Raw genomic sequence first — 54,340 nt, 5'->3', positions numbered from 1 at the left:
TCGCGTGGCGAGCTCATTGCCCGCCCGGGCGCTCTCGCGTGCATCGGCGCCGGCGAGAGCGGCGGCGATGTATCCGGCGGCGAACGCATCACCGGCACCGGTGGAGTCCAGCACGTCCTCCACCGGCTCCACCGGAACCTCGACCACCCCGCCCTCCGCCGCCACCAGGACGGGCATCGCGCCGCGCTTGACCACATACACCCCGCCTGGCACGACTCCGAGCTCCGCTGCGGTACGCGACTCATCCTCGTTCGCGAAGACGACGTCGGGTCTCAGATCCGCGAGGAGCGACCGCAGGCTGTCGGCTCCGAGTTCGCGAAGCGCCGCCACGCTCGACAGATCGACGCTCAGCCGGGCGCCGCGCGCCGCAGCACGGGTCGCGGCATCCGTCACCGCTGTCCGCGAGAGCGGCGTCGTGAAGCCGTACAGCGGCAGGTGCACCCAGTCGGCGCCGTGCAGCCAGTCCGGCTCGATCGCATCGAGCTCGGCGGCGGCACCACGGTCGGTGATCATGGTGCGCTCGCCGACGGCGTCGACGAGCACCACGATCGAGCCCGTCCGGCCCTCTCGCTGCACCCGCACGTCGACGCCCGCAGCCTCGAGCTCGCCGACGAGCGCCCGCGCCAGCGTGTCGTCGCCGACCCTGCCGATGAAGCGGACCGGATGCCGCGCCGCAGCCGCCACCGCCACGTTCGCGGCGCTGCCGCCCCGTGTCAGACGAACCTCTGCCGGGTTGTCGGTGCCGCGCTCGAGTCTCGCGCCACCCAGGACGATCAGGTCGGCGACGAGATCGCCGATCACGACGAGCATCAGCCGTCCGCGAGAGCGCGCGCGATGCGGGCGCCGAGGTCGACGTTGCCGCGGTAGACCTCGACGTTGACATCGAGGCTGCGACCGCCGGTCTCCCGCTGCAGGAAGTCGAGAAGGAACGGTGTCGTGTCGTTCCCCGACACGCCCTGCATGTCGGCCGCGGCGAGCGCACGAGCGAGGACGTCGTCGTGCAGCACCGGGTCGAGCTGTCGCGCCGCCGCCACGGGATTCGCGACCAGCAGGGTGGACGAGATGCCGAGGGCGTCTCGCGTCCGCGCGATCGCGGCGATCTCGGCCGGAGAGTCGACGGAGTACTGCAGGTCGTGACCCGAATCCGCCACGTAGAAGGCGGGGTAGTCGGTGGTGCGATAGCCGACGACAGCGAGATTCAGCGTCTCGAGCCGTTCGAGCGTGAGCGGGATGTCGAGGATCGACTTGACCCCGGCGCTCACGATCACCAGCGGCAGGCTCGCGAGGGTGGGGAGGTCGGCGGACTCGTCGAACGTCTGCGGCGCGCCGCGATGGACGCCGCCGAGCCCTCCGGTCGAGAACACGCTCACGCCTGCGCGTGCCGCCAGGTGTGCGGTCGCCGCCACCGTCGTGCCTGCGCTCAGCCGCTTCACCACCGCGACCGGCACGTCGCGCACGCTCGCCTTCACCACCCCCTCCGCCGTCGAGAGCGTCTCGATCTGGTCGGGGGTGAGGCCCACAGTGGGGCGACCCTCGATGACGCCGATCGTCGCGGGCACCACTCCGAGCGCGCGCACCCGCGCCTCGGCTTCGAGCGCGACGTCGAGGTTCCGGGGACGGGGGAGCCCGTGGGTGAAGATCGTGGACTCGAGCGCGAGCACGGGGTCGCCGGCGGCGACGGCCTCACGCACCTCCTGCGCGACGACGAGGGGATCGCTCATGGAGGTCCTTCCGACGCGTCGGGCGTGCTCGGTAGCGCCACAGTACCCACTCGTCGACCCTGCCGGACCCATGCAGGCGCGGCGAGTCCGTCGCGAGCCCGGCGGCGCGCCGGCGCGCCGGCGCGCGGCGTCCGGGTCGGTGCCGATCAGCGACGCCGGCGCGGCGGTCGCGGCGCGTCCATCCCGAGGCGGATGCGGGTGCGCTTGCGCTCGATCACGATGAAGGCGCTTCCGAGCGCCCACAGCGGCACCTGCATCAGGAACGCCACGCGGAAGGCATCGAGGCTGTACGTGGCAGGAGTGCCGGCGCCCTGCAGATCGAGGGCCAGGCCGATCAGCAGGATCGCCAGGAGGGCGGCGAGGAAGCCGCCGGCGTTGGTCACTCCGGTGGCGGTGCTGAGGCGATGAGTCGGATTGTGGGTGCGCGCGTGATCGAACGCGATCATCGACGCCGGGCCGCCCGTGGCCAGGGCCACGGCCAGCACGAGCAGCAGCCACAGCGGCGCCGGCGCGGGATAGGCGATGACGACGAGCCACGCCAGTGCCTGCACGGCGACGGTCGGCAGCACGAGCGCCCGCGACCGCAGGTGCGGGATGCGCCGCGACAGCTCACCCATGATGGGTCCGAGTGCCATGCCCACCACGACGTACAGCGACATGATCGAGGCCGCCTGCGCCGTCGTACGGCCTTCGCCCGCCGTGAGGAACGGCATGCCCCACAGCAGCACGAACGCCGTGCCGGCGAACGGCGTCGTGAAGTGCGACCAGAACGCCAACCGGGTTCCCGGGTGCGCCCACGCCGCGCGGATGCCCACGCCCGTGTCGACGGCGGACGTCACGACGCGGATCGCCCCGGTGTCGGTGTCGACCGAGACGTCCTCGTCACGGTCGGGCGGGTGGTTGCGGATCAGGAGGAAGACGAGGACGGCGAAGAGCACCCCGAGCCCGGCGATGCTGCCGAAGGTGATCGTCCACGACGTCGCGTGCAGCAGCGCCGCCAGCGGGATGAGCGCGACGAGCTGGCCGGCCTGGCCGACGATCCCGGTGAACTGCACCATGAGTGGCCCGCGCTGCGCAGGGAACCAGGTGGCGATGAGCCGCAGAACGCCGGGGAAGATCGCGGCGTCGCCCGCGCCGAGCAGCATGCGGGCGAGGATCGCGACGCCGACACTGGGGGAGAGGGCCATGGTGAGCTGGCCGACTGCCATCAGCAGCATGCCGACCGTCATGATGGGTCGCGCGCCGTACCTGTCCAGCAGCACGCCGATCGGGATCTGCATGCCCCCGTAGACGGCCAGCTGCACGACCGCGAACATCGACAGCGTCGCGGCGTCGGCATCGAACCGCGCCGCCGCGTCGACCCCGACCGCGCTCAGCGACGAGCGGTTCGTGATCGCGAGGACGTAGGCGGCGACGCCGACCGTCCAGATCACCCAGGCACGCAGTCCCGGCCCCGCCGCGCGAGGACGGGACAGGCTGTGCACCATTCCACAGTAGTCATCGGGACGGATGCCGCCCGCGCGGGTCTCTCGTGCCGTCGGCGAGCGCCGGCGCCGCCGCGGACGCCGGGAGACGGCATCCGTCCGCTGTCAAGCCCCTCCCGAAAGCCGGGCTGGATGCGAGAGCGTAAGCGCGGGACCACTCGTCCCGAAACAGGGGAGGGCTGGTCGCCGCGCCCCGGAAAGGACACCTCGCATGAGTATCGGAGCTGGCATCGCCCTCTTCGCCATCGGAGCGATCCTCGCGTTCGCGGTGAACGTGGAGGTCGAATGGGTCAACCTCGACATGATCGGCTACATCCTGATGGGTGCTGGAGCCGTCATCTTCATTCTCGGGCTCGTTCTGCTGGCGCGCCGCCGCCGGTCGGAATCCGTCACGCGCACGGCCGTGGACCCCACCGTCAACGAGCAGGTCACGCGCCGGAGCACGACCTCGACGGACGACGCCGCCGGACTCTGACCGATCATCCCTCGACCGCGGGCGCGATGGCGCCCGCGGTCGAGGTCGTCGGGGCCGAGGTCGTCTGGGCCGAGATCGTCTGGGTCGGTGTCGCAGGCGCCTCGAGCTGCGAGCGCAGTGCGTCCACGCCGTGAAGCTCCGCCTCGGCGCCGAGGCGCTCGCGGTGGCCGGCGCGCACGGTGTCCCAGACGTCGCGCGACATCGTCCATCGGTTGTGCAGTACCGGGTGGCCTTCCCGTGCGACGTGGAAGGCACCGTCCGGCTCGTAGCCGACGCGGCGCGAGACGGCATTCGAAGGAGCATTGTCGATGAAGGCGCCCGACGTCGCCTCTCGCGCGCCCAGGCCCTCGAACGCGAGGTGCAGCGCGAGCATCCGCATCCGGGTGCCGATTCCGCGTCCCTGGTGATCGCGTCCCAGCCACGAGCCGGTCGTGACCCGGCGCAGCACCGACCAGTCCTCGGCCGTGAGCCCCTGTACGCCGACCGGCACCCCGTGATCGATCACAGCGAGCTCGAGAGCGAACGCCGAGGGTGAGATCCGACCGCGCAGGCCCCACTGGTACGTCAGGACGCTCCGTGCCACGTCCGACGCGCTGCCGCGCGACCACGGATGCTCGAAGGGCATCGCATCGGCATCATGGATGCCGCGGCCGGCGAGCGCTGCCAGTTCGACGAGGAGGTCGTCGTCGATCCAGCGCAGCTCGAGATCGCCCGCACGCACGCGCACGGCGGAGGCGGGCCACAGGCGGGCGAGGGCGTCGGTGTGCGGCATCCCGGAAGTCTGCCAGACGAGCCGGATGATCAGCGGCGCGGCCGCGTTGCGAGGGCGGCAGGTCTCACCTGGCCGAGCGGTCCTCGGCGCCGACTGTGCCGCACGCGGTCACGGGTGGTCGGTGCCGTCCACCGCCGGGATGAGTTCGGCGAGGAGCCGGAACACCGCTGCGAGGTCATCCTGACTGGTGGCCGGATGCGCCACCGTCGCGCCGATCACCACGAGGTGAGGGAGCAGTGCCGCCGCACGCGCGCGTTTCGGGTCGGACAGGCGCGACTCCCATGCTCGGCGCAGGGCGGCGAGCCTCTCGCCGTCGACCTCTTCCAGTGCCGCTGCCGCGGTGCGATCATGCTGCGCCCAGGCCCGGATCGCACGCTCGAGCCAGACGTCGACCACGTCGCCCGCCGTCACCAGATCGGCCAGCTCCGACACCTCGGGGGCGTTCGTGAGCTGCTCGGACGCGTCTGCTCGCCAACGGTCGAGCAGGGCGGACCGATACGACGCCACGTTTGCGAAGTGGTGGAAGAACGATCCCTTGCTCAAGCCCACGCGGACGGCGATGCGGTCTATGCGCACCCCTGCGATGCCCTCGTCGGCGAGGACGCGGAGCCCCTCGTCGATCCATCGTTGCCGTGACATATGGTCACCATACCAAACCGTATGGTACGGTGCCCGCATGACACTCCTGCCGGATCCCGTCTGGCCCGTCATCGCCCTGGCGGTGATCTCGTTCGTGGACGGACTGCTGTGCCTCCGGCCCGCGGGCTTCATCGCCCGCTGCTTCGAGGACGTCGGCTGGCCGCGCCGGCTGTGGTGGATCATGCCGCCGATCAAGTTCGCCGCCGCCGGGGGACTGGTGGCGGGCATCTGGATCCCCGGTCTCGCCGCGCTGACCACCGCGTGCCTGATCCTCTACTTCGTGATTGCGATCGCCTCACACATCCGAGCGCGCGACTTCGGCCGCAACCTGTTCCTGAACGCGACCGGGATGCTGGTGCTCTGCGTGGCTACGGGCGTGTTCTGTTTCCTCGCATAGCGGCTATCGACGCTCGGCCGGCGGCGCCGTCCCCGTTTCAGACAACGGCGGGCTGCGGTGCGGCGGGCTGCGGTGCGGCGGCGGCTTCGGGCTGGGCTGTGGCGTCGGCGACCTTCTTGGAAGTGTTCGCGACAGCGAGTCCGGCGACGGGGACACCGAGGTAGCCGAGCACGGCGAGGGTGGCGACCAGCCAGTCCGGGTTCGTCATGCCGAGCGACGTCAGCGCCACCTGGGCGGCGCCCACGACCAGGAGCGCGAGCACGTAGGTGCTGTAGATGAAGCGGCGAACGGCGAGGTTCGAGATGATCGCCCCGAGACCTGGCGATGAAGGGTTTTCATTCATGATCCGATCCTTTGCCGAGCAGGAATGGCGCCGATCGCTCCCAGCCACGCGGTACGCGACAGGCTGATCTGGAAGAGGCGGTCGCAACGCCGTCAGATACACGTCCGGACCCAGCGAGATCATGGAAGCCGTGTACGGAAGGGGCGCCAGCGGACTCGATCGCCTGCCTCGGCGTTCGCCGGGTCGTCTCGCGTCCGGTGCCTGGTGTGCCGATGGTCTCTCAGGCAGGCACAGGCGCAGCGGAGGTCGCGAGTAGTCTTCGACGGTGCACCCACCACTTGAGCCGTTCGCCTCGGGCACCCTTCGTCGTCCGCACGGAGTCGAGCTCTACTGGGAGACCTCCGGGAACCCCGAGGGGCGACCAGCTCTGTACTTGCATGGCGGCCCCGGCAGCGGTCTGGGGCGCGGGGGCTACCGCCGGCGGTTCGACCCGTCCGAGTACTTGATCGTCGGTCTCGACCAGCGCGGTTGCGGCAAGAGCACGCCCTGGGCGATCGACGACCTCGAGCACCTCGACGCCAACAACACTCACACCCTCGTCGACGACATCGAGGCACTGCGCACTCACCTGGGCATCGAGGCCTGGTTGCTGCACGGCGTCTCTTGGGGGTCGACACTCGCCCTGGCCTATGCGCTTGCTCACCGCAACCGGGTGACCGAGATCGTCCTCACTGCGGTCACGACGGGCGGCAGGGCCGAGATCGACTGGATCACCGAGGGCGTGGGTGCGATCTTCCCCGAGGCGTGGACGGACCTGGCTGCCGACGTGCCCCGCGGGGAACGCGTCATCGACCACTACGCGGCGATGATGCGCGCCGCGGATGCCGCAGTCCGGGCCTCGGCCGCCGATCGCTGGGACACGTGGGAGTCCACCCACGTCTCGCTGGATCCGGCATGGCAGCCCGGTCCGACACACGAAGACCCTCGAACCCGGCAGAACTTCGCGACACTTGTCACCCATTACTGGGCGAACGACTGCTTCCTCCGCGGTGAGGACGCAGTGCTCGAGCGGGCCGCGGAACTCGCCGGCATACCGGGCGTGCTCATCCACGGCCGCTACGACGTGAGTGGACCCGCGATCACCCCATGGCGCCTGCACCAGATCTGGCCGGGAAGCCGGCTCGAGATCGTCGAGACCGAGGGCCACGGGGGAGAGGTCGAGATGGAGCTGACGGCGCAAGCGATCGACGGATTCGCGAGGCCGCGATAGGACGACGTCCCTCCGGGCTTGGAGACCACATCCGGTGCGTCGTAGAGCTGGCCGGGCAGGAAGGCCACCGCATACATACCGCATAGCCGCCGCCGGGGAGCGATCGCCGAGCGGGCACCGTCGGCGATCGGTACCGTGAGCAGCATGATGCGCGTGTGGCTGACGGAATGGGAGTGGGCGTGCTGCGGCGACGCATTCGCGGTGGGCGATGACGTCGATCTCAGCGTCGCGACGCGCGTTCCCGGTCCGCCTCTCGCCGCGCTGCTCGGTCCGACGCTGGTCGCGACAGTCGACGCGGTCGAGTCGCACCACGAAGACGAGTTCACCGATCGTGTGCGAGGCCGCGTCGTGGCCGTGCACGCAGTCATGCACGAGCTCACGGAACGTCGCATCTTGCGCCGACCCGGCCACGGCGCTCCGCTGGACGCCGAGATGCCCGCTGATGGCGAGGAATGGCCGATGATCCGGCGTGACTTGGGCGGTGGCGTTTTCGCAGGCACGCGCCCTTCGCGATATGTGATCGAGGTCGTGCCGATCACCGACACTGCCTCGTTGGAGGCCGTCGACGGCGTACGGCTTGCCTCGGGGGAGGCGAGGGCGGCTGGTCCCTCGGGCGATGCAGGCCACGCCGATCCGCCTGGCGAGAGGACGGTGCGCTCGCCCGCCGGCTGGCTCGTCGACATCGAGGTCGGCTGACGTCCCGCGCAGGCCGACGCACTGTCGTCGACCGGCACCCTGGCGACGAGGAGCCCGCGCCCGAGCAGCCAAAGCCAGGCTGCGAACGCGGGCATGACTGTGGACAACAGGATGCTGGCGCCTCGCGAGCTCTCGGACCGCGGGGCCATTGCGGAGCGGGGTGCCGCCTGTCACCCTGGTTTCACCTGTGAGCCGGGTGCGGTCTGGGCATGGGGGTTCAGGTGGTCGCGCGGTCGATGGGGAGGCCGACCATGGCAGAGATGCATCAGTCGAAATCGGGTGCGGCGCCCGCGGCCTGGTTCACCGCTGCCGTGCTGGTCGCCCTGCTGACCGGCTGTACCGCCACGACCGAGGCTGACGTCAGCGCCGAACCCGTATCACCCGCCGACCCCTCCCGGGATGTGTCGGCCGAGCCGCCCATGTCGCCGAGTCCCACTCCGACGATGCCGCCCCATTGGTGCAAGCCCGCTGAGCTCCCGAGAGCGTCGCTCCCCGAGGCGGTTCTTCCCGCGCCCGAAGATCGCGTGATCCTGGAGCCTGACCCGTGCCTGACGGCGAGGAGTCTCCTGGGCTGGGGTCTGTGGCTCGAGGACCAGGGAATCGACTCGTCTCTCATCCAGGGCTTCCAGAGTGTCGCCGGCCTCCGTCCATGGATTGCGCCTCTCGCTGACGGCAGCGGCAGATGCATCATCGTGGGCTGGGCCGACGGCGGCGGCTCGGGCACGGTCGCCTGCGACTCGGCAGGTGTGCCCGCCACGGTAGAGCGCACCGCGGACGAATCAGTCTTGCGGTTTCTGATCGAAGACGGCGGGATCGCCGTATACGCGGTGTCACCGTGACGGCTTCTCCGAGAGGATGCGGTCGATCGCCGCTCGTCTTCCACAGCGCCCAGGCCCGGCCCCGGATCCACGTCGCCTCATCCCGAGCCACTGCGTTGCGGAAGACCTCGCGCGCCGTCCCGCAGGGGAGTCGGCTGCGAACGCCGTAAACTGGGCAACTAAACGCCATACTGACATAATGTGCATTATCGGCGTTGCCTGATCGGACCTAATCCGTCCGGACCCCTTCTCGCGAAACCCCTTCTGAGCGGCCGAGAGGGGCTCAGAGCCCGCAGCCGTCGAGAATCCTTCGTGCGGACATGTTCCGCGCCGTGATCCGTCTCACGGAGTCAACCGGATGACTCACGTGTCTTACACGGCTGTCATTCCGTGCGCGTGAGCCTGCGGCATCCGTCAGCCGGCGAACTCGCGGATGAACAGTGTCTGCGCGACGATCATGCGCTCGATCTCCTTCGGATCGACCGATTCGTCGGACGCGTGGATGCGGGCCTGCGCCGTGTCTTCCGCGCCCCAGAGGATCACGGCCGCGTCGGGAGCGATCTTCTTGAACGACGCCACGAGCGGGATCGAGGCGCCGCTGCCGATCGACTCGACGTCGGCGACGTATGCCTCGCGCAGCGCGTCCTCGGCGGCGACGATCGCCGGGTGGGATTCGTCGACGGCGAACGGATGCCCCACCTTGACCTTCTCGACGACCACCTCGCAGTTCCACGGACGCTGGGCACGCAGGTGCGCCATGAGCGCCTCGAGCTGCGCGTCTCCGTCCGACCCCGGGATGATGCGCATCGACAGCTTCGCCTTCACCTCGTTCAGGAGGACGTTCGATGCCTCGGTCGTGTTGGGCAGGTCCATGCCCAGCACCGTGACGGACGGCTTCGCCCAGATTCGGTCCGACAGCGATCCCGTGCCGAGGAACTCCACGCCCGGAAGGATGGCCGATCCCGCCCGGTACACCTCCTCGTCCATCTCGGCGCCCTCCCAGCGGCCGCTGTCGACACCGGGGATCACGGTGTCGCCGTTCTCGTCGTGCAGGGTGTCGAGGATGCGGATCATGGCCGTGAGGGCATCGGGTGCCGCTCCCCCGAACTCGCCCGAGTGGACGGGGTTCGCGAGCGTGCGCACCGTGACGGTGCAGGCGACATCGCCGCGCAGCGCGGTGGTGATCCCGGGGCGACCGGGCGCCTGCGGGCCGATGTCGGCGATCACGTAGGCGTCGGCGGCGAACTTCTCGGGATTCGCCTCGACGAACGCCTCCAGGTGCGAGATCGTCTCCTCCTCCCCCTCGATGAGGATCTTCACGCGGCACGGCCGATCGGGGCCGAGCAGCTTGAGCGTCGCGTAGTGGATGACCAGCCCCGACTTGTCGTCGGCGGCCCCGCGTCCGTAGATGCGCCCGTCGTCCTTGGTCACCGGCTCGAACGGCGGCGTCGACCACCCCTGGCTCTCGGGCGCGGGCTGCACGTCGTAGTGCGCGTAGAGCAGCACCGTCGGCGAACCCTCCGGTCCCGGAAGGTCGGCGGACACGCACGGGTAACCGTCCGGCACATCGACGAGCGATACGCCGTCGGCGCCGGCCGCCTCGAACAGTTCGACCACTGCCCGGCCCATCTCGTGGACAGGCCTGGGATCGAAGCCCGGGAAGGCCACGGACGGGATCCGCACGAGGGCCTCGAGGCGCTCGATCACGTCGGGCATGAGCGCCGCTGCGCCCTCCGCGGTCGTCGACGTGTCGGACATGGTCGCTCCTTTCTGCGCGCGGATGCGCGGGACGGATGCCGCGGCCGCGGCTCAGGCGGGAATCACGAGCTGCATGAGAAGACCGGCCGCGACCACGGCGACCCACGACACCAGCATCGGGATCGTGAACGAATGCCAGATCGGCACCTGCGTGAGCTTGGTCGACCCGGTCTGGTCGGTTTCGACGGAGGCGATCTGCGATCCGTTCGCGGGGAACAGCCACACACCGATGAGCGAGGGCCACATCGCCGTGATGACGCCGGGCGCGAGGCCGGCGGCCAGCGCGATCGGGATGAGGGTGTTGGTGGTCGCCGACTGGCTGGTGGTGAGGCCGCAGACGAGGAACAGCGCGACAGCGAGGAGCAGTGGGTTCGCCTCGATCATCGCGCCGAGCGGCTCGATGATGGTCTCCTCGTTCGCCGAGATGAACGTGTCGGCCATCCACGCGATGCCGAACAGCGCCACCGCGGCGACGTAGCCCGCGCGCAGCAGAGGCTGCTCCACGACGGCGGACGGCTTCACCTTCCGGACCAGGATGATGACGAGCGCGACGGTGAACATCACCATCTCGATGACCGGCGACATCCCGATCGGCACCAGCTCGCCCTCGTCGTTCGGGAACGCCGGCCGCAGTGACGGGAAGAGCCCGAGCACGACGACGAAGAGCGTTCCCGCGATGAAGATCCACGCCGCCGTCGCGCCGCCGGGCGGCACCGGGTGCGCGACGGGCTGCACGGCGCCGGCCGCTCCCCCGGCCGGCCCGCCCAGGCTCGTGGCGCCGGCGGCCCTACCGCCGACCTTGGCGGCGTACGCGGCCTCCAGCGATGCCGGCACCCTCACGACGCCCTGCTCGACGCGCCGCAGGAACACCGGGTCATCGAGCAGGTCCTTGCCGATCCGCTGCTGCACGAAGGAGGTCGCGATGCAGGCGACGATCGCGGCCGGGACCGTCACCGCGAGGATCTGCGGGAGCCCGTAGCCCGTCCCGTCCATCAGGACGAGATACGCCGCCATCGCGGCCGACACCGGGCTGGCGGTGATGCCGAGTCCCGATGTCACCGTCGAGGCTGCCAGCGCGCGTTCAGGCCGCTGCCCGTTGCGGTACGCGGTCTCGTAGATCACCGGGATCAGGGCGAAGAAGATGTTGGACGTGCCCGAGAGCACCGTGAACACGAAGGCGACGAGCGGCGCGACGAAGGTGAGCCGGCTCGGGCGCCGCTGGATGATCTTCGAGGCGATCGAGACCAGGTAGTCGATGCCGCCCGCCGCCTGCATGGCCGACGACGCCGTGATGACGGCGATGATGATGAAGAAGGCGTCCACGGGCGGCGAGCCCGGCTCGAGGCGGAAGACGAACACCAGGATGGCGGTGCCGACCACGCCCCACAGGCCCAGGCCGATGCCGCCGGTGCGCACGCCCATGACGATCGCGCCGATCACGACGCATGCCTGCAGGATGACCAGCACTGTCTCCATCGCAGCCCCCCGGACTCAGCCACCTAGCGCTGACGATAGCGATGCCGGTCGTCCGCGTCGAGAGGCATTCCGCCTGCGGCATTCATGCCGCGGCCGCCCGTGGACAGCGGTGTCGCGGGGTGGAGCGCTCCGGGGTCAGGCGAGCCAGTCGCCGTCGCGCATGAGCACGCGGCCCGCCAGTTCGTTCGATTCGCGCCAGGCTTGGATGCGCATCGGCCGCAGCACGAGGAAGACGTAGCCCGGGACGCCGCGCGGATCCCAATCCGCCTGCGCCGCATACGCCGCGCCGAGCGCCGCGTCGTCGTCCACGCCCACGGACCGCTCCCGCACGACGTCGAGGATCGCCACGTCGCGTGTCGGGCCGACGGCGAGACGCGCGACGCCGGCGCTGGTGAGATTGCGCGCGGTGACCGAGCCCGCCTCGAGGGCGATCACGGCCCGCTCGTCGATCCACGCCAGCGACAGCGGCACCAGGTACGGTGCACCCTCGGCAGATGCGGTCGCCACCCAGACATCGGCAGCCGGAGCGGTCAGGGCCGCGAGCAGATCAGCCCTGCGCGTCGCGCGGTCGCGGGGTTCCGGCATCCGTTCTCCCTCTCTTCGGCGGGTGCCAGTCTGTCAGACGACGACGCGCGATTGGCCCGCGAGACAACGATTTCCTAGGCTCGAAGCATGCTGCAGTCGCTCACCGGGTTCGTCGTGGTGGGCGTCGCGATCCTCGTGGGATGGATCCTGGGGCGGATCGACCTGCTCGGCGAGCACGCCAAGCCCGTGCTGGCGCGCCTGACGTTCTTCGTGCTGTCGCCGTTCCTGCTGTTCGTGGTGCTCGCGCAGGCGGACGTGCGCACGCTCTTCTCGGCCCTCCTGCCGGTGTCGGCGATCGCCGCGGTCGTCGTGATCGCCGCATACGCGCTCGTGGCGCGGCTGGTGTGGCGCCGCTCCGCCGGCGAGACGGTCATCGGCGCCCTGAGTGCGGGCCAGGTCAACTCCAACAACATCGGCATCCCGCTGTCGCTCTACCTGCTCGGCAGCGCGGCCTATCCGGCGCCCGTGATCCTGATGCAGCTGCTGGTGTTCACCCCGATCACGATGGCGATCCTGGATGCCGTGACCACCGCGCGCGCGTCGCTCTGGCGCGCCGTGGCCCGTGTCGCGACCAACCCGATCGTCCTCGGCTCGGTGCTCGGCACGCTCGTCTCGGTGTCGGGGATCGAGCTGCCGCCGATCGTCATGGAGCCGGCGATGCTCATCGCCAACGCGTGCGTGCCGATCCTGCTCATCGCCTACGGGATCTCGCTGCACGGACAGCGCGTGCTGGGCGCGTCAGGCCGGCGGCGAGACATCGTGCTCGCGACGCTGCTGAAACTCCTGGCGATGCCGGTGATCGCGTGGGCGGTCGCCGAGTTCGTGTTCGGCCTGTCCGCGCACGACGTGCTCGTCGTGACGGTGCTCGCGGCCCTGCCGACGGCGCAGAACGTCTTCAACTACTCGCAGCGGTACGACGTCGGCGAGACGATCTCGCGCGACACGGTCTTCCTCACCACGATCGGCTGCGTGCCGGTGCTGATCCTCGTGACGCTCCTGCTCGGCTGACCGCGACCCGAGCGTCAGCGCCGCACGAGTTCTCGGAGCGTGCCCACGACCAGTCGCGCGCCCTCCGGCCCGCGCAGCACCGTGAACAGCGTGTGCGTACACGACCGGCAGCGCACGATCGCGGCCGTGTCATCCAGCTCGACGACCGTCTCGGCGACGGGTGCCGCTGCACCGCAGCCGCCGCACACCCCGGTCAGCGCGGTCACGTCGGCGCCGAACACGTCCCACAGCATTCCCGCCGCCGCGTTGCCGTCGACGACGCTCGTCGCGTTCTCTGCCCGCATCACGCACCTCCGAAGCGTTCGGTCCTGATTCGCGCGGGCGGATGCCCGAGCCGCACGAGCGCATCGGCGACGTGCTCGACGAACCCCGTCGGTCCGCACACGTAGACGGTCGGCGCGCGGTCCGGCGCCCAGATCGCCTCGCGCAGCGCACCTTCGTCGATGCGCCCCACGGCCCCCTGCCACCCCTCGGGGGCGGCGCGGGTGTAGCGCCACGCCACACCCACTCCCCCGTTCGCGGTGGCTTTCGTCAGCTCGTCACGATATATCGCGTCTGCGGGCGTGCGGACCGAGTACAGGAGCCGAACGGATGCCGCAGCCCCGGCATCCGTCGCCGCACGCACCATCGCCATCAGCGGCACGATGCCCGAGCCGCCCGCGATGAGCTGCACCGGCCCCTCTCCCCCGGCACGCCACACGAAGTAGGCGCCCAGCGGGCCTTTGACCTCGAGTTCGTCGCCGGCGACGACGTCGCGCACCAGGTACGGCGAGACCTCGCCGTCGGGGATCTCGTCGACGGCGAGCTCGATCGTGTCTCCGGCACCGTACGATCCGAGCGAGTACGAGCGCACGGCCTGATAGCCGTCCTCGGCCGTGAGCCGCAGGTCGACGTGCTGACCGGCGTCGTTGCCGGGCCACCCCGGCACCTGAAGCCGGAGGATGCGCGCCGACGGCGTGGCGTCGACCGCTTCCACGACGCGGCCGGGGCGCCAGTCCCCCACCGTCACCAATATCGCTCCTCGGTCCACGGGTCGCCGTGCATGTTGTAGCCGTTCTGCTCCCAGAAGCCCGGCTCGTCGTCGTCCATGAGCGTGAGGCCGCGCACCCACTTCGCGCTCTTCCAGAAGTACAGGTGCGGCACGAGCAGCCGCGCCGGCCCGCCGTGCTCGGGATCGAGGGGCTCCCCCTCGAACTCGAACGCGACCCAGGCCTTGCCACCGAGCAGGTCCTCGAGCGCCACGTTGGTCGTGTAGCCGCCGTACGAGTGCGCCATCGCATATGACGCATCGGTGTCGACCGCGTCCAGCAGCGTGTCGAGCGAGACTCCTCGCCACGACGTGCCGAGCTTCGACCATCGCGTCACGCAGTGGATGTCGGTGTGGACGTCTTCGATCGGGAGAGCCATGAACTCGTCCCACGTCCACGACGCGCCGGCACCTCCCTCGGTCCGGATGCCGAAGCGCCATTCCGCGAGGTCGATGCGGGGCGTGGGCCCGGCCGACAGCACGGGGAAGTCGTCGGTCAGGTACTGCCCCGGAGGCAGCCGGGGATCGCTCTCGCGACGCCGCGCGCCGAAACCTCTCGAGATGACGGCCATCGCTACCCTCTTCCCGCGCGTCGCGACCGACGCGCACTCACACGGACTGGCACGCTCACGCTAGCGCGCCCCGGTCAGCGCGTGCGACGGTCATCCGGCAACACACGTTCACGATCGCCGCGAAGTTCGACAACGGGTCTAAGCTTTAGCCGCACTACGTACAGGGAACTCTCAGAAAGGCCCCTCATGTCCACTGCATCCGAAGCCGAGAAGTCGGCCGTCAACGGGATCCGCACGGCGCTCGGCGTCGGCGGCGTCCTCGCCGTCATCGTCGGCATCCTGATCCTCGTCTGGCCGGCGAAGTCCGCCGCGGTCGTCACCGCGATCATCGCGATCTACGCGATCGCCGCCGGACTCGTCTACGCCGGCCTCGGCATCTTCTCCAAGACCAAGGGCGGCTGGGCTCGCGTCGGCCACATCGCCCTCGGAATCCTGTTCATCATCGCCGGCGTCGTGGCGCTGTTCAACCTCGGTCAGACGACGGCCTGGCTGGCGCTGTTCCTCGGCATCCTCGTGGGCATCATGTGGATCGTCGAGGGCATCGTGGCGCTCTCGACGCTCGGCGACGCGTCGTCGAAGGGATGGTCGATCTTCTTCGCCATCCTGAGCATCATCGCGGGCATCATCCTGCTGTTCTCGCCGGTCTGGGGCGCAGCGGTGCTCTGGTGGCTGCTGGGCATCTCGCTCATCGTCCTCGGCATCATCAACATCGTTCGCGCCTTCACCTTCAAGGGCGACATCTGATCCGAGCCGGACAACGGCGACGGCCCCGGGAGCATCGCTCCCGGGGCCGTCGCTTTCGTCTGCTGGCGCAACCGGCGGGCGGGCTGAGCCGACAGGATCAGCCGACGGGCTGGCTCAGTCGACGGGCAGGTGGCGGGCCCACCAGTCGAGCACGGCGTCGAACCGCTGCACCCGGTGGCGCGGCTGACCCGAGCGGGTGAGCTCGTGGTTCTCCCCCGGGAACACCAGCAGCTCGGCCTCGGTGCCCTGGCGCTTGAGCGCCGAGTAGTACCGGGTCGCCTGCTCGAGCGGGCAGCGGAAGTCGAGCTCGGAGTGCATCACGAGCGTCGGAGTCGTGACCTGGCCGACCACGGCCATCGGGCTCTGACGCGCGATGTCCTCGGCCGAGACGCCCACGTACTCGTCGCCGAAGAACGAGCCGATGTCGCTCGTGCCCTGGAACGAGAGCGGCTCGAGGAAGCCGCGCTCGACGATCGCGCCGGCGAACCGGTGGTCGTGCGCGATCACCCACGCGGTGAGGTAGCCGCCGTACGAGCCGCCCTGCACGCCGACACGGTCGCCGTCGAGCCTGGCGTCATCGGCGATCGCCCCCTCGAAGAAGTCGATCACGTCGGCGAAGTCGAGCGTGCCCATCTGCTGGCGGATGCTGCGCCCGTGCGACCGTCCGTAACCTGCAGACCCGCGGGGGTTGCAGTAGACGACGGCGTAGCCGGCATCCACCAGCACCTGCGTCTCGTCGAAGAGGTGCACGCCGTATGAGGCGTGCGGTCCGCCGTGGATCTGCAGGATGACCGGGAACGGCCCCTCGCCCGCCGGCGTCGCGACCCAGCCGTGCACCGGATAGCCGTCGCGGCCGGTGACGGTCAGCTCCTTCGGAAGGACGATGCCGGATGCCGCGGCCCGCGCGCCGAACGACGTCAGCGTGTGCGCGTCGCCGTCATCGATCAGCACGAGCTCGCCGAACGAATCCGGTCGCGAGATGGACGCCACCACCCGACCGCCGCCGACCGCGTGGCCGGCGACCTCGACGTCTCCGCCGAGCAGTTCGGCGATGCCCCCCTCGCGGGTGACGCGGAGCAGCCGCACGCGGCCGCGCGTCGTGTCCTGCACGAGGAACCCGTCGCCGTCGGCTGTCACGTAGCCGTCGCCGAGGTAGATCGTCTCGGCGTCCGTGAGACGCCGCGGGCCCCCGGCCTCCAGAAGCCAGAGGCCGACGGCCGGTGCGATGAAGTCGACGCCGTCGCCGACTTCGTGAGCGAGGACGGCGACCGTGTCGTCGGACGCGACCTCCACGTCGAAGACGGACAGTCCCGCGTCGGTGCCGAGCACCTCCCGCGTGCCCGAGCCGTCGACCGCGACGGCGATGACGCGGCTGCGCAGATCGCGGCGATCCGCCTCGAGCTCGTCGAGCTGCGTCAGCAGCTCGCGGCCGTCGGCGGTGAAGACCAGGCCGCCGTGCGACGTCGTCCCTTCCGTGAGCTGGCGCGCCTCCGCGGCGACGAGGGTCTTCTTGGGCGGTTCGACGTCATCGGCGCGCACGGCGGCGGCCGGCTCGTAGAAGGGCTCGGCGTCGGGCTGAGGGGCCGCGACGACGAAGAGATGGGCCGGGCGATCGCCGAGGTAGCCGAGACCGTTCGCGTGCCACCGGACGCCCGTGATGTGCCGCGGCGCCTCGGCTGCGGCATCCAACCCCTCCACGCTGCCGTAGCGGCCCTTCTCCGGCACCCGCGCGAGGAACGCCAGGGTCGCGCCGTCCGGCGACCAGGCGAAGTCCTCGACGCCGAGCACGGCGTCGGTGGCCTGCACCGGCTCGCCGCCGCCCGCGGCGACGACGTGCACCTGCGGCTTTCCCTTGGCGTCGCCGCGCAGGAACGCGATGCGCGATCCGTCGGGCGAGAGCTTCGGCGACGAGTCGGCGGTGCCGCGGGTCAGGCGCCGCGGAGTGCCGTCGGGGAGGTCCACACGCCACACCTGGCCCACACCGCGGTTCGCGGCGAGGTCAGGACGGGAGGTGGCGAAGACCGCGAACGAGCCGTCCGGCGCGACCGCCGGCCGCCCGACCGAGACCAACGTCTCGATGTCGTGGGCGCGCATGGGTCACTCCGCCCCGAACGACGACACGTCGCCGATCAGCCGGGTGTTGTCGGCGGGCACGGGCTCCACGGCGGCACGCGCGACCTCGGCGGCGAACTCCGCCACGTTGTAGAGCTTGCCGGCGTCCTCGCGGCGCGCCGAGATCGCCCCCGGGTTCGCCCGCTCGAGCAGGGTCGCGGTGATGGTGCCCTCGATCATGTCGCCCGACACGACCACGAACTCGACGCCGCGCTCGGTCAGCGCCGGGATGCGCTCGCGGAGCGCATCCTCGCCGGCGCGCTTCGACAGGGCGACGGGCTCGTACTCGGGCATCGTCGGAGTCGTCCGGATGAAGTGGGCCTGGTGGCTCGTGACGAAGACCACCCGTGACCCGTCGCGCAGGACCGGGAGCGCGGTCTCGAGCACGCGCACCTGGGCGTCGCGGTTGAGCTGCAGCGCGTAGTCCTCGGCCATGCCCGACTCCATGCCGCCCGATGCGTTCAGCACGAGCACGTCGAGCCCGCCGAACGTCGTGGCGACCTCGTCGAACATCGCCTGAACGGATGCCGCGTCCGTGAGGTCGGCACCCACCACGAGCACCTCGACGCCCAGCTCGCGCAGCTCGGTCGCGAGCTTCTCGGCGCGCGGAGCCTTGTTGCGGTAGTTGATGACGACGTTCGCGCCGGCCTGCGCGAGGTAGCGCGCGGTGTCGGCGCCGATGCCGCGGGACGAGCCCGTCACGAGCGCGGTCCTGCCGCTCAGCGCACCGGCGGGAATCGGGGTGGAAGTCTCAGTCACGCAACGACCCTACCTGCTAGGTTCAAGGCAAGAGGAGGCGCACCGTGGAGCTCATCCAGACCATCGAGCAGTGGGCGTGGATCGGCTGGCTCGTCCTGATCCTCGTCTTCCTCGTCATCGAGATGCTCACGCTCGATTTCACCTTTCTGATGCTGAGCATCGGCGGACTCGCGGGGCTCGTGACCGACCTTCTCGGCGCGCCGATCTGGCTGCAGGTGATCGTCGCCGCCGGTGTCGCCGCCATCCTCGTCCTGCTGCTGCGCCCGCCGCTCCTTCGGCGCCTGCGACGCGGCGAGGATCCCACGCCGTCGAACGTCGACGCACTGATCGGCATCGGCGGCACCGTCGTCTTCTCGACGGGCGCTCACAGCGGCCAGGTGAAGCTCGCCAACGGGGATGTCTGGACGGCGCGCGCCGAGTCCGGCGAGCTCGAGCCGGGTGCCCACATCCGCGTGGCGCGCATCGACGGCGCCACCGCGGTCGTCCGCTCCGACTCCCCCGACCCTCTCATCGCACCGGAGGACCCCCGCGTATGAACGACCTCAGCTCGGCCATCCCTACGGCGATCGGCTGGATCCTCGCCGCCGCCGTCTTCATCTTCGTGCTGGTGGTCATCTTCCGCTCGATCCGGATCATCCCCCAGGCCAACGCCGGGATCGTCGAGCGCCTCGGCCGCTACCACAAGACCCTGAGCCCGGGTCTGAACCTGCTCGTGCCCTTCATCGACCGGCTCCGCCCGCTCATCGACATGCGCGAGCAGGTCGTCTCGTTCCCGCCGCAGCCCGTGATCACCGAGGACAACCTCGTGGTCTCGATCGACACGGTCGTGTACTTCCAGGTCACCGACGCCCGGGCCGCCACGTACGAGATCGCGAACTACCTCGGCGCCGTCGAGCAGCTCACCACCACCACGCTGCGCAACGTCGTCGGTGGCCTGAACCTCGAAGAGGCGCTGACCAGCCGTGACGAGATCAACGGCCAGCTCCGCGTCGTCCTCGACGAGGCGACCGGCAAGTGGGGCATCCGCGTCTCGCGCGTCGAGCTGAAGGCGATCGATCCGCCCATCTCCATCCAGGACTCGATGGAGAAGCAGATGCGCGCCGAGCGCGACCGCCGCGCCGCGATCCTCACCGCCGAGGGGTCGAAGCAGTCGCAGATCCTTGAGGCCGAGGGTCGCCGGCAGGCCGAGATCCTCCGCGCCGAGGGCGACAAGCAGGCCGCCGTGCTCCGCGCCCAGGGCGAGGCCGAGGCGATCCAGACCGTCTTCGACGCGATTCACTCGGGCAACCCCGACGACAAGCTGCTGGCCTACCAGTACCTGCAGACTCTGCCGAAGATCGCCGACAGCGCGTCGAGCAAGCTGTGGATCATCCCGAGCGAGTTCACCGACGCGCTCAAGGGTCTGACGGGGTCGTTCGCCGGAGTGATGACGGATGCCGCGGCCCGCGGCCGATCGCAGACTCCCGGCGGCACGGCTGCAGGCGGCCCCGCGTTCAGCGGCCCGCCGCCCGCGGTCACTCCGCCCACTCCGTGACGCATCCCTGGTTCGAGGGCGTCTCCGCGCCGCGCGTGCTCGCGCACCGAGGACTCGTCACGCCGGAAGAAGCGAATCACGGCATCGTCGAGAACTCCTTCGCGGCCGTGGCGGCCGCCCATTCGGCGGGGGCACCCTACGTCGAATCGGACTGCCACCGCACCGCCGACGGCGTCGTCGTGCTGTTCCACGACGACGACCTCTCCCGCGTGACCGGAGACCCGCGCAAAGTCGCCGACGTCTCCTCGCGTGAGCTCGAGCACCTCATGGCCGGGCGCGGCGGCCTCATCACCCTGCGCCAGGCGCTCACCTCGTTCCCCACGCTCCGGTTCAACCTGGACGTGAAGGCCGCGGGCGCCGCCACCGCGGTCGGCACCGAGATCGCCCCGTTCGCCGACCGGGTGCTGCTGACGAGCTTCGCCGACGACCGACGCCGAACGGCGCTCAGCGCGGCGGCCGCGGCGGGTCGCGGCATCCGTCCCGCGACCTCGGCCGGGCGTGGCACCATCACCCGCGTGCTGGCCGCCGTCTCGGCGCGCTCGGATCGGCTCGTGGCGCGAGCCCTCGCGGGCGTGGACGCGCTGCAGATCCCCGAGCGCCAGGGCCGGCTCCGCGTGCTGACGCCGCGGCTCGTCGCCGCTGCGCACCGCCACGGCGTCGAGGTGCACGTGTGGACCGTCAACGCTCCCGACGACATGCTGCGACTGGTCGCGATGGGGGTCGACGGGATCGTCACCGACCGCGCCGACATCGCCCTCGCCGCGCTGGCGTAGCACGCCTCTGGGGACACCGCCCCTCTCCCCTGTGCATCCACTGTGAAAGGTTGATGAACAGGGCCCCTTCGGATGATCCGCTCAGGTCGCTTCGTTATACCTGTACAGCGACGAGAGGACCACAAAATGGCAGACCGCAGTCTGCGCGGCATCCGACTCGGCGCCCAGAGCCTACAGAGCGAAGAGGGCGTCGTGTTCCATGAGCGCGCACAGCACATCTACACGTGCACGTCGTGTGGACGTGACACGACTTTGACCTTCGCGGCCGACGCCGAGGTCCCCCCGGCATGGGAGTGCCGCACGTGCGGCGCCGAGGCGCTGCTACGCGTCGGCGACGGCACGGCGACGGTCGACCACTCCGGTGACAAGACCCCGCGCAGCCACTGGGACATGCTTCTGGAGCGCCGTACCATTCCCGAGCTCGAGGAGCTGCTCGAAGAGCGCCTCGCGTATGTCCGCTCCCGCCGCGGCGCGAGCGAGAACACCCCGGCCGACAAGCTCAGCGCCTGAGCTGACGACCGCGCGACGCCGGCCCTACGGGGCCGGCGTTTTCGTGTTCGCGCGTGCGCGCAGGCGAGCTGCGACGCCGAGCCCCACGAGCACGGCGATGCCGCCGCACGACACCAGGCCGTTCACCCAGCCGCCGGCGACGACGGCCGGCGTGAGTCCCGTGCGCAGCGGCACGTCGGTGAGCATGTGCTCCGGCTCGTCGGCGGGCAGCCCGTCGAGGGTCGAGCCGTCGGGGGCGATCACCTGGCTCGTCCCGACGGTCGAGAGGTTGACGACGGAGCGCCCCGTCTCGATCGCCCGCAGGCGGGCGACGGCCAGCTGCTGGAGGTTCTCGTCGGTGCCGCGGAAGTCGGCGTTGTTGGTCTGGAACAGGTAGATCTCCGCCCCGTCGCGCGCCCCCTCCCAGACGAGTGCGTCGTAGATGACGTCGAAGCAGATCGCCAGGCCGGCGAGCGTCCCGTCGATGTCGAAGACCGGCGGAGTGGTGCCGGGCGTGTAGTCGCGGCCGATCATGCCGATGAGGTCGGGGGCGATCGAGGCGTAGAAGTCGCGGTCGGGCACGTACTCGCCGAACGGCACCGGATTGCGCTTGTCGTAGGTCTGCTCGATGCCGTCGCCGTCGCGCCAGAGGAACGACATGTTGAAATACTCGTCGCCGCGCCGATCGATGCGGTTCGCCACGAGGGGCGCGCCCACCTGCCTCGCCACGCGGTCGAGCGCGGCCGCCGCCACACGGGACTCCTCCGGGTCGAGGTCCACGCTCCCCTCGGGCCAGAGCAGGACGTCGACGTCGTCGGCGCCGAACAGCGGCTCGGTCGCTTCGTACTGCGACTCGAGGATCTCGCCCGCCTCACGCTCGTCGAAGTACCCGGCCGGGCCGTTGCCTTGGACGCTCGCCACGCGCATGGTGCCGGCGGGGGTCGTCGTCCACGCGGGCACCAGCACGAGTGCGGTGGCGATGACGGCGATCGCACCGACCGGCAGAAGCGCGCGGACGCTCACCACGCGACGCCGCGGGGCTCGCACGAGCTCGACCGCTGCGGCGACCAGGGCGACCATCAGGAAGGTGAGCCCCGCCGTGCCCGTCCACGACACGACCTCGGCGAACGGCCCGTTCACCTGCGACGTTCCCACCCGGCCCCACGGGAAGCCTCCGTAGGGGAAGCTTCCCGTCACCGCCTCGCGGGCGGTCCAGAGCGCGGCGACGAGCGTGGATGTCAGCAGGATGCGACCCCGCCGCGGAACCGCACGGGGCACCCACCGGTAGGCCAGCGAGATGAGCACGGCACCGCCGGCCACCAGCGCCGCTTCGAGCACCGAGAGGGCGAGCCACGGCAGCGGCCCCACCCATTCGGCGGTGAAGTCGACGTTGAGCAGGTAGAACGCCAGGCCGAACGCGAGCCCTGTCAGCAGCGCGCCGCCGATACTGCGGCCCACGAGCGTCACGAGCGCCAGCGCGACCGCCACGAACGCCATGGGCCACCATGCCACCGACGGGAACGACACGTCAAACAGTGCGCCCGCGCCCGCCGACACCGCGACGGCCGCCCACAGCGGCAGGAGGGGGCGCGGTGCGGCGTCGGGTGGCACGGATTCAGCCTAGGCGAGCGCGACCTGCTCCCCCGCCCTGGGCGGGTCCGTTACACGCCCGAGTACGCGACGATGCCCCGGCGTACGGCGTCGAGCGCCTTGCGCGCCGTGCCGGCGATCGGCTGCTCGGCGACGAGCGACAGCTGATCGAGCAGATCGATCGTCTGCTTGGCCCAGCGCACGAAGTCGCCGGCGGCCATGTCGGCCTCCACGAGCACGCGATCCAGCGTCCCGCCGCGCGCCCAGCTGTGCATGGCCTGCGCGAGGCCCGCTGCCACCGGCTCGGTGCCGGGCAGTCGGTGCTCCTGCTCGAGATCGTCGAGCTCCTGCCAGAGCGACAGCGTCGACTCGAACGCGGCGCGGAACGGCCCTCGAGGCAGCCCGCGCTCCCCGGGGCCCGCGTCGTCCCGCCGCGGCTCGTAGACCAGCGAGCACGCGAGCGCCGCCAGCGACGCGGCATCCAGGTCCCGCCAGATCCCGCGTCGCAGCGACTCCGCGACGAGCAGATCGCGCTCGCCGTAGATGCGGCGCATGGTGCGTCCGGCGGGCGTCAGCGCCGTCGTGCCGTCCGCCTCGACCGAGACGTACTCGAGGGCGTCGAGCACATCGACGACGCGATCGAAGATGCGCGCGACGGTCCCTGTGCGCGTGTCGATCTGCCGCCGCAGCCGGTCGATCTCGCGCTTGAGCTTCCAATAGCGCTCGGCCCACCGCGCGTGGTGCTCGCGGTCAGGGCACTGGTGGCACGGATGCCGCTGCATCTGCTTGCGCAGGCTGTCGATGTGCCGCAGTCGCTCATCGCGCGTGCGACGGGAGGCATTTGCATCTTTGCGGTTGGTCTTCTCGAGGTCGCTCAGCTCGCGGCGGATACGCGAGTACTCGCCGAAGTCTCCGCGGTCGCACGTCATCGCCTTCTGGTAGCCCGCGAGGGACTCCTCCTGCTCGCGCACCTGACGGGCGATCCCGACCACGGCGCGGTCCGCCTGGAACTGCGCGAACGACGACTCCAGGATCTCGCGCGCGCGGGCCCGGCCGAACTGGTCGATGAGGTTGACGGCCATGTTGTAGGTGGGCCGGAAGCTGGAGTTGAGCGGATAGGTGCGACGCGATGCCAGGGCGGCGACCGCCTGCGGGTCGAGGCCCTCCGTCCACTGGATGACAGCGTGGCCCTCGACGTCGATGCCGCGCCGCCCGGCGCGGCCGGTGAGCTGCGTGTACTCCCCCGACGTGATCGCGACGCGCGCCTCACCGTTGAACTTCTCGAGCTTCTCGAGCACCACCGTGCGCGCGGGCATGTTGATGCCGAGCGCGAGGGTCTCGGTGGCGAACACGACCTTGACGAGCTTGCGCTGGAAGAGCTCCTCCACGACCTCCTTGAACGCCGGAAGCAGTCCCGCGTGGTGCGACGCGACGCCACGTTCGAGGTTCTCGCGCCACTCCCAGAACCCCAGGACCGCCAGATCCTCCTCCAGGAGAGAGCGGGTGCGCTCCTCGACGATCGCGCGGATCTCGCGACGCTCCTCCTGCGAGGTCAGGCGCACACCCGACCGGCGCACCTGCTGCACGGCGGCGTCGCACCCGGCACGGCTGAAGATGAAGAAGATCGCCGGAAGAAGGTTCGAGCGGCCCAGCAGCTCGACGACGTCGGGGCGGTCCAGGCGCTCGATGCGCTGCACGTTCGCGGAGCGCACCGGCCGTTTGCCGCCGCGCTGGGGACGGCGGCGGGATGCCTCGTACCCGGCCTGGCGCGCACTGTTGAAGGCCTGCGCGCGCCGGTTGTTCTCGAAGTTCGAGCCCTTGAAGGAGCGGATGCGCATGAGCTCCTGGTTGACCTGGGCTGTCGCGATGCCGGCGCGATCGTCGAACAGCGGCAGCAGGTCGCCGCGCACGAGCACGTGCTGCTCGAGGGGCACCGGACGCGTCTCCGAGACGATGACCTCGGTGTCCCCCCGGACGGTGTCGAGCCAGTCGCCGAACTCCTCGGCGTTCGAGACGGTCGCCGACAGCGACACGAGCCGCACGCTCGGCGCGAGGTGGATGATGACCTCCTCCCACACCGCGCCCCGGAACCGGTCGGCGAGATAGTGGACCTCGTCCATGACCACGTAGCGCAGGCCCCGCAGCGCCGGAGAGTCCGCGTACAGCATGTTGCGGAGCACTTCGGTGGTCATGACGACGATGCGCGCGTTGCCGTTGATGTTCGTGTCACCGGTGAGAAGCCCGACCTCGTCGGCGCCGTAGACGTCCTGCAGCTCGCGGAACTTCTGGTTCGACAGCGCCTTCATCGGCGTGGTGTAGAACGCCTTGTCCCCGGGTTCGCGCATCGCGAGGTGCACCGCGAACTCGCCCACGATCGTCTTTCCGGCACCGGTGGGCGCCGCCACCAGCACGCTGCGGCCGTCCTCGAGGGCGCGGCATCCCTCGATCTGGAACGGGTCGAGCGTGAACCGCTGCGACGCGGCGAAGTCGGCCGTGATCGGATGGGTGCGATCCAGCTGAGCCGAGTCGCGCGCTCGCGCGTAGCGCTCGGCAGGAGCGGGGTCCGTCACGCCGACGCCTCAGGCGGCAGCAGCGTGGCGCTGCGCTTCGCCTTGCGCCGGTCGAACAGCATCGACAGCCCCACGGCCGCGAAGTACAGCACGCAGAGGATGCCGGCGAGGAGCAGCATCGACGTGACGTCGGCCGCCGGCGTCGCCGCCGCGGCGAACACGGTGATCACGAGGATCGCCACACGCCAGCCTTTGAGGATCTCCCGCCCCGAGACCACCCCAGCGAGGTTCAGCGCGACCAGGAACACCGGGGTGACGAACGAGATGCCGATGACCAGCAGCAGCTTGAAGACGAAGTCGTAGTACGTCGCGTAATCGTAGAACTGCGCGATGCCCTGGTCGTTCGGGACGAAGTTGGCCATCAGCACCACCATGTGCGGCATGATGAGCCAGCCGACGTAGAGGCCCGCCATGAACAGCGGGATCGCGGACGCGAGGAACCCGATCGTGTAGCGCACCTCTTTGCGCGTCAGGCCGGGCATGATGAACGCCCAGATCTGCCACAGCCAGATGGGAGCCGAGATCAGCAGGCCGATCGCGAACGCGATCCGCATGTGCAGATCGAAGCCGCTCGAGACGGTGGTGAAGTTCAGCGCGATGTCCTGATCGCCCCGCTCCTCCGCGATGTGCACGATCGGCTGTGCGAGCAGATCGATGACCCAGCCGCTGATGATGAAGGCGATCACCATGCCGACAATGAGACCGGCCGCGCCGATGAAGAACCGCTTCCGCAGCTCGCGCAGGTGTCCGCCGAGGGACATGCGCTTATCGCGCCGAGGCTGTTCCGGCTCCTCGATGCGCGGTGGATCCGTGGTGACCACGGCGGGTCAGGATGACGGGTCTGCGGTGCTGCTGGTCGAGCTCGCGGGCGTGTCGGCCTTCGGAGTCTCGGACGCCACGCTGTCGGCCTTCGGCTTGGCCGTGGCGTCGTCCTCCTTCATCGCCTTCATCTCGCCCTTGAAGACCCGGGCGGACTGACCGAGGCTCTTGGCGAGGGCCGGCAGTTTCGCAGCCCCGAACAGGAGCAGGATCACCGCGAGGATGATCAGAAGGTGCGGCCATCCGAATGCGCCCATGCGGAGTCTCCTTGTCGGTGCGGATGTGGGACCAGTGTAACCCGGTGAGAAGGCCGGCGAACGACGTCAGCGGTATTGGGCCAATCCGGCCTCTGCCCAGTCCGCCACGGCGCGCCGAGCGCCGGCGGGCTCGAGCACCTCGACGGCACCGCCGCGGCGTGTGACAGGGCGGCGCAGACTCAGCTCGTCGGCGACCCGCATCGTGGCGATCGTGACGCCCTCGGCGGTCTCCAGCGTGGCCCGGTCGAGGTAGTCGCCGAGGAGAGGCGCGACCTCCTCGGGGAAGCGGATGCGCGTCACGACGTCACCGGCGCCGGTGTCGAACCAGTCCGGCACGTGGTCGCCGGCGTGCGCGCTGGGGATGCCGGTGAGCTCGAGGTCGCTCACGCGGTCGAGGTGGAACGTGCGCATCGCCTCGCGCAGGTGACACCACCCCTGCAGGTACCACTGGCCGCTCGCGATGTGCACCTTGACCGGGTCGACCGTGCGCGTGGTGGGCGCGGCATCCGGCGCCTTGTACGTGAACGACACGGCGACGCGCCGACGCAGCGCGTCGGCGACCAGGTCGCGCACCGCGTCGACCGGCTCGGTGGCGAGGATCATCTCCGGCGGGGTTCCCGACGCGCCGCGCGCCAGTTTCGCGAGGAGGCCCGCGTACAGCTCGGTGTCGCCGACGCCGGGGATCGACCGCGCCAGCTGCAGGCCCGCCAGCAGCGCCGCGGCCTCGCGCGCGGTCAGCTTGGGCGCGCGCTCGAGCCCGACGGAGTTGGTGATGACGATGAGATCGCGCTCGTCGAGCAGGTCCCAGTCGATGTCGAACAGATCGTTGGCCATCTGCCAGTAGCCGCGGTCGCCGGGCAGCCCGATGACGGTCAGCTTCTCGACCATCGACCGCATCTGATCGGCCGTGACGTCGAACTCGTCGGCGGCCTCGGCCAGCGACACCTCGCCCTTGCCGATGAGATACGGCACGAGCTGGAGCATGAGGGCCGCCCGGTCGGTCGCCACGAGCGGTCGCCTGGCGGTCATGACGCTCCCCCGTGCAGCTCGCGGGTGGCGGCGAGGCGATCGATCACGCGGTCGCGCAGGTCGGCGGGTTCCACCACGCGCACCTCGGGTCCGTACGAGGCGAGCTCGTCGGCGAAGATGTGCGGGTCGACGTACGCCACGCGGATGCCCTGCTCGGCCGGCTGTGCGCGCCGCGCAAGACGCAGCGCCGCCTCGGTGCCGGGGTTGACCTCCAGCAGCGCGGAGTTGCGGGCGGCGACCTCGTCGAGTCCGGCGAGGGCGCGGTCGCCCGCGCCTTCGCGCAGGGCCGGGTCGAACGACGCCCGGGTCAGCACGACGGGGCCGACGATGCGGGTGAGCAGGAACGTGCGATCGGCGTCGACATCGAGGTCGATGCCGAACACGTGCCAGCGGCCTTCGTACTCGACGAGCGCCAGCGGTCGGACGCGCCGCGTGCGCGGCGCCTCCTCCCCCGGCTTGAGGTACGGGAAGGTGACGACGCGACTCTGCTCGATCGCCTGCTGCAGCGCCGGGAACGCGGGGTCGTGCATGGTCAGGCGCGGCGAGAACCCGATGATCGGCTCGTCGACCAGGTCGCCCAGCGCGCGGATCTTGCGCAGGCCGCTGCGCGCATCGTCCGACATGGAGCTCTCGCTCCACACGCCTCCGGCGAGCGTCAGCAGCGCCAGCTCGGCCGGGGTGAACTCGATGTCTTCGGGGAGCTCGTACTCCGCGCTCGGGACGCGGTACCGCGCCTCGCGCAGATCGTCGGGGTCTGCCCAGTCGCCGATGGTCTCGATCGGCACGCCGAGTCCGCGCAGCGACTCCTTGTCGCGCTCGAACATCTTCTCGAGCGCGTCCTTGGACGCCCCTGCCTCGCTCTGCTCGCGGTAGCCGGCGACCGAGGTCAGGATGGTGTCCTTCGTGAGGCCCTGATCGGTCGCGATCAGCGCCACCACGAGGTTGACCAGGCGCTCCTCGGGCGGGATCTTCGCGGCGGCGGTGGCAGGCACCCGCCTATCTTAGAGCCGTGCGCGGCGGGGTCGCCGAACCCGGGCTCACTCCGCCGGAGCGGCGTCGATCCCGAGGACGTCGATCACGAAGACGAGGGTCGAACCGGCCGGGATGGCGTCCCGCGGCTCATCCCCGTAGCCCTGGTCGGGCGGGATGACGACGAGCACCTGCGAGCCGACCGTCGCCCCCTCCAGCGCCTCGGCGAAGCCGGGCACGACGGCGTCGAGGGTGAGCGGCGCGGGCTGGCTGTCCCACGTGGTGTCGAAGGCCTCGTTCTCGCCCCAGACCACACCGGTGTAGTGGACGCGCACCGGCAGGTCGCCGGTCACCTCTTCGCCGCTGCCCTTCTTGAGGGTCTGCACGACGAGCTCGGCGGGCGGCGCGCCGTCCGGGATGATCAGGCCGGGGCGGCCGTCGGGCGCACGGACGACAGTGGGCAGCCCGAAGCCGCTGTTGAACTGGTTCTGACCGTCTGCCGCCGACAGGTACACCTTGTGGAGATCGATGACGGCCACGAGGGCGTCGCCGTCGTCGAGACCGGCCTGGCCTGCCACACCGTCGGCGAGGTCGTCCTGTGACAGCGCGATGGCCACGCGCGAGCCCTCGGTGGCGCAGTGCAGCGCCTCCTCGAGGCCCGGGAAGTTGGCGAACTGCGACACTGACGACACCCGCGACAGGTCGCCGTCGTACTGGGTTTCGGCGAGCAGTTCGCCGGTGGCGCCGCTGAACAGTGAGACGTCGAGGACGACGGGCTGCGTGTCGGACGTGATCGCGGTGCCGTCGCCGACGACGACATCCTCGTACGCCAGCTCCGAAGCCTTCAGCGGGGTGTAGATCTCCACGTCGGGCTGCTCGCCGATCTCGCCGCTGACGTCGATGAGGTCCATCACGTCGGCATCGGACACGGCGGAACGGGAGCAGTCGGAGGACCAGGGCATCGAGCACCCGGTGAGGCCGACGGTCACCAGGCCGAGGACGGCGAGGGCAGCGGGGATCTTGCGCACCGGGCTAGTTTAGGCGGACTCGCCCGGGTGGTCCGCACGCCCCGACGCCAGGCGCGCGCCCTCCGCGGCGCGCTCGGCCTCCCGGACGCGCTTGCGCAGGTTCTTGTCGGTGATCTGCCGGTCGCCCACGGCTCCGGGCGTCCAGAGCTCGACGTCCTCGTCGCCGTAGCTCGACTTCGACGCGCGGCGCTTGACCTCGGGCGGGACGGCGCCGGGCGCAAGGCGCCGCGCCCAGATGAGGAAGCCGGTGTGCGCCACCATGCGGTGGTCGGGGCGCACGGCCAGGCCCTCGACGTGCCAGCCCCGCACCATCGTCTCGTTCGCGTCGGGCTCGGTGAACAGCCCCGTGCCGCGGATGTACTCCGCGACGCGGCTGAGCTGGGTGGCGGTCGCGACGTAGCAGACCACGACGCCGCCGGGAGTGAGCGCCTCGGCCACCGCATCGATGCACTCCCACGGCGCCAGCATGTCGAGCACGACGCGATCCACGGATGCCGGAGCCACGGCATCCGTCAGCTCTTCCGCCAGATCGCCCACGACGACGTCCCAGTTGGCGGGCACGTGACCGGTGAAGGTCTCGACGTTCGCGCGCGCGACGGCGGCAAAGTCGTCGCGTCGCTCGAACGACACCAGGCGTCCCTCGGCGCCGATGGCGCGCAGCAGCCACAGCGACAGCGCGCCCGAGCCGACACCGGCCTCGACGACCGTGGCGCCGGGGAAGATGTCGGCTTGGGCGAGGATCTGCGCGGCGTCCTTCGGGTAGACGATGGCCGCACCGCGGGGCATCGACATCACGAAGTCGCGCAGCAGCGGCCGGAGCGCGAGGTACTCGTGCCCGCCGCTGTTGGCGACGACGGAGCCGTCGGGCTGCCCGACGAGCTGCTCGTGCTTCAGGACACCGTGGTGCGTGTGGAGCTCGCCGCCGGTCCGGAGCGTGATCGTGTGCAGGCGGCCCTTCGGACCCGTCAGCTGCACGCGGTCGCCGAGGCGGAACGGGCCGCTCGGGCGCTCGGCAGCAGCCGTCGTGTCGGCGGTGGTGTCGGGAGTCATCGGGCGACCTCCTGGTTCGAGTGGGCGGCGCGGAGGCGGGAGCGGTGTGCGGCGTGGAAGGCGACGACATCGTCGGCCGAGCGCCCGTCGAGCGTCTCCCAGAGCGCGTGGGCGCCGACGCCGGTCAGCGAGACCATGAGCGGCACGCCGATCACCGAGGCGCCCGAGGCGATCGCGGAGCGCAGCCCATTCGGAGAGTCCTCGATCGCGACGGTCTCGTCAGGGGTGACTCCGAGCGCCTCGCAGGCCTGCAGGTAGGGATCGGGAAAGGGTTTCGGGCGCGTGACGTCGTCGCCCGCCACGACGACGTCGAAGGCGTCGAAGTCGATGAGGTCGACGACCGTCTGCGCCATGCGGCGCATCGACATCGTCACGAGGCCCGTCTTGATCCCCGCCGCGCGCAGGCCCGCGAGCAGCTCGCGCGCACCGGGCCGGAAGGGCACGCCGGTGTCGGCCAGCTGACGCATCACCTCGTCGGTGAGATGGTCGACGATCGCGTCGGTCGTCATGCGCACGCCGGCGCCCTGGAGGATCCGGGCGGAGTCGTCGAGCCCGAGCCCGACGAGACCGAGCGCCTGCTCGTGCGACCACGTCCCCCCGAAGCTCTCGATGAGCGGCGTCTCGGCCGCCATCCAATACGGCTCGGTGTCGACGAGGGTGCCGTCCATGTCCCACAGGACGGCGGCGAGTCGGGGCGCGTTCACCGTCCAATCCTACGAGGGGCCTCCGGCCTCCCACCGGGAGGGGGGCATATCCTGGAACGAACCCCGCAGCGGTTGCGGGCAGAGGGGGTCTCGTGGACGGACTGGGTCGTCGTGTTCTCGTCGCCGCGTTCGACGGCTGGAACGACGCGGGCGAAGCCGCGTCGTCCGCGATCACCCAGCTGCGCGAGGGCGGCTCGTACGACACCGTCTTCTCGGTGGATCCCGAGCTCTATTTCGACTACCAGTACACGCGCCCGCACATCGCCGCCGACGGCGACGGCGGGCGCAGCCTGCGCTGGCCCGAGGCGACGCTGCTGCGTCCTGCGCGGGCGACCCGCGGCGGCACCCAGCTGTGGCTGCTCACCGGTGTCGAGCCGGCCCGCGCATGGCAGGCATTCGCGTCGGAGTTCATCGACGTCGCCCTGCGGGAGGACATCACGGGATTCGTCGCGATCGGCTCGATGATGTCGGACGTGCCGCACACGCGTCCGATCTCGGTCTTCGCCGGCAGCGACAACGAGGCGCTGCGCGGCAAGCTGTCGCTCGAGCGCAGCACCTACGAGGGACCTGTCGGCATCCTCAGCGTGCTGGGCGACGCCGCCGAGCGCGCCGGCATCCCGACCGCCAGCCTCTGGGCGAGCGTGCCGCACTACGTCGCCGGCCACACGCCCTCCCCCAAGGCCACACTGGCGTTGCTCGACCGCCTCGAAGATCTCACCGGCGCACCGGTGGCTCGCGGCGATCTCGCGACCGAGGCGGTCGCGTGGGAGGCGTCGATCGACGCCGCCGCGGCCGACGACGAGGAGATGACGGAGTACATCCACCAGCTCGAGCGCACGCGCGACACGTGGGACTCCCCCGAGGCCTCGGGCGATGCGATCGCACAGGAGTTCGAGCGGTACCTGCGGCGCACCGACGGCAAGCCGGGCGACGGGCCGCAGAAGCCCGGACGCGACGACCCGCGCCGCTGAGCGGCCTCCGGCGCCTTCTCATCGCGCCGGCGCCTTCTCATCGCGGCGGCACGCGGCGGGCGCGGTCCGGCCGGGTCGCGGCATCCGTCGACCAACCGCTTTCTCGGCGAACAACCCCGCTGTCGGCGCCGACAGCGTGGTTGCTCGACGAGACCGCGTCATCTCGACAGCACGTGGAGCGCCGGTGTGTGAGCGGGCGCTACGGCGGCTAGGGGTTGATGACGCCCGTGCTCAGCAGCACCAGCAGCAGGGAGCCCACCGCCACGCGGTAGACCACGAACGGCAGGAAGCTGTGCTTCGAGATCCAGTTCATGAAGAACGCGATCACGCCGAGCGCCACGATGAACGCGACCGCGGTCGCGACGGCCGTCTCGCCGAGGGTGAAGACGCCGGGCTCGCCGAAGCTCTTGAAGAGCTGGAAGAAGCCGCTGCCGAAGACGGCGGGGATCGCGAGGAGGAAGGCGTAGCGGGCGGCGGCCGCGCGCTCGTAGCCCATGAAGAGGCCCGCGGTGATCGTGCCGCCGGAGCGTGACACGCCCGGGATGAGCGCGAGCGACTGCGCGAACCCGTAGATCACGCCGTGGCCGACGGTGATGTCCTGCAGCTTGCGCTTCTTGGCACCGACGTGGTCGGCGATGCCGAGCAGCACGCCGAAGAAGATCAGCATGCCCGCCGTGATCCACAGCGATCGGAGCACGGTCTCGATCTGATCCTGGAACAGCAGCCCGAGCACGACGATCGGGATCGACCCGATGATGATGAGCCACCCCATCTTCGCGTCGGGGTCGTTCCGCGGGATGCGCCCGGCCAGCGATCGGAACCAGTGGCCGATGATGCGCACGATGTCGCGCCAGAAGAACACCACGACGGCCGCCTCGGTGCCGATCTGCGTGATGGCGGTGAACGCCGCTCCCGGGTCCTCGGCCGAGGGCAGGAACTCGCCCAGGATGCGCAGATGCGCGCTGGACGAGATCGGCAGGAACTCGGTCAGTCCCTGGACGAAGCCGAGGATGATCGCTTCGAGAAGCATGGGCGCCTTTCAGACGTGCAGGAGACGGATGCCGCGGCCCGCGGCATCCGTCGGGAATCAATAGGTGCGGAGCAGATCGGTGAGCACGGCTTGGCCGAACACCAGCGCGTCGATCGGCACGCGCTCGTCGACACCGTGGAACATGCCCGTGAAGTCGAGGTCTGCCGGGAGCCGCAGCGGCGCGAAGCCGTACCCGGCGATCCCGAGCGCCGCGAGCGCCTTGTTGTCGGTGCCGCCGCCCATGAGGTAGGGCACGACCGGCGCACCGGGATCGTGGCGCCCGAGCGCGGCCACCATGGCGTCGACGAGGTCGCCCGAGAAGGGCACCTCGAGCCCGATGTCCTGGTGGACGACCTCGACCTCGACCCCGTCGCCGACGATACGGCGGATGTCGGCCAGGGCCGCCTCCTCGGTGCCGGGCAGCACCCGCACGTCGATGAGCGCCTCGGCACGATCGGGGATGACGTTGTGCTTGTAGCCGGCGACGAGACCGGTCGGGTTGGTGGTCGTCCGCAGCGTGGACCGGAGGAAACCGGATGCCGCGCCCGTCGCCGCGGCGACGGCATCGGGGTCGCTCGCGGCCTGGCCGGTGAGGCCGGCGAGCCGCGCCGTCATCTCGCGAGTGGTGTCGGTGAGCGTCACGGGCCACGCCGTGCGGCCGAGGGCCGCGACGGCTTCGGCCAGACGGGTCACGGCGTTGTCGGCGTGGAGGCTCGACCCGTGCGCGGCGCGGCCGCGCGCCACGAGGCGGATCCACACGAGGGCCTTCTCCCCGACCTGCAGAAGGTACGCGTGACTGTCGCCGACGGGGATCGAGTAGCCGCCGACCTCGCTGATCGCCTCGGTGGCGCCGGCGAACCACTCCGGGTGGTTCTCGACGACCAGCGCCGAGCCTTCGATGCCGCCGTTCTCCTCGTCGGCGAAGAACGTGAGCACGAGGTCGCGCTCGGGCTGCTCGCCCGCGCGCAGGATGTCGGCGACCGACGTGAGGATCATGGCGTCCATGTCCTTCATGTCGACAGCACCGCGGCCCCAGAGCATGCCGTCCTTGACGACGCCGCCGAACGGGTCGACGCTCCAGTCCTCGGCGATGGCCGGCACGACGTCGAGGTGCCCGTGCAGCACCAGCGCCGGCTTGTCGCGGTTGCGCCCGACGACGCGCGCCATCACGTTCGTGCGGCGCGCGACGGGTTCGTAGTACTCCGGGGCCAGGCCGAGACCTTCGAGGTACGCGCCGACGTACTCGGCGGCCTCGCGCTCGCCGGCGGCGCGTCCGCCGCCGTGATTCGTGGTGTCGAAGCGGATCAGGTCCCGCGCGATCGCGGCGACTTCGGGGAGTTCGGCTTCGGGCATGCGCTCCAACCTACCCGGCCTCCCGGCTCTCGCGATTCGCGGCGCTGGCAGGTCGTTCCTGCTCGCGCCGGCGCTCCGCGACGACGGCCTCCCGGCCGCGCCGTTCCGCGCGGGCCGGGAGGCCGTGTCCGTGGATGCGGGGTCAGTGGGCGACCGCCACCACTCCGGTGATCACCAGGGTGAGCAGCGTGGTCCACCCGACGATGGCGACAGCCTGCCACGCGAGGATCCGCACCGTGCCGACGCCCGCGCCGGCGAGCATGGTGGCTGTGAACTGCGTGGGCAGCAGCAGCGGGCCGAGGAGGCTCACGCCGGGGACGCCGTAACGCTCGAAGGCGCGCTGGAACTTCGCCCTGCGGGCGGAGCCGCGGTCGTCGGCCGCGGCGGGTGCGGGGGCGTCGGCGACCGCGTCGGCCTCGGCGCCGCCCGCCGCGACGAGTCGCCGCGCGCGGTGAGCCGTGACCACGGCCGAGCGGGTGCGTGCGGCGAGCAGCACGAGCACGGTGACGCACACGAAGTTGCCGATGATGGCCGCGGCCGCCGCGATCACGGGGTTCACGCCTCCGACGATGCCGATGGCGGCGGCGCCTTCGCCCTCGACGAAGGGGATGGCCGCGGCGCCCGCGACGATGAGCGGCTGGAGGAGGTCGGGGACGTTCGCGACGAGGTTCTGGAACGTGTCGATGAGGTTCATGTCGGCACCTTTCGAGTCTGTGGAGGAGGTGGCGTCGGAGCCGTGTTCCTCCGACAGATCACAGTCCATCGGCTCCCGAGGATGCCGGGAAGTGCCGTGGTGTCACCGGCGTGCGGGAGGTGCGCACGCGCCGGGGGTGACATCTGTCATGCCCCTAGGGTGGGACGCATGAGCCGCCCCTCCGAGCCCGCCGCACAGGATTCCGGCGAGTCGGACCGACGTCCTCTCCGGCTGACGCGAGGCATCAGGGCGACGTGGTGGTACACCGCCTCCGGCGTGCTGCTCTTCGAGCTCGTCGTCGCCCTGATCTGGGTGCTGACACTCCTGGAAGCTGGTCGGACCACCCCTGTTCTGACCGCGGTCGGGATCGCGGGCCTGGCCTGGACGGCGTCGACGGTGCCGCTGCTGCAGTACTACCGCCACCGGACCGATGAGAGCCCGTGGGCGCGGTGGCCGCGCCTGCTGGCGCCCCTCGTCATCGCCGCCCTCGTCGGGCTGGTCGGCGGGCTGCTCTCGGGACTGTGGCTCGTCGCCGCGCTGCCGCTGGTGCAGTCCGTGCTGCTGCTCAACTGGCCGACCGGAGTGCGCGCTCGCATGGTCGCGGCGGGGACGCTGCTGCTGGGCGCGGCCTGGTTCGTCGACGCCCGGATGACGTTCTCGCAGCAGCCCGACGTCAGCTGGTGGCTGCTCGGCTTCTTCAGTGCGACTCTTCCGCTCATGACGGCGCTGTCGCTGTGGTGGTGGGACGTCCTCATCACCGTCGACCGTGCCCGGGCGTCGGAGGCGCGCCTGGCCGCCACGCAGGAGCGCCTGAGGGTGGCCACCGACGTCCACGACCTGCAGGGCCACCACCTCCAGGTGATCGCCCTCCAGCTCGAGCTCGCCGAGCGCCTCATGCCCACGGATCCGCCGGCGGCGCTCGAGCAGCTGCGCGCGGCGCGCGCGAGCGTGGACGAGGCCCGTCAGGGCACCCGCGACCTCGCCACGAGGGTCCGCTCCGTCCCCCTCAGCGACGAGATCGCGAATGCCGCCGACCTCCTGCGCGCCGCCGGGAGCAGCGTGCAGACGATCGTCTCCCCCGACGCCGACGACGCCCCGGCGTCGGTGCTGGCGCCCATCATCCGCGAGACGACGACCAACGCGCTGCGCCACGGCGGCGGCGCCTGGGCGCGCGTGGCGCTCACCCGCGAGCCCACGGGGTGGCGCTACGTCATCGCCAACGACCCCGGCGACACCACGCCCAGCGCCGACGGCTCAGGGCTCGAGGGCATCGGGCGCCGGGTGTCGGATGCCGGGGGCACGCTGTCGATCGATCGGCTCGACAGTGAGTTCGCCGTCGCCGTGACCCTCCCCGCCGAGACGGCCGGAGGGGTTCGATGATCCGGGTGCTCCTCGCCGACGACGAGGGCATGATCCGCTCGGCGCTCGCCGCCCTGCTGCGGCTGGAGCCCGACATCGAAGTGGTCGCGGAATGCGGCGACGGCGAGGAGGCCCTCGCGGCGGCGCTCCGGCTCGTGCCCGACGTCTGCCTCCTCGACCTCGAGATGCCGGGGATGGACGGGGTCGAGGTCGCCTCGCGGGTGACACGTGCCGTGGCCACGCGCTGCGTCGTGGTGACGCGGCATGCCCGGCCCGGGGTGCTGCGCCGCGCGCTGTCGTCGGGGGTGTCGGGGTTCCTGCCCAAGTCGCGCGGAGCGGACGAGGTGGCGGCCGTGATCCGGCGGGTCGCAGCGGGCGGCCGCTATGTCGACCCCGAGGTCGCCGCGGATGCGCTCAGCGACGAGCGGTCGCCGCTCACCGACCGCGAGCTCGACGTCCTCCGCGCCGGACGCCGCGGCGAGACGACCGGGCAGATCGCCCGGCATCTCTCTCTCGCCCCCGGCACCGTCCGCAACCACGTGTCGGCGATCCTCGGCAAGCTCGGCGTGGGCACGCGCCAGCAGGCGGTGCTGGTCGCCGAGGAGCGCGGCTGGATCTGAACCGCTCCCCCGCGAGGGCGTCGACAGCCGACGGGCCGGGGCGCCCGCCACAACGGAAGAAGGCCCCCTTCCGGGGGCCTTCTTCACTGTGTGCGCGAGGGGGGACTTGAACCCCCACGCCCTATACGGGCACTAGCACCTCAAGCTAGCGCGTCTACCTATTCCGCCACCCGCGCAGGTGGTTTCCGGTTTCGCAACCGAGGAATGACATTACCACGTCACCGGACGTTCAACGAATCGGCGGGCGCCCGGGCGCGTCAGCCCATCGACACGCCGAACAGCAGGCCGAGCGCGTAGGTGACCGCGGCGGCGCCGAAGCCGATCGCCAGCTGGCGCAGGGCGCGACGCAGCGGCGGAGCGCCCGAGAGGAGCCCCACGGCGGCGCCCGTCGACATGAGCGCGATGCCGACCAGCACCAGGGCCACCACGACCGCGGTGAGGCCCGACAGACCGAAGATCCACGGCAGCACCGGGATGATCGCGCCGGAGGCGAAGAACAGGAAGCTCGACAGCGCTGCGGCCCACGCGCTGCCCACGACCTCGCCGTGATCGGCGACGCCGATCGGGCCGGTGTCGGCGCGCCCCTGACCGAGTGCGTGCGCCGCCTCGACGACGCGGCGGGCTCGTGCGGACGCCTCGGCCTCCGGCATCCCCCGCGTCCGGTACACGAGCGCCAGCTCGTTGGCGTCGATGTCGAGGTGCGGGATCGCGCCGTCGGCGTAGTCGCTGGGCTCGGTCGCCGCGAGCAGCTCCCGCTGCGAGCGCACCGAGACGAACTCCCCCGCGCCCATCGACAGCGCGCCGGCGAGCAGACCGGCGATGCCGCTGAAGAGCACGAACTGGCTCGACACTCCGGTCGCACCGATGCCCATGACGAGGGCGAGGTTGGAGACCAGCCCGTCGTTCGCGCCGAAGACTGCGGCCCGGAAGGTGCCCGACAGGCGGCGCCGCCCGCGGGCGGCGAGCCCACGGACCACCTCGTGGTGGATCTTCTCGTCGGCGGCCATGCGGGGCGTGGCGAAGGGCTCGTCGTCGTAGGGCGAGCGCGCCTCGGCGTTCTGCGCGAGGGCGAGCACCCAGATCGAGCCGAAGCTCTTGGCGAGCGCGCCGAGCATCCGCGTGCGGATGTCGGGCTGCGGCAGACGCGCGGGCTCGCTGCCCAGCAGCTCCAGCCAATGGGCCTCGTGGCGCCCCTCCGCCTCGGCGAGGGCGAGGAGGATCTCGCGCTCCTCACCGGTGCGTCGGCCCGCGAGCTCGCGGTAGACGTGGGCCTCGGCGCGTTCGTTGACGAGGTAGCGCGCCCAGCGGCGGCGGTCGCGGTCGGTGGGTGCGGCGGGCGCGGTCACTCTGGGCCTCCGGTCGGGTGTGCGGGACTCGACAACGCTAGCCACCGTGCGTGCAGTGCCCGCGCCGAAAGCGAGGATTGCCAGCATTTCGGGGTTCCGAACGGCGCCGGGCCGGCCGCGTCGCGGGTCAGGAGCGCACGCGCTTGCGCAGCACGTCGATCCGTGCCTGCAGCTGCGCGACGGTGGCGTGCGAGACGGCGGGGCCGCCGCAGATGCGCCGGAGTTCGGCATGCACCAGGCCGTGCGCCTCACCCGTCTGACGGGCATAGAGGCCCACCAGGCTGTTGAGCAGCTGTCGCTGCTCCTTGAGCGTGCGGTGCAGCGCCTGCGGCAGCGCCGGCTCCTCCTCGGGCGCGGCCTCGCGCTCGCGCGCCTCGCGCGCACTCCGGTGCCGGGACTGGCGCGAGACCCTCGACATCAGCACCTCGTGCACCTGGTCGGGCTCGAGCAGTCCCGGGATTCCGAGGAACTCCTCCTCCTCCGGGGTGCCGGGAACGGCGAGCTGTCCGAACTCCCTGCCGTCGAAGAGCACGCGGTCGAAGTGCGCCAGCGATCCGAGCGCCTGATAGGAGAACTCCTCGGTGAGCGCATCGGAAGCCTTGTCTTCGCGCTCCGCGGCGTCCATCAGGTCTTCTTCGGCGTTCCACTCGTCCTCGCCGTCGGAGTCGCGGTCGAGCGCGTGGTCGCGCTGCCGCTCCATCTCGTTCGCGAGGGCGAGCAGCTGCGGCACGTTGGGCAGGAAGACGCTCGCCGTCTCACCGCGACGACGCGCGCGCACGAAGCGGCCGATGGCCTGGGCGAAGAACAGCGGCGTCGATGCGCTGGTCGCGTAGACGCCGACGGCGAGACGGGGCACGTCGACGCCCTCCGACACCATGCGCACCGCGACCATCCACCGGCTCGTCGCCTTCGAGAACTCCTCGATGCGGCTCGAGGCCTCGGCCTCGTCCGACAGCACCACGGTCGGCGCCTCACCGGTGATCTGGTGCAGGATCGCGGCATAGGCGCGGGCGGCGGTCTGATCCGTCGCGATCACCAGGCCGCCGGCATCCGGAACATGCTCGCGCACCTCGGTCAGGCGGCGATCGGCCGACCGCAGCACCGCCGGGATCCAGTCGCCTTCCGGGTCGAGCGCCGTGCGCCAGGCCTGCGACGTGATGTCTTTCGTGTTGTCCTGGCCGAGCTGGGCCTCCATCTCGTCACCGGTCTTGGTGCGCCAGCGCATGTGGCCCGCGTAGACCATGAACATGACGGGCCGCACGACGCCGTCTTCGAGCGCGCGGCGGTACCCGTAGGCATAGTCCGTGCGCGAGACGCGGATCCCTTTCGCGTCGGGGTGGTACTCGACGAACGGGATCGGCGCCGTGTCGCTGCGGAAGGGCGTGCCGCTCAGCAGCAGGCGCCTCGTCGCGCGGCTGTACGCCTCGCGCAGTGCGTCACCCCAGCTCAGGGCGTCGCCGCCGTGGTGCACCTCGTCGAGGACGACCAGCGTGCGCGCGTCCATCGTCAGCCGCTGATGGACGGATGCCTTGACCGCCACCTGCGCGTACGTCACGGCGACGCCGTGGTACTGGCGGGCGGGCGCGAAGTGCCGGTTGCTGAACGCGGGGTCGAGCCGGATGCCCACCCTGGCCGCGGCATCGGCCCACTGGGTCTTCAGGTGCTCGGTCGGCGCGACCACCACGATGCGGTTGACGATGCGGCGGCGCAGCAGCTCGCTGGCGAGGCGCAGGGCGAAGGTGGTCTTGCCGGCGCCGGGGGTGGCCGCGGCGAGGAAGTCCCTGGGGCCGCCTCCAGGCCCGTCGGGCCCATCGAGCCCGAAGTACAGGTCGAGCGCCTCGGCCTGCCACGCACGCAGACGCTGCGCGGTGCCCCACGGCGCGCGCTGCGGATAGGTCGGAGACAGGTGCTCCGCGGCGAAGCTGCCGATGTGCGGCTCGCCGCTGTGGGCGGACGGCGCGGATGGTTCGGCGAGCTCGGGCGGCGACTCGATCGTCGTTTCGTCCGTCACCGAATGCACCTCCCCCGTAGACAACGAGTCACCACGATAGACGACCGCCACGACATCCGGGTCGCCGTCGGCGCGGCTGCGGCGCCCGTCCGTGTCCCGCCCGCGCGATAGCCTGGCTGACGGTCACGAGCCGACGGAACGGAACACCGATGTCCACCACGCAAGATCCCCGCAGCCCCTATGTCGCCAACGCGCAGCCGCACCCGTGGCGGCGCTACGTCGCGCTCGGCGACTCCTTCACCGAGGGCGTGGGCGACCCGGAGCCGTCGGCACCCAACGGCTACCGCGGATGGGCCGACCGCGTCGCGGAGGTCCTGTCGGAGCAGGTGGACGACTTCGCCTACGCCAATCTCGCCATCCGCGGCCGGCTCATCGGCCAGATCGTCGACGAGCAGGTCGAGCCTGCCATCGCGCTCAAGCCCGACCTCGTGACGTTCTCGGCGGGCGGCAACGACGTCATCCGCCCCAACGGCGACCCCGACCTCGTCGCGCAGCGCTTCGAGGACGCGGTCGTGCGCCTCTCGCGCGACGGCGCCACCGTCGTGGTCTTCACGGGGATCGACACGGCGTTCACGCCGGTCTTCCGCGGGATCCGGGGCAAGGTCGCGATCTACAACGAGAACATCCGGGCGATCGCCGACAGATACGACTGCATCGTCGCCGACCAGTGGGCGCTGAAAGAAGTGCAGGACATGCGCTTCTTCGACGACGACCGCCTGCACTACAACGCGCTCGGCCACCACGAGGTGGCCCGCATGGTGCTCCGCGCACTCAACGTCCCCAACGACCTCCTGCCGATGCAGCCCGACCCGTTCCCGATGCGGACGTGGCGCGAGGCGCGCGCGGTCGACCTGGTCTGGGCGCGGGAGTACCTCGTTCCGTGGGTGCTGCGCCGTCTCCGACACCAGTCGTCGGGCGACCAGGTGCGGGCCAAGCGGCCCGACCCGCTGCCCGTCATCACCGTGGCTCCCGGCCCCGTCCCGCCGTCCGATGCGAAGGGCGAGGAGGTCTGACATGGCGACGCACCTGATCACCGGAGCAGGCTCGGGCATCGGCGCGGCCCTCGCCGATCGGCTTGCGGAGCGGGGCGACGAGCTCTGGCTGCTGGTGCGAGACGCGGGTCGGGCCGCGCAGCTCCGTGCGCGATTCCCGCATGCGCAGACGCTCGTCGGCGACCTCGCCGACCCTGGACGCCTGTCGTGGGCCTTCAGCCACCAGAGCCTGCCTGCGCGGCTCGATTCTCTCGTTCACGTCGCGGGCGTGGTCGAGCTGGGTGCCGTCGGCGAGACGCCCGTCGCCACCTGGCAGCACCAGCTCAACGTGAACGCGGTGGCGCCCGCCGAGCTCACCCGCCTGATGCTGCCCGCGCTGCGGACGGCACGCGGGCGCGTCGTGTTCGTCAACTCGGGCGCGGGCCTGCGGGTCAGCCCGGAGTGGGGCTCGTACGCGGCCAGCAAGTTCGCGGTGCGCGCGATCGCCGACGCACTGCGCGAGGAGGAGCGCGCGAACGGCGTCGGCGTCACGACGGTGTACCCCGGCCGCACCGCGACGCCGATGCAGGAGAAGGTGCACCAGCAGGAGGGCGCGGACTACGACGCCTCGCAGTGGATCGACCCGGCCTCGGTCGCCGCGACGATCCTGACCGCCCTCGACCTGCCGCGCGACGCCGACCTCACCGAGCTGACGGTCCGCCCCGGCGCGTGAGCCGCGGCAGCTGAACCGCCCGCCGGGCGCCTCAGCTGCCCTCTGCCTGAGCCGCCGCCGTGTGGGCCGCCGGGCGCCTGGGCCTCGAGCCCGCGGTCAGCGGCCGCGCAGCTCCCACAGCGCCACGGCGCTGGCCGCGGCCACGTTCAGCGAGTCGACTCCGCCCGCCATCGGGATCGTGACGACCGTGTCGGCCGCCTCGAGCGCGCGCCGCGACAGTCCGTCGCCCTCCGCACCCAGCATCAGCGCCACCCGCTCGGGCCGCCGGGCGCTGAACGCGTCGAGCGACACGGCGTCGTCCGAGAGCGCGAGCGCCGCGAGCTCGAATCCGGCGTCGTGCAGCACCGTGCGGGCCTCGCTCCACTCCGGCAGCCGCGTCCACGGCACCTGGAAGACCGTGCCCATCGACACCCGCACGCTCCGCCGGTAGAGCGGATCGGCGCAGCGCGGGCTCACCAGCACCGCGTCGGCGCCGAGACCTGCGGCGGCGCGGAAGATCGCCCCGACGTTGGTGTGATCCACGATGTCTTCGAGCACGACCACGAGCCGGGCGTCCGCGACGACCTCCGCCACCGCGGGCAGCGGCGGACGGTGCATGGAGGCCAGCGCACCCCGGTGCACGACGTACCCGGTCAGCGCCTCGGCGATCTCGGGCGTGACGACGTACAGCGGGACGGAGGCATCCGTCACCAGCTTCTCGACATCCGCCAGCCACTTCTCCTGCACGAGCACCGACCGCGGGCGGTGGCCAGCCGCGATCGCCCGCGCGATCACCTTGGCCGACTCGGCGATGTACAGGCCGCCCTCCGGCTCGATCACGCGCCGCAGCGCGACATCGGTGAGGTCGCGGTAGTCCGCGAGCCGGTCATCGGCGGCATCGGTGATCAAGGTCGCGCGCACACGTCCCATCGTCGCACGCGCGCTTCCGCGCACGCGGGCGCCCGCGCCCCGGCACCCGCTGCACGGGCGGCCGTAACATCCCCGAAAACCTCCGGGCCTACACTCGACGCGAAGGGGGTGCGCCGTGACGACGATCGCGACCGGAATGGATGCCCGGACGACGGATGCCGTGGCCCTCGCGATCGACACGCTCGCGGGCCGGCGGATCGCGGTGCTGACCGGCGCGGGCGTCTCGACCGACTCCGGCATCCCCGACTACCGGGGCGCGGGCGCACCGGTGCGCACGCCGATGACCGTCGAGCAGTTCCTCTCGAGCGACGCCTCGCGACGCCGCTACTGGGTCGGCTCGCACCTCGGCTGGAAGGCGTTCGCGGCGGCCGAGCCCAACCCCGGGCACCGCGCGCTCGCAGATCTCGAGGCCCGCGGCCTCGCCACCGGCGTCGTCACGCAGAACGTCGACGGACTGCACGTGCGCGCCGGCAGCCGGCGCGTGGTGGAGCTCCACGGCACGATGCGCCGGGTCTTCTGCACGCACTGCGGGCAGGTCTTCGACCGTCGCGACCTCGCCGCCCGCGTCGAGGACGACAACCCGTGGATCCGCGTGCCCGAGAACGTGCCGCTCGGTCCGGACGGCGACGTGCTCCCCGAGAGCACGGACGGCTTCCGCATCCCGGACTGCAGCGTGTGCGGCGGCATGCTGAAGCCCGACGTCGTGTTCTTCGGCGAGTTCATCCCCGCTGAGAAGTTCCGGGAGGCGGAGCAGCTGGTCCACACCAGCGACGCGCTGATCGTGGCGGGGTCGTCGCTCGTCGTGAACTCCGGCATCCGGCTGCTCGAACGCGCTCGGCGTCGTCGGCTGCCCGTCGTGATCGTCAATCGCGGGGCGACCCGGGCCGACGCGCGGGCGACCCTCAAGATCGACGCCGGCACGAGCGAGGTGCTGCGGGCGCTGGCCGACGGTCTGCCGCCGCTGTCGTGACGCGGCCGGCTCCCAGAAGCCGCGGGTAGGGTCGAAGCATGACCGCGCTCACCCTGATCCGACACGGCGAGACCGATTGGAACCGCGACCGCCGCATTCAGGGAGCGACCGACATCCCCCTCAACGACAACGGCCGGGCGCAGGCGCGCGCGACCGCGGCCGTGCTGCGCGAGCGGCTCGACGGTGACCTTCCGGCGACGATCGTGTCGAGCGATCTCGCCCGCGCGCGCGAGACCGCCGAGATCATCGCCGCCGAGCTGGGTCTTCCTGCGCCTCGCACCTACGCGGGGCTGCGCGAGCGCTCCTACGGCGAGGCCGAAGGGATCGGGGTCGACGAGTTCCGCGCCCGCTGGGGTGACTGGCACGCCGCCGAGGTCCCGGGCGCCGAGCCGTGGCCGGAGCTGCGACGGCGCGCCATCGGCGCGCTCGGGCGGGTCGTCCGGGATCACCGCCGCGCGACCGCGCCGGCCGCGGCATCCCTCATCGTCGTGAGCCATGGCGCCCTCATCCGCGAGGTGATCCGTCACGCGACCGCCGGCGCGCTGCCGCCGGAGGGCGAGCGGCTGGCCAACGGCTCGCACCACGACTTCGTCTACGAGCGCGACCACCTCCGGCTCATCGCGTACGCGGGGCTGGTGGCCTAGGCTCGGCGCCATGGCCAGCCCTGCCTCCGTCGACGAGTACATCGCCGGTTTCCCTCCGGAGGTCGCCGATCGACTCCGCCGCATCCGCTCCGAGATCGTGTCGCAGGTGACCGCCGCCTCGGGCACGGCGCCGGAGGAGAAGATCCGCTACGGCATCGCCGCGGTCATGCTCGGCGGCCGGTACGCGCTGCACTTCGCAGGGTGGAAGAAGCACATCGGGCTCTATCCTGTGCCGCCCCTTCCCGAGCCGCTGCAGTCCGAGATCGCGCCCTACCGCGCCGAGAAGGACTCGGTGGTCTTCCCGCACACGAAGGACGTCCCGTACGACCTCATCGGCCGCGTGGCCAGGGCGATCGCCGACGAACGCGTGGATCAGCCGGCGAAGGACTGACGGCGAGCCGCCAGCTCCTCCTCGAGGATGCGGATCGCCTTGGGCCCGACGCCGTGGATCGCCAGCAGCTCGGCGCGCGATCGGACCGTCAGATCGTCGTAGCCGGTGATCCCGTGGAGGGCGAGCTCACGGCGGGCGACCACGCCGATCCGCGGAGTGAGCTCCGACTCGGCGCTCATCCGTCGGCGCTCATCCGTCGGCGCGGGCGAGGATCCCGCGCGCGTGCCGCAGCACGGGCTCGTCGACCATGCGCCCCTCGTGCGAGAACACGCCGCGCTCCTCCTGGGCGGCAGCGAGCACGTCCCGCGCCCACGCGACGGTCTTCTCGTCCGGACGATACGCGGCGCGGATCACCGCCACCTGGCTCGGGTGGATGCACGCGGTGGCACGGAATCCGGATGCCGCGGCATCCGCTGCCTCGATCGCCAGGCGCTTCACGTCGTCGATGTCGAGGTGCACCGCGTCGATCGCCGCTTTGCCGCGTGCGCCCGCGGCCAGGAGCACCCGCGCGCGGGCGTAGCGCGCGATGTCGCGGTAGCGGCCGTTGGGCTTGCGGCTGGACGTCCCGCCGATGCTCGCGACGAGGTCCTCCGCTCCCCACATCAGCGCGACCACGTTGTCGAGCGCCGCGATGCGATCCGCCTGGGCGACGCCCTTCGCCGTCTCACACAGGGCGACCACCTCGAACCGCGCGTCGATCTTCGCGATCCGCTTCGGCGACTGCGCTTTGGCGACCATGATCCGCCGGTAGTCGGTCTGCGACAGCGTCGCGAGGTCGGCGGCGAACGCGTCGGTCTCGGGCGGACTGACCCGCACGATGACGCGGGCGGGGTCGAGCTCGGACTCGATCAGGTGGCCGCGCGCCGCGGTCTTGTCGGCGGGCGCCACGGCATCCTCGAGGTCGAGGATCACCGCGTCCGAGCGGTCGAACGCCTTGGCGTAGCGCTCGGGGCGATCGGCCGGGCAGAACAGCAGCGCGGGGCCGAGGTCGAAGGTCATGGGGTTCCTTCCCAGGTCTGCGGTGCGCACCACATCAGCGCCGTGCGCGTGGCGAGGGCGACGACGTCGCCGCGCTGATTGCGGCCGGTATGGCGGAGCGTCACGATGCCCTGGCCGGGCCGCGACGCCGACAGACGCTTGTCGACGACCTCGGTCTCGGTGTAGAGCGTGTCGCCGTGGAAGAGGGGCGCGGGGAACGAGACGTCGGTGAGGCCGAGCTGTGCCACGAGGGTGCCCTGGGTGATCTGCGAGACGGATGCCCCGACCATGGTCGCGAGCGTCCACATCGAGTTCATGAGGCGCTGGCCGAAGGGCTGCGTCTCGGAGAAGGCCGCGTCGAGGTGCAGGGCCTGCGTGTTCATCGTGATCGACGAGAACAGCGCGTTGTCGGCCTCCGTCGCGGTCCGGCCGGGGCGATGCAGGTACCGGGCACCGACCTCGAGCTCGTCGTAGTAGAGCCCGCGCTGCACGATCTCGCGCGGCGCATCGGCGCCCGCGCCGGGCCGGTCCGGGTCGTGCCCGGGGACCGGGCCGCTCCCGGCGCCCGAGCCGTCGGCGCTCTCCGCAGTCACCTCTGTCACGCTACCCTCACGCGACGCCCAGCGCTCGCGCGATCACGAGCAGCTGCACCTCGTTGGTGCCCTCGCCGATCTCGAGGATCTTCGAGTCGCGGTAGTGCCGCGCGACCGGGTACTCGTTCATGAAGCCGTTGCCGCCGAAGATCTGCGTGGCGTCGCGGGCGTTGTCCATGGCGGCGTCGCTCGCGGTGAGCTTGGCCATCGCCGCCTGCGCCTTGAAGGGCTTGCCGGCGTCGCGCAGGCGGGCGGCGTGATGCCAGGCCAGCCGGGCGGTGTGCACCCGCTGCTGCATGCGGGCGATCATGAACTGGATGCCCTGTCGCGTCGCGAGCGGCTCGCCGAACACCGTCCGCTTCGTGGCGTAGTCGACGGCCGCGTCGAGGCATCCCTCCGCCGCTCCTGTCGAGAGCGCCGCGATGGCGATGCGTCCCTCGTCGAGGATGTGCAGGAAGTTCGCGAAGCCCCGCCCGCGCTCGCCGAGGAGGTTGCCCTCCGGCACGCGGGCGTCCTGGAAGGTCAGCGGATGCGTGTCGGAGGCGCGCCACCCGACCTTGTCGTAGCCGGGCTCGACGGTGAAGCCGGGCGTGCCGTTGGGGACGATGATCGTGGAGATCTCCTTGCGCCCGTCGGCCTCGCCCGTCACGGCGGTGACCGTCACGAAGCGCGTGATGTCGGTGCCGGAGTTGGTGATGAACTGCTTCGAGCCGTTGATCACCCATTCGCCGCCTTCCAGCCGCGCAGTGGTGCGGGTGGCGCCGGCATCCGATCCCGCCTCCGGCTCGGTCAGGCCGAATCCGGCGAGCGCCGTGCCCGCCAGCAGGTCGGGAAGCAGCTGCTGCTTCTGCTCCTCGGTGCCGAACCGGAACACCGGCATCGCCCCGAGGCTGACGCCGGCCTCCAGGGTGATGGCGAGCGACTGATCGACCCGCCCGAGCGCCTCGATCGCGAGGCACAGTGCGAAGTAGTCGCCGCCCTGCCCGCCGTACTCCTCGGGGAACGGCAGGCCGAAGAGACCCAGCTCCCCCATCTGCGCGACGACGTCGAGCGGCAGGGTGTGCGTGCGGTCGGCCTCGTAGGAGCGCGGTGCGACGACTTCGTCGGCGAACTGCTGCGCCATCGCAGCGAGCTCGCGCTCGTCGTCGGTGAGGTCGTAGGCGTCGTAGCCCAGTCGGTTGCTCATGATGCTCCTCGGGTGTCAGGAGGCGGACGCGGCGGCCTCGTGGGCGGACGCGTGAGGGGTGGATTCGGTGGTGTCGGCGACGTCGACGTGGGCGAGCACCTGGTCGCGGCGCACCTGGTCGCCGACGGCGACGTCGAGCCGCACGACGCCGTCGTGGGGCGCGAGCACCGGGTGCTCCATCTTCATCGCCTCGATCGTGGCGATGCGGTCGCCCGTCGCGACGGCGACCCCGTCGGCGACGTGGACGGCGACGACCGCGCCCGGCATCGGGGCGCGCAGTTCGGGATCGGATGCCGCGGCCGCACGTTCGCGCGCGGCCAGGCGTCGCTCCATCGCGGCGCGGCGGGTCAGCGGCCGGAGGCGATGCGTCGCGCCGTCGGCGTGGACCCACACGGCGCCCTCCGCGTCGACGGCCGCGACCGGCGCGGCGCGGCCGGAGGTGGACGGTGTGGCCGCATCCATGAGGTCGAGGCGACCGGAGCCGTCGCGTCCCGCCGTCGACACCGTGTGCAGCGTGCCGGCGTCGTCCAGCAGCAGGGCGGGCGCCGGCGCCGAGGGTGCGCCGGCGCGCCATCCCGGCAGCGCCCGCCATGCCTCGCCTGCGCGCGGCGATCGCGCGCTCTGGCCGAGACGACCCGATCCGTGCGTCGAGAACGCGCCTCCTTGGCGAGAGCACGCGATCTCGACGGCGGCGCGCAGCGCGTCGACGCTCGGCTCGGCAGCCGTGAAGGCCGGCATGCGGTCGATCAGGCCGGTGTCCATGTCGCCTGTCCGCACGCCGTCCTGCGCGAGCAGCTCGCGGAGGAATCCGATGTTGGTGTCGACGCCCAGCACGACGGTCTCGGCGAGCGCGGCGTCGGCCCTGTCCAGCGCCTCCGCACGATCGGCGCCGTGCGCGATGACCTTCGCGATCATCGGGTCGTAGTCGGCGGTCACGGCGCTCCCCGTTTCGACGGCGGAGTCGGTGCGCGCTCCGTCTGCGGAGCGCCACGCGAGCACCTCTCCGGTCGCGGGGAGGAATCCGCGCTCGGGCGACTCGGCGTAGACGCGCGCCTCGATCGCGTGTCCGTCGAGGCGGACGTCGTCCTGCGCGAAGGCGAGCGGCTCGCCCACGGCGATGCGCAGCTGCTGCTCCACGAGGTCGAAGCCGGTGACGAGCTCGGTGACGGGGTGCTCCACCTGCAGGCGCGTGTTCATCTCGATGAAGAAGAACTCGTCGGGGCGCGCGGCGGCGACGAGGAACTCGACGGTGCCGGCGCCCCGATAGTCGACGGATGCCGCGGCCGCACACGCCGCCGCGCCCAGGCGCGCACGGGTGTCGGCGTCGATCGCGGGCGACGGCGCCTCTTCGACGACCTTCTGGTGCCGGCGCTGCAGCGTGCACTCGCGCTCGCCGAGGTGCACCACGGCGCCGTGCGCATCGGCCAGCACCTGCACCTCGATGTGACGGGGGCGTTCGATGAGCCGCTCGAGGAGGAGCGTGTCGTCGCCGAACGCGGCGCCGGCGACCCGGCGGGCCGTCGCGAGCGCCTCGGGCAGCTCCTCGGCGGTGCGCACGACCTGCATGCCCTTTCCGCCGCCGCCCGCCGACGGCTTCACCAGGAGCGGGTAGCCCGTGCGCTCGGCGGACGCCGTGATCTCGGCATCCGTCATCGCCGTGCCGTCTTCGCGGACGGCGCTGAAGCCGGGAACAGTCGGCACGCCGTGCGCCCCGACGTGGTCCTTCGCACGGATCTTGTCGCCCATCACCTCGAGCGCGCGCTCCCCCGGGCCGATGAAGACGATGCCCGCCTCCGCGCACGCCCTCGCGAACGCGACGTTCTCCGACAGGAAGCCGTAGCCGGGGTGCACGGCCTGAGCGCCGGTGCGGACGGCGGCGGCGACGACCGCGTCGATGTCGAGATACGACTGAGCGGCAGCCGCCGGACCGATGCGCACGGCCTCGTCCGCCTCGCGCACGTGCGGCGCGGCGGCGTCGGCATCGCTGTAGACGGCGATCGAGCGGATGCCGAGCCGCCGCAGCGTCCGGATCACCCGGCGCGCGATCTCGCCGCGGTTGGCGACGAGCACGGTGCCGAATCCCTCGGTGGTGCGGGGCTGCTCCCCCGGTTGCTGAGCCTGTCGAAGCACGGGGATCACATCCGGAAGACGCCGAAGCGCGGTTCGGGGAGCGGCGTGCGGGAGACGACATCGAGGGCGAGGCCGAGGAGGTCGCGGGTGTCGAGCGGGTCGACGACGCCGTCGTCCCACAGGCGCGCCGTCGCGTAGAACGGGTCGCCCTGCTCCTCGTACTGCGCGCGGATGGGCGCTTCGAACGCGGCCTGGTCCTCGGGCGACCAGTCCTCGCCCCGGGCCTCGAGCTGATCGCGCTTGACGGTGGAGAGCACCGAGGCCGCCTGGTTGCCGCCCATGACCGAGATGCGGCTGGCGGGCCACGTCCAGAGGAACCGCGGCGAGTACGCCCGCCCGCACATCGAGTAGTTGCCGGCGCCGAACGAGCCGCCGATCACGACGGTGAGCTTCGGCACGCGGGTCGTGGCGACGGCGGTGACCATCTTCGCGCCGTCCTTCGCGATGCCGCCCGCTTCGGCGTCGCGCCCGACCATGAAGCCGGAGATGTTCTGCAGGAACAGCAGCGGGATCCCGCGCTGGTCGCACAGCTCGATGAAGTGGGCGCCCTTGAGGGCGGACTCGCTGAACAGCACGCCGTTGTTGGCCACGATGCCCACCGGGTGCCCGTGGATGCGCGCGAACCCGGTCACGAGCGTGTCGCCGTACTCGCGCTTGAACTCGTGCAGCTCGCTGCCGTCGACGAGCCGGGCGATCACCTCGCGGACGTCGTACGGCTGGTTCACGTCGACCGGCACGACACCGTAGAGATCGGATGCCGCCGCCACCGGCTCGGTCGACGGCACGACGTCCCACGCGGGCTCCGCCGGGGCGGGCAGCGTGGCGACGATGTCGCGGACGATCTCGAGCGCGTGCTCGTCGTCCTCGGCGAGGTGGTCGACCACACCCGACCGCCGCGCGTGCAGCTCTCCCCCGCCGAGCTCCTCAGCGGTCACGACCTCGCCGATCGCCGCCTTCACGAGCGGCGGGCCGCCGAGGAAGATCGTGCCCTGGTCGCGCACGATCACCGTCTCGTCGCTCATCGCCGGCACGTAGGCGCCGCCCGCCGTGCACGAGCCCAGCACCGCGGCGATCTGCGGGATGCCGGCGGCCGACAGCCGCGCCTGGTTGAAGAAGATGCGTCCGAAATGGTCGCGGTCGGGGAAGACCTCGTCCTGCATCGGCAGGAAGGCTCCGCCCGAATCGACGAGGTAGACACAGGGCAGCCGGTTCTCGAGCGCGATCTCCTGCGCGCGCAGGTGCTTCTTGACGGTCATCGGGTAGTAGGTGCCGCCTTTGACCGTGGCGTCGTTGCAGACCACCATCACATGGCGGCCGTGCACGAGCCCGATGCCAGCGATCACGCCCGCGGCGGGCGCTTCGCCGCCGTACAGTCCCTCCGCCGCCAGCGGCGCGACCTCGACGAACGGGCTCCCCTCGTCGAGCAGCCGCGTGACGCGGTCGCGCGGCAGCAGCTTGCCGCGGGCGACGTGCCGGTCGCGCGATGCGGCGGGGCCGCCGAGGGATGCCGCGGCCAGTCGCTCCCGCAGCCGCGCGGCCAGCTGCTGCTGGGCGTCGCGCGCCCGGGCGAAAGCCTCGTCGTGCACCGCGGCGGTGCTCAGCACGCTCATCCGGTTCTCCCGCGCATCCTCGTCGACGTCACGATCGGATCACGTCCGTTGTCGGGACGGGATCGGATTGGTTAGTGTTCACTAACTGAGCTTTAGGTTAGCGAGCCTTAACTGAAATGACAAGCGGAGCACGAGAATGACCGGTGTCACCGATCGCGAGCGCGCCAAGGCCGATCGTCACGCCGCGATCCTGCACGAGGCCGCCGCGCTCTTCGCAGAACGCGGCTTCAGCGGCGTGAGTCTCGAAGACATCGGCAACGCGGTCGGCGTCAGCGGACCGGCGCTCTACCGGCACTTCGCCAACAAGCAGGCGCTGCTGGGTGCGATCCTCGTCGAGGTGAGCGAGCGTCTGCTCGCGGGCGGCCGCGCCGTGCTCGCCGAGCACGATGACGCCGATGACCAGCTCGAGGCGATCATCGCGTTCCACGTCGAGTTCGCGCTGCGCGACGCCGATGTCATCCGCGTCCAGGATCGGGATCTGGCGAGCCTCAGCGACGACGACCGCCACACGGTGCGCCGCCTGCAGCGCGAGTACGTCGAGGTCTGGATCGGCATCCTGTCCACCGTCCATCCCGGCCGCGACGAGGACGACCTCCGCGTCCGCGCGCACGCGTGCTTCGGTCTCATCAACTCCACCCCGCACACAGTGCGTGCATCGCGCTCGCGACCCGGCGAGCGCGACGTGCGCGGCATCCTTCGATCCATGGCGCGCGCGTCGCTCACCGCGTGAGCCGAATGGCGGGCGAAGCCGCCGGGGCCTAGTCTGGACGGACCATGGCGGGGCATGGCCAGGAGGACGACGCCGGCGGGGCGGGTCGCGTCGAAGGCACCGGGACGCCCGGTGACGATCGTGCGCCCGGCGCGATCGATGCCAGCTCGCGGCGAGACTTCCTGAAGCTCGGCGGCGTCGCCGCCGCCGGCCTCGTCGTGGGCGACGCCGTCGGCGCGGCCGCGGGGGCCTCGATCGGTCACGCCGCCGGCTACCGTGAGGGCTCGGTCGACATCGGAGCCGTGCCCGCCCGCTCCGAACCGGGCTTCGACCATGTCGTGGTGCTCATGGGCGAGAACCGATCGTTCGACAACCTGCTCGGCTGGCTGTACACCCCCGACACCCTCCCCGACGGCGAGACCTTCGACGGCCTCGCCTTCGGCGACTACGCCAACACCGCGCCGTCCGGCGAGCGAGTGAGTGTGCACACCTACTCCGGCCCCACCGACGAGGTGATGGCGCGCCCCGATCCGGATCCGGGCGAGGAGTTCCCCCACGTCAACACCCAGCTGTTCGGGACCGTGGACCCGCAGGGCAACGCCGTGAGTCAGGTCGGCGACATGCAGCATCCGTTCAACGCACCGCCGGCCGGCAGCGTGCCGTCGATGGACGGCTTCCTGCGCGACTACTGGAACAACGTCACACGCCTGCGCGGCACGGAGCCGACCCTCGACGAGGCGTCGCACATCATGGGCGGCTTCTCACCCGAACAGCTGCCCGTGCTGTCCACCCTCGCCCGGGGCTTCGCGGTGTTCGATGCCTGGTTCGCGGCCGTGCCGTCGCAGACCTACTGCAACCGGTCGTTCTTCCACGCCTCGACCTCGCACGGCTTCGTGACGAACAAGCACGCCGGCGGCTACGACAAGTGGCTCGACGCGCCGCCTACCCCGACGATCTTCAATCGGCTCGAAGACGCGGGCATCTCGTGGAAGGTGTACTTCGACGAGCTGCAGCTGGTGTCGCTCACCGGGATCCTTCACGCACCCGTACTGGAGCAGTACTGGCGCACGGGCAGGTTCGGGCACATGTCGGAGTTCTTCGACGACGCCGCCGCCGGCCGTCTGCCCGCCTACGCTTTCATCGAGCCGCGCCTCGTGTACAACCACAACGACTTCCATCCGCCCTTCGGCGCGATGCGCGAGAGCGAAGTGGACGGCTCGGAGATCGCCGACTCCGCCGTGTCGGACGTGCGCGCGGGAGAGAAGCTCGTGGCCGACGTCTACAACGCCGTGAAGGAGAGCGCGACGCCCGACGGGTCGAATGCGCTGAACACGCTGCTGCTGATCACGTTCGACGAGCACGGCGGCACCTACGACCACGTGGCACCGCCGGCCGCGACGCCTCCCGTGGCGGAGGACGCACCCGGCGAGATGGGGTTCGCCTTCGACCGGCTGGGCGTCCGCGTTCCGGCGATCGCGGTGTCGGCGTACACGCGGGCGGGCACCATCGTCCACGACGAGATGCACCACGCCGCGGTGCTCGCGACGCTCGCGCGCCTGCACGGACTGCGGCCGCTGACCCGCCGTGACGCCGAGGCCCGCGACCTGTTCGCGGTGGTCAACCTCGACGAGCCGCGCGACCCCGCAGCCTGGCCGGTGGTGCACCCGATGTACGTGCCGCCGAACCCTGCGGAGGACCAGGTCTCGGACCTGAAAGACGGTCCC

General features: G+C 71.3%; 56 protein-coding genes and 1 tRNA gene (2 of these 57 cut by a window edge). 21 read left to right on the top strand and 36 right to left on the bottom strand.

What is annotated here, in order from left to right:
- The 3 genes from IM770_RS01640 to IM770_RS01630 form a co-directional block, all read right to left on the bottom strand.
- A protein-coding gene (locus IM770_RS01640) for a carbohydrate kinase family protein (RefSeq protein WP_203579392.1) crosses the window boundary here: on the bottom strand, nt 1–810 show its 5' portion. The gene continues 27 nt to the left of window position 1, outside the view; the window shows 810 of its 837 coding nt (coding positions 1–810); the start codon lies at nt 808–810; the stop codon falls past the left edge of the window.
- Nucleotides 810–1,721, bottom strand: coding sequence for a pseudouridine-5'-phosphate glycosidase (locus IM770_RS01635; protein WP_203579391.1), 912 nt, complete (start codon nt 1,719–1,721; stop codon nt 810–812). Before IM770_RS01635 ends, IM770_RS01640 begins: the two co-directional genes overlap by 1 nt.
- 146 nt (nt 1,722–1,867) lie before the next feature.
- Complete coding sequence (locus IM770_RS01630) at nt 1,868–3,205, bottom strand: MFS transporter (RefSeq protein ID WP_307785336.1); 1,338 nt, start codon at nt 3,203–3,205, stop codon at nt 1,868–1,870.
- A 211-nt stretch (nt 3,206–3,416) separates the two neighbouring features.
- Here IM770_RS01630 and IM770_RS01625 point away from each other — a divergent pair, with 211 nt between their 5' ends.
- A complete protein-coding gene (locus tag IM770_RS01625) occupies nt 3,417–3,680 on the top strand; it encodes a DUF6458 family protein (RefSeq protein ID WP_203579389.1) in 264 nt (87 codons plus the stop codon).
- A gap of 4 nt (nt 3,681–3,684) precedes the next feature.
- On the opposite strand, the gene IM770_RS01620 is transcribed toward IM770_RS01625, so the two are convergent.
- On the bottom strand, nt 3,685–4,452 hold the full coding sequence (locus tag IM770_RS01620; protein WP_203579388.1) for a GNAT family N-acetyltransferase: 768 nt from the start codon (nt 4,450–4,452) through the stop codon (nt 3,685–3,687).
- 108 nt (nt 4,453–4,560) lie between these two features.
- Entirely contained in the window at nt 4,561–5,091 is a 531-nt protein-coding gene (locus tag IM770_RS01615; protein ID WP_203579387.1) for a TetR/AcrR family transcriptional regulator, read from the bottom strand.
- 37 nt (nt 5,092–5,128) lie between these two features.
- Here IM770_RS01615 and IM770_RS01610 point away from each other — a divergent pair, with 37 nt between their 5' ends.
- Nucleotides 5,129–5,488 carry a DoxX family protein gene (locus IM770_RS01610; RefSeq protein WP_203579386.1) on the top strand — a complete coding sequence of 120 codons (360 nt, stop codon included), beginning with the start codon at nt 5,129–5,131 and terminating at the stop codon, nt 5,486–5,488.
- A gap of 37 nt (nt 5,489–5,525) precedes the next feature.
- On the opposite strand, the gene IM770_RS01605 is transcribed toward IM770_RS01610, so the two are convergent.
- On the bottom strand, nt 5,526–5,831 hold the full coding sequence (locus IM770_RS01605) for a hypothetical protein (RefSeq protein WP_203579385.1): 306 nt from the start codon (nt 5,829–5,831) through the stop codon (nt 5,526–5,528).
- A gap of 265 nt (nt 5,832–6,096) precedes the next feature.
- Between IM770_RS01605 and pip the strand changes: the two genes are divergently transcribed.
- The 3 genes from pip (at nt 6,097) to IM770_RS01590 (ending at nt 8,576) form a co-directional block, all read left to right on the top strand.
- Nucleotides 6,097–7,041 carry a prolyl aminopeptidase gene (gene pip, locus IM770_RS01600; RefSeq protein ID WP_203579384.1) on the top strand — a complete coding sequence of 315 codons (945 nt, stop codon included), beginning with the start codon at nt 6,097–6,099 and terminating at the stop codon, nt 7,039–7,041.
- A 144-nt stretch (nt 7,042–7,185) separates the two neighbouring features.
- Nucleotides 7,186–7,737, top strand: a complete 552-nt coding sequence (locus IM770_RS01595; RefSeq protein ID WP_203579383.1) for a DUF6578 domain-containing protein — start codon at nt 7,186–7,188, stop codon at nt 7,735–7,737.
- A 251-nt stretch (nt 7,738–7,988) separates the two neighbouring features.
- Entirely contained in the window at nt 7,989–8,576 is a 588-nt protein-coding gene (locus IM770_RS01590; protein WP_203579382.1) for a hypothetical protein, read from the top strand.
- A gap of 393 nt (nt 8,577–8,969) precedes the next feature.
- Here IM770_RS01590 and IM770_RS01585 read toward each other — a convergent pair whose 3' ends face one another.
- The 3 genes from IM770_RS01585 to IM770_RS01575 form a co-directional block, all read right to left on the bottom strand.
- Nucleotides 8,970–10,313 (bottom strand): M20/M25/M40 family metallo-hydrolase, encoded by a 1,344-nt coding sequence (locus IM770_RS01585; RefSeq protein ID WP_203579381.1) that lies wholly within the window; start codon nt 10,311–10,313, stop codon nt 8,970–8,972.
- Nucleotides 10,314–10,364: 51 nt separating this feature from the next.
- Nucleotides 10,365–11,789 carry an anaerobic C4-dicarboxylate transporter family protein gene (locus tag IM770_RS01580; RefSeq protein ID WP_203579380.1) on the bottom strand — a complete coding sequence of 475 codons (1,425 nt, stop codon included), beginning with the start codon at nt 11,787–11,789 and terminating at the stop codon, nt 10,365–10,367.
- Between the two features lie 135 nt (nt 11,790–11,924).
- Nucleotides 11,925–12,374: a pyridoxamine 5'-phosphate oxidase family protein gene (locus IM770_RS01575; RefSeq protein ID WP_203579379.1), complete on the bottom strand. Its 450-nt coding sequence runs from the start codon at nt 12,372–12,374 to the stop codon at nt 11,925–11,927.
- Nucleotides 12,375–12,461: 87 nt separating this feature from the next.
- Between IM770_RS01575 and IM770_RS01570 the strand changes: the two genes are divergently transcribed.
- Nucleotides 12,462–13,382 carry an AEC family transporter gene (locus IM770_RS01570; protein WP_203579378.1) on the top strand — a complete coding sequence of 307 codons (921 nt, stop codon included), beginning with the start codon at nt 12,462–12,464 and terminating at the stop codon, nt 13,380–13,382.
- Between the two features lie 14 nt (nt 13,383–13,396).
- Here the strand turns inward: IM770_RS01570 and IM770_RS01565 are convergent, their stop codons facing one another.
- From IM770_RS01565 to IM770_RS01555, 3 genes are read right to left on the bottom strand one after another with little or no spacing between them, the layout of a single operon-like run.
- Nucleotides 13,397–13,666, bottom strand: coding sequence for a DUF6510 family protein (locus tag IM770_RS01565; protein ID WP_203579377.1), 270 nt, complete (start codon nt 13,664–13,666; stop codon nt 13,397–13,399).
- Nucleotides 13,666–14,391: a ferredoxin reductase gene (locus tag IM770_RS01560; protein ID WP_203579376.1), complete on the bottom strand. Its 726-nt coding sequence runs from the start codon at nt 14,389–14,391 to the stop codon at nt 13,666–13,668. Before IM770_RS01560 ends, IM770_RS01565 begins: the two co-directional genes overlap by 1 nt.
- On the bottom strand, nt 14,388–14,981 hold the full coding sequence (locus tag IM770_RS01555) for a sulfite oxidase-like oxidoreductase (RefSeq protein ID WP_203579375.1): 594 nt from the start codon (nt 14,979–14,981) through the stop codon (nt 14,388–14,390). The genes IM770_RS01560 and IM770_RS01555 overlap by 4 nt, the downstream gene beginning before the upstream one ends.
- A 186-nt stretch (nt 14,982–15,167) precedes the next feature.
- On the opposite strand from IM770_RS01555, the gene IM770_RS01550 reads away from it, so the two are divergent.
- A complete protein-coding gene (locus IM770_RS01550; RefSeq protein ID WP_203579374.1) occupies nt 15,168–15,725 on the top strand; it encodes an HdeD family acid-resistance protein in 558 nt (185 codons plus the stop codon).
- A 114-nt stretch (nt 15,726–15,839) separates the two neighbouring features.
- Here IM770_RS01550 and IM770_RS01545 read toward each other — a convergent pair whose 3' ends face one another.
- The gene (locus tag IM770_RS01545; RefSeq protein WP_203579373.1) at nt 15,840–17,819 is read right to left on the bottom strand and encodes a S9 family peptidase; all 1,980 of its coding nucleotides are present in this window, start codon (nt 17,817–17,819) and stop codon (nt 15,840–15,842) included.
- A 3-nt stretch (nt 17,820–17,822) separates the two neighbouring features.
- Entirely contained in the window at nt 17,823–18,596 is a 774-nt protein-coding gene (locus IM770_RS01540; RefSeq protein ID WP_203579372.1) for an SDR family oxidoreductase, read from the bottom strand.
- Between the two features lie 44 nt (nt 18,597–18,640).
- Between IM770_RS01540 and IM770_RS01535 the strand changes: the two genes are divergently transcribed.
- From IM770_RS01535 to IM770_RS01520, 4 genes are all read left to right on the top strand, one after another.
- Nucleotides 18,641–19,132, top strand: coding sequence for an NfeD family protein (locus IM770_RS01535; RefSeq protein ID WP_203579371.1), 492 nt, complete (start codon nt 18,641–18,643; stop codon nt 19,130–19,132).
- Nucleotides 19,129–20,130: an SPFH domain-containing protein gene (locus IM770_RS01530; RefSeq protein ID WP_239065603.1), complete on the top strand. Its 1,002-nt coding sequence runs from the start codon at nt 19,129–19,131 to the stop codon at nt 20,128–20,130. Before IM770_RS01535 ends, IM770_RS01530 begins: the two co-directional genes overlap by 4 nt.
- Nucleotides 20,127–20,903: a glycerophosphodiester phosphodiesterase family protein gene (locus tag IM770_RS01525; RefSeq protein ID WP_203579370.1), complete on the top strand. Its 777-nt coding sequence runs from the start codon at nt 20,127–20,129 to the stop codon at nt 20,901–20,903. The genes IM770_RS01530 and IM770_RS01525 overlap by 4 nt, the downstream gene beginning before the upstream one ends.
- 126 nt (nt 20,904–21,029) lie before the next feature.
- Nucleotides 21,030–21,413: an RNA polymerase-binding protein RbpA gene (locus IM770_RS01520; RefSeq protein WP_203579369.1), complete on the top strand. Its 384-nt coding sequence runs from the start codon at nt 21,030–21,032 to the stop codon at nt 21,411–21,413.
- Between the two features lie 24 nt (nt 21,414–21,437).
- Here the strand turns inward: IM770_RS01520 and lnt are convergent, their stop codons facing one another.
- The 9 genes from lnt to IM770_RS01475 all read right to left on the bottom strand — a co-directional run bounded on the left by lnt (nt 21,438) and on the right by IM770_RS01475 (nt 31,408).
- On the bottom strand, nt 21,438–23,003 hold the full coding sequence (gene lnt, locus IM770_RS01515; protein WP_203579368.1) for an apolipoprotein N-acyltransferase: 1,566 nt from the start codon (nt 23,001–23,003) through the stop codon (nt 21,438–21,440).
- 50 nt (nt 23,004–23,053) lie between these two features.
- Complete coding sequence (locus tag IM770_RS01510; protein WP_203579367.1) at nt 23,054–25,552, bottom strand: DEAD/DEAH box helicase; 2,499 nt, start codon at nt 25,550–25,552, stop codon at nt 23,054–23,056.
- Nucleotides 25,549–26,313: a twin-arginine translocase subunit TatC gene (gene tatC / locus IM770_RS01505; RefSeq protein WP_203579366.1), complete on the bottom strand. Its 765-nt coding sequence runs from the start codon at nt 26,311–26,313 to the stop codon at nt 25,549–25,551. Before tatC ends, IM770_RS01510 begins: the two co-directional genes overlap by 4 nt.
- Nucleotides 26,314–26,379: 66 nt before the next feature.
- Nucleotides 26,380–26,628 (bottom strand): Sec-independent protein translocase subunit TatA, encoded by a 249-nt coding sequence (tatA, locus tag IM770_RS01500; protein ID WP_203579365.1) that lies wholly within the window; start codon nt 26,626–26,628, stop codon nt 26,380–26,382.
- 66 nt (nt 26,629–26,694) lie between these two features.
- Entirely contained in the window at nt 26,695–27,657 is a 963-nt protein-coding gene (locus IM770_RS01495; protein ID WP_203579364.1) for a helix-turn-helix transcriptional regulator, read from the bottom strand.
- A complete protein-coding gene (locus IM770_RS01490; RefSeq protein WP_203579363.1) occupies nt 27,654–28,649 on the bottom strand; it encodes a helix-turn-helix transcriptional regulator in 996 nt (331 codons plus the stop codon). The genes IM770_RS01495 and IM770_RS01490 overlap by 4 nt, the downstream gene beginning before the upstream one ends.
- A gap of 45 nt (nt 28,650–28,694) precedes the next feature.
- On the bottom strand, nt 28,695–29,654 hold the full coding sequence (locus IM770_RS01485) for an FKBP-type peptidyl-prolyl cis-trans isomerase (protein WP_203579362.1): 960 nt from the start codon (nt 29,652–29,654) through the stop codon (nt 28,695–28,697).
- Between the two features lie 9 nt (nt 29,655–29,663).
- Nucleotides 29,664–30,704, bottom strand: a complete 1,041-nt coding sequence (locus IM770_RS01480; protein WP_203579361.1) for a tRNA (adenine-N1)-methyltransferase — start codon at nt 30,702–30,704, stop codon at nt 29,664–29,666.
- Nucleotides 30,701–31,408, bottom strand: coding sequence for an HAD family hydrolase (locus tag IM770_RS01475; protein ID WP_203579360.1), 708 nt, complete (start codon nt 31,406–31,408; stop codon nt 30,701–30,703). The genes IM770_RS01480 and IM770_RS01475 overlap by 4 nt, the downstream gene beginning before the upstream one ends.
- A 92-nt stretch (nt 31,409–31,500) precedes the next feature.
- On the opposite strand from IM770_RS01475, the gene IM770_RS01470 reads away from it, so the two are divergent.
- Complete coding sequence (locus IM770_RS01470) at nt 31,501–32,379, top strand: PAC2 family protein (protein WP_203579359.1); 879 nt, start codon at nt 31,501–31,503, stop codon at nt 32,377–32,379.
- A 208-nt stretch (nt 32,380–32,587) separates the two neighbouring features.
- Here the strand turns inward: IM770_RS01470 and IM770_RS01465 are convergent, their stop codons facing one another.
- From IM770_RS01465 to IM770_RS01455, 3 genes are all read right to left on the bottom strand, one after another.
- Nucleotides 32,588–33,409: an undecaprenyl-diphosphate phosphatase gene (locus tag IM770_RS01465; protein WP_203579358.1), complete on the bottom strand. Its 822-nt coding sequence runs from the start codon at nt 33,407–33,409 to the stop codon at nt 32,588–32,590.
- A 57-nt stretch (nt 33,410–33,466) separates the two neighbouring features.
- Nucleotides 33,467–34,762, bottom strand: a complete 1,296-nt coding sequence (locus IM770_RS01460; protein WP_203579357.1) for a M20/M25/M40 family metallo-hydrolase — start codon at nt 34,760–34,762, stop codon at nt 33,467–33,469.
- Nucleotides 34,763–34,904: 142 nt separating this feature from the next.
- Nucleotides 34,905–35,456 (bottom strand): small multidrug efflux protein, encoded by a 552-nt coding sequence (locus IM770_RS01455; protein ID WP_203579356.1) that lies wholly within the window; start codon nt 35,454–35,456, stop codon nt 34,905–34,907.
- Between the two features lie 168 nt (nt 35,457–35,624).
- On the opposite strand from IM770_RS01455, the gene IM770_RS01450 reads away from it, so the two are divergent.
- On the top strand, nt 35,625–36,836 hold the full coding sequence (locus IM770_RS01450) for a sensor histidine kinase (protein WP_203579355.1): 1,212 nt from the start codon (nt 35,625–35,627) through the stop codon (nt 36,834–36,836).
- Nucleotides 36,833–37,435 carry a response regulator transcription factor gene (locus tag IM770_RS01445; RefSeq protein ID WP_203579354.1) on the top strand — a complete coding sequence of 201 codons (603 nt, stop codon included), beginning with the start codon at nt 36,833–36,835 and terminating at the stop codon, nt 37,433–37,435. The genes IM770_RS01450 and IM770_RS01445 overlap by 4 nt, the downstream gene beginning before the upstream one ends.
- Before the next feature lie 91 nt (nt 37,436–37,526).
- Here IM770_RS01445 and IM770_RS01440 read toward each other — a convergent pair.
- The 3 genes from IM770_RS01440 to IM770_RS01430 all read right to left on the bottom strand — a co-directional run bounded on the left by IM770_RS01440 (nt 37,527) and on the right by IM770_RS01430 (nt 40,774).
- Nucleotides 37,527–37,611 (bottom strand) — tRNA-Leu (locus IM770_RS01440).
- Between the two features lie 81 nt (nt 37,612–37,692).
- Nucleotides 37,693–38,781 (bottom strand): VIT1/CCC1 transporter family protein, encoded by a 1,089-nt coding sequence (locus IM770_RS01435; RefSeq protein ID WP_203579353.1) that lies wholly within the window; start codon nt 38,779–38,781, stop codon nt 37,693–37,695.
- Between the two features lie 127 nt (nt 38,782–38,908).
- Entirely contained in the window at nt 38,909–40,774 is a 1,866-nt protein-coding gene (locus IM770_RS01430; protein ID WP_372430631.1) for a DEAD/DEAH box helicase, read from the bottom strand.
- Nucleotides 40,775–40,941: 167 nt separating this feature from the next.
- On the opposite strand from IM770_RS01430, the gene IM770_RS01425 reads away from it, so the two are divergent.
- Nucleotides 40,942–41,805, top strand: coding sequence for an SGNH/GDSL hydrolase family protein (locus IM770_RS01425; RefSeq protein ID WP_203579352.1), 864 nt, complete (start codon nt 40,942–40,944; stop codon nt 41,803–41,805).
- A 1-nt stretch (nt 41,806) separates the two neighbouring features.
- Nucleotides 41,807–42,496, top strand: coding sequence for an SDR family oxidoreductase (locus tag IM770_RS01420; protein WP_203579351.1), 690 nt, complete (start codon nt 41,807–41,809; stop codon nt 42,494–42,496).
- A 96-nt stretch (nt 42,497–42,592) separates the two neighbouring features.
- Here the strand turns inward: IM770_RS01420 and IM770_RS01415 are convergent, their stop codons facing one another.
- Nucleotides 42,593–43,405 (bottom strand): TrmH family RNA methyltransferase, encoded by an 813-nt coding sequence (locus IM770_RS01415; RefSeq protein ID WP_203579350.1) that lies wholly within the window; start codon nt 43,403–43,405, stop codon nt 42,593–42,595.
- A 136-nt stretch (nt 43,406–43,541) separates the two neighbouring features.
- Between IM770_RS01415 and IM770_RS01410 the strand changes: the two genes are divergently transcribed.
- From IM770_RS01410 to IM770_RS01400, 3 genes are read left to right on the top strand one after another with little or no spacing between them, the layout of a single operon-like run.
- Nucleotides 43,542–44,375: a Sir2 family NAD-dependent protein deacetylase gene (locus IM770_RS01410; RefSeq protein WP_203579856.1), complete on the top strand. Its 834-nt coding sequence runs from the start codon at nt 43,542–43,544 to the stop codon at nt 44,373–44,375.
- Nucleotides 44,376–44,413: 38 nt separating this feature from the next.
- Nucleotides 44,414–45,019: a histidine phosphatase family protein gene (locus tag IM770_RS01405; RefSeq protein ID WP_203579349.1), complete on the top strand. Its 606-nt coding sequence runs from the start codon at nt 44,414–44,416 to the stop codon at nt 45,017–45,019.
- Between the two features lie 10 nt (nt 45,020–45,029).
- The gene (locus tag IM770_RS01400; RefSeq protein WP_203579348.1) at nt 45,030–45,410 is read left to right on the top strand and encodes an iron chaperone; all 381 of its coding nucleotides are present in this window, start codon (nt 45,030–45,032) and stop codon (nt 45,408–45,410) included.
- Here the strand turns inward: IM770_RS01400 and IM770_RS01395 are convergent.
- The 6 genes from IM770_RS01395 to IM770_RS01370 all read right to left on the bottom strand — a co-directional run bounded on the left by IM770_RS01395 (nt 45,392) and on the right by IM770_RS01370 (nt 51,907).
- Complete coding sequence (locus IM770_RS01395) at nt 45,392–45,589, bottom strand: helix-hairpin-helix domain-containing protein (RefSeq protein ID WP_203579347.1); 198 nt, start codon at nt 45,587–45,589, stop codon at nt 45,392–45,394. The genes IM770_RS01400 and IM770_RS01395 overlap by 19 nt on opposite strands.
- A 10-nt stretch (nt 45,590–45,599) precedes the next feature.
- Entirely contained in the window at nt 45,600–46,409 is an 810-nt protein-coding gene (locus IM770_RS01390) for an HpcH/HpaI aldolase/citrate lyase family protein (RefSeq protein WP_203579346.1), read from the bottom strand.
- Nucleotides 46,406–46,882, bottom strand: a complete 477-nt coding sequence (locus IM770_RS01385; RefSeq protein WP_203579855.1) for a MaoC family dehydratase — start codon at nt 46,880–46,882, stop codon at nt 46,406–46,408. The genes IM770_RS01390 and IM770_RS01385 overlap by 4 nt, the downstream gene beginning before the upstream one ends.
- A 115-nt stretch (nt 46,883–46,997) precedes the next feature.
- The gene (locus IM770_RS01380; RefSeq protein ID WP_203579345.1) at nt 46,998–48,167 is read right to left on the bottom strand and encodes an acyl-CoA dehydrogenase family protein; all 1,170 of its coding nucleotides are present in this window, start codon (nt 48,165–48,167) and stop codon (nt 46,998–47,000) included.
- A gap of 15 nt (nt 48,168–48,182) precedes the next feature.
- Nucleotides 48,183–50,297, bottom strand: coding sequence for an acetyl/propionyl/methylcrotonyl-CoA carboxylase subunit alpha (locus IM770_RS01375; RefSeq protein ID WP_307785334.1), 2,115 nt, complete (start codon nt 50,295–50,297; stop codon nt 48,183–48,185).
- Nucleotides 50,298–50,302: 5 nt separating this feature from the next.
- Nucleotides 50,303–51,907, bottom strand: a complete 1,605-nt coding sequence (locus IM770_RS01370) for a carboxyl transferase domain-containing protein (RefSeq protein ID WP_203579344.1) — start codon at nt 51,905–51,907, stop codon at nt 50,303–50,305.
- Between the two features lie 136 nt (nt 51,908–52,043).
- Here IM770_RS01370 and IM770_RS01365 point away from each other — a divergent pair, with 136 nt between their 5' ends.
- Together IM770_RS01365 and IM770_RS01360 are read left to right on the top strand one after the other, a co-directional pair.
- Nucleotides 52,044–52,637 carry an SACE_7040 family transcriptional regulator gene (locus tag IM770_RS01365; RefSeq protein ID WP_203579343.1) on the top strand — a complete coding sequence of 198 codons (594 nt, stop codon included), beginning with the start codon at nt 52,044–52,046 and terminating at the stop codon, nt 52,635–52,637.
- A gap of 44 nt (nt 52,638–52,681) precedes the next feature.
- On the top strand, nt 52,682–54,340 hold the 5' portion of the coding sequence (locus IM770_RS01360) for an alkaline phosphatase family protein (protein WP_203579342.1). 159 nt of this gene lie beyond the right edge of the window; only the first 1,659 of its 1,818 coding nucleotides appear in the window; its start codon is at nt 52,682–52,684; its stop codon lies beyond the right edge, outside the window.

The organism is Microbacterium hibisci, from assembly GCF_015278255.1.
Classification (GTDB): domain Bacteria; phylum Actinomycetota; class Actinomycetes; order Actinomycetales; family Microbacteriaceae; genus Microbacterium; species Microbacterium hibisci.
This window is presented reverse-complemented; position numbering and strand designations above follow the sequence as displayed.

Excerpts from the sequence above, each read along its gene's own strand:
- IM770_RS01595 (WP_203579383.1), top strand. The coding sequence starts at position 7,186 with ATGATGCGCGTGTGGCTGACGGAATGGGAGTGGGCGTGCTGCGGCGAC.
- IM770_RS01370 (WP_203579344.1), bottom strand. The coding sequence starts at position 51,907 with ATGAGCGTGCTGAGCACCGCCGCGGTGCACGACGAGGCTTTCGCCCGG.
- IM770_RS01465 (WP_203579358.1), bottom strand. The coding sequence starts at position 33,409 with ATGCTTCTCGAAGCGATCATCCTCGGCTTCGTCCAGGGACTGACCGAG.
- IM770_RS01445 (WP_203579354.1), top strand. The coding sequence starts at position 36,833 with ATGATCCGGGTGCTCCTCGCCGACGACGAGGGCATGATCCGCTCGGCG.
- IM770_RS01455 (WP_203579356.1), bottom strand. The coding sequence starts at position 35,456 with ATGAACCTCATCGACACGTTCCAGAACCTCGTCGCGAACGTCCCCGAC.
- IM770_RS01415 (WP_203579350.1), bottom strand. The coding sequence starts at position 43,405 with ATGGGACGTGTGCGCGCGACCTTGATCACCGATGCCGCCGATGACCGG.
- tatC (WP_203579366.1), bottom strand. The coding sequence starts at position 26,313 with ATGTCCCTCGGCGGACACCTGCGCGAGCTGCGGAAGCGGTTCTTCATC.
- IM770_RS01400 (WP_203579348.1), top strand. The coding sequence starts at position 45,030 with ATGGCCAGCCCTGCCTCCGTCGACGAGTACATCGCCGGTTTCCCTCCG.
- IM770_RS01420 (WP_203579351.1), top strand. The coding sequence starts at position 41,807 with ATGGCGACGCACCTGATCACCGGAGCAGGCTCGGGCATCGGCGCGGCC.
- IM770_RS01555 (WP_203579375.1), bottom strand. The coding sequence starts at position 14,981 with ATGGCCGTCATCTCGAGAGGTTTCGGCGCGCGGCGTCGCGAGAGCGAT.
- IM770_RS01380 (WP_203579345.1), bottom strand. The coding sequence starts at position 48,167 with ATGAGCAACCGACTGGGCTACGACGCCTACGACCTCACCGACGACGAG.
- IM770_RS01395 (WP_203579347.1), bottom strand. The coding sequence starts at position 45,589 with ATGAGCGCCGAGTCGGAGCTCACTCCGCGGATCGGCGTGGTCGCCCGC.
- IM770_RS01565 (WP_203579377.1), bottom strand. The coding sequence starts at position 13,666 with ATGCGGGCAGAGAACGCGACGAGCGTCGTCGACGGCAACGCGGCGGCG.
- IM770_RS01450 (WP_203579355.1), top strand. The coding sequence starts at position 35,625 with ATGAGCCGCCCCTCCGAGCCCGCCGCACAGGATTCCGGCGAGTCGGAC.
- IM770_RS01625 (WP_203579389.1), top strand. The coding sequence starts at position 3,417 with ATGAGTATCGGAGCTGGCATCGCCCTCTTCGCCATCGGAGCGATCCTC.
- IM770_RS01570 (WP_203579378.1), top strand. The coding sequence starts at position 12,462 with ATGCTGCAGTCGCTCACCGGGTTCGTCGTGGTGGGCGTCGCGATCCTC.
- IM770_RS01550 (WP_203579374.1), top strand. The coding sequence starts at position 15,168 with ATGTCCACTGCATCCGAAGCCGAGAAGTCGGCCGTCAACGGGATCCGC.
- IM770_RS01460 (WP_203579357.1), bottom strand. The coding sequence starts at position 34,762 with ATGCCCGAAGCCGAACTCCCCGAAGTCGCCGCGATCGCGCGGGACCTG.
- IM770_RS01530 (WP_239065603.1), top strand. The coding sequence starts at position 19,129 with ATGAACGACCTCAGCTCGGCCATCCCTACGGCGATCGGCTGGATCCTC.
- tatA (WP_203579365.1), bottom strand. The coding sequence starts at position 26,628 with ATGGGCGCATTCGGATGGCCGCACCTTCTGATCATCCTCGCGGTGATC.
- IM770_RS01480 (WP_203579361.1), bottom strand. The coding sequence starts at position 30,704 with ATGACTCCCGACACCACCGCCGACACGACGGCTGCTGCCGAGCGCCCG.
- IM770_RS01615 (WP_203579387.1), bottom strand. The coding sequence starts at position 5,091 with ATGTCACGGCAACGATGGATCGACGAGGGGCTCCGCGTCCTCGCCGAC.
- IM770_RS01575 (WP_203579379.1), bottom strand. The coding sequence starts at position 12,374 with ATGCCGGAACCCCGCGACCGCGCGACGCGCAGGGCTGATCTGCTCGCG.
- IM770_RS01365 (WP_203579343.1), top strand. The coding sequence starts at position 52,044 with ATGACCGGTGTCACCGATCGCGAGCGCGCCAAGGCCGATCGTCACGCC.
- IM770_RS01410 (WP_203579856.1), top strand. The coding sequence starts at position 43,542 with ATGGATGCCCGGACGACGGATGCCGTGGCCCTCGCGATCGACACGCTC.
- IM770_RS01590 (WP_203579382.1), top strand. The coding sequence starts at position 7,989 with ATGGCAGAGATGCATCAGTCGAAATCGGGTGCGGCGCCCGCGGCCTGG.
- IM770_RS01495 (WP_203579364.1), bottom strand. The coding sequence starts at position 27,657 with ATGACCGCCAGGCGACCGCTCGTGGCGACCGACCGGGCGGCCCTCATG.
- IM770_RS01610 (WP_203579386.1), top strand. The coding sequence starts at position 5,129 with ATGACACTCCTGCCGGATCCCGTCTGGCCCGTCATCGCCCTGGCGGTG.
- IM770_RS01585 (WP_203579381.1), bottom strand. The coding sequence starts at position 10,313 with ATGTCCGACACGTCGACGACCGCGGAGGGCGCAGCGGCGCTCATGCCC.
- IM770_RS01405 (WP_203579349.1), top strand. The coding sequence starts at position 44,414 with ATGACCGCGCTCACCCTGATCCGACACGGCGAGACCGATTGGAACCGC.
- IM770_RS01545 (WP_203579373.1), bottom strand. The coding sequence starts at position 17,819 with ATGCGCGCCCACGACATCGAGACGTTGGTCTCGGTCGGGCGGCCGGCG.
- IM770_RS01605 (WP_203579385.1), bottom strand. The coding sequence starts at position 5,831 with ATGAATGAAAACCCTTCATCGCCAGGTCTCGGGGCGATCATCTCGAAC.
- IM770_RS01635 (WP_203579391.1), bottom strand. The coding sequence starts at position 1,721 with ATGAGCGATCCCCTCGTCGTCGCGCAGGAGGTGCGTGAGGCCGTCGCC.
- IM770_RS01520 (WP_203579369.1), top strand. The coding sequence starts at position 21,030 with ATGGCAGACCGCAGTCTGCGCGGCATCCGACTCGGCGCCCAGAGCCTA.
- IM770_RS01620 (WP_203579388.1), bottom strand. The coding sequence starts at position 4,452 with ATGCCGCACACCGACGCCCTCGCCCGCCTGTGGCCCGCCTCCGCCGTG.
- IM770_RS01580 (WP_203579380.1), bottom strand. The coding sequence starts at position 11,789 with ATGGAGACAGTGCTGGTCATCCTGCAGGCATGCGTCGTGATCGGCGCG.
- IM770_RS01425 (WP_203579352.1), top strand. The coding sequence starts at position 40,942 with ATGTCCACCACGCAAGATCCCCGCAGCCCCTATGTCGCCAACGCGCAG.
- IM770_RS01390 (WP_203579346.1), bottom strand. The coding sequence starts at position 46,409 with ATGACCTTCGACCTCGGCCCCGCGCTGCTGTTCTGCCCGGCCGATCGC.